The organism is Acidicapsa acidisoli, from assembly GCF_025685625.1.
In the GTDB taxonomy this organism is placed as follows: Bacteria; Acidobacteriota; Terriglobia; order Terriglobales; family Acidobacteriaceae; genus Acidicapsa; species Acidicapsa acidisoli.
On record NZ_JAGSYI010000001.1, the window covers coordinates 1 to 57,671 of the forward strand.

At 55.6% G+C, this 57,671-nt stretch carries 52 protein-coding genes and 1 pseudogene (1 of these 53 running past the window's edge); 11 read left to right on the forward strand and 42 right to left on the reverse strand.

Translation table 11 applies throughout. The features are described from left to right. Both OHL23_RS00005 and OHL23_RS00010 read right to left on the reverse strand, forming a co-directional pair. On the reverse strand, positions 1–598 hold a 598-nt coding region (locus OHL23_RS00005; protein ID WP_263349684.1), incomplete at its 3' end, for an efflux RND transporter permease subunit. A gap of 41 nt (positions 599–639) precedes the next feature. After that, positions 640–1,764 (reverse strand): efflux RND transporter periplasmic adaptor subunit, encoded by a 1,125-nt coding sequence (locus OHL23_RS00010; RefSeq protein WP_263349685.1) that lies wholly within the window; start codon positions 1,762–1,764, stop codon positions 640–642. A gap of 123 nt (positions 1,765–1,887) precedes the next feature. Here OHL23_RS00010 and OHL23_RS00015 point away from each other — a divergent pair, with 123 nt between their 5' ends. Together OHL23_RS00015 and OHL23_RS00020 are read left to right on the forward strand one after the other, a co-directional pair. Then, the gene (locus OHL23_RS00015) at positions 1,888–3,282 is read left to right on the forward strand and encodes a Mu transposase C-terminal domain-containing protein (RefSeq protein WP_263349686.1); all 1,395 of its coding nucleotides are present in this window, start codon (positions 1,888–1,890) and stop codon (positions 3,280–3,282) included. Next, on the forward strand, positions 3,218–4,186 hold the full coding sequence (locus OHL23_RS00020; protein WP_263349687.1) for an AAA family ATPase: 969 nt from the start codon (positions 3,218–3,220) through the stop codon (positions 4,184–4,186). Before OHL23_RS00015 ends, OHL23_RS00020 begins: the two co-directional genes overlap by 65 nt. A gap of 2 nt (positions 4,187–4,188) precedes the next feature. On the opposite strand, the gene OHL23_RS00025 is transcribed toward OHL23_RS00020, so the two are convergent. Continuing rightward, positions 4,189–5,121: a tyrosine-type recombinase/integrase gene (locus tag OHL23_RS00025; protein ID WP_263349688.1), complete on the reverse strand. Its 933-nt coding sequence runs from the start codon at positions 5,119–5,121 to the stop codon at positions 4,189–4,191. 115 nt (positions 5,122–5,236) lie between these two features. On the opposite strand from OHL23_RS00025, the gene OHL23_RS00030 reads away from it, so the two are divergent. Then, entirely contained in the window at positions 5,237–5,575 is a 339-nt protein-coding gene (locus tag OHL23_RS00030; protein ID WP_263349689.1) for a hypothetical protein, read from the forward strand. A 47-nt stretch (positions 5,576–5,622) separates the two neighbouring features. Here OHL23_RS00030 and OHL23_RS00035 read toward each other — a convergent pair. From OHL23_RS00035 to mobF, 5 genes and pseudogenes are all read right to left on the reverse strand, one after another. Continuing rightward, a pseudogene (locus OHL23_RS00035) lies at positions 5,623–6,177 on the reverse strand (Tn3 family transposase); the annotation flags it as partial. Positions 6,178–6,213: 36 nt separating this feature from the next. After that, positions 6,214–7,338 (reverse strand): hypothetical protein, encoded by a 1,125-nt coding sequence (locus tag OHL23_RS00040; RefSeq protein WP_263349690.1) that lies wholly within the window; start codon positions 7,336–7,338, stop codon positions 6,214–6,216. Positions 7,339–8,760: 1,422 nt separating this feature from the next. After that, positions 8,761–9,849 (reverse strand): PDDEXK nuclease domain-containing protein, encoded by a 1,089-nt coding sequence (locus OHL23_RS00045; protein WP_263349691.1) that lies wholly within the window; start codon positions 9,847–9,849, stop codon positions 8,761–8,763. Positions 9,850–9,995: 146 nt separating this feature from the next. Next, positions 9,996–10,928, reverse strand: coding sequence for a tyrosine-type recombinase/integrase (locus OHL23_RS00050; protein ID WP_263349692.1), 933 nt, complete (start codon positions 10,926–10,928; stop codon positions 9,996–9,998). A gap of 176 nt (positions 10,929–11,104) precedes the next feature. Next, positions 11,105–13,834, reverse strand: coding sequence for a MobF family relaxase (gene mobF, locus OHL23_RS00055; RefSeq protein ID WP_263349693.1), 2,730 nt, complete (start codon positions 13,832–13,834; stop codon positions 11,105–11,107). 107 nt (positions 13,835–13,941) lie between these two features. On the opposite strand from mobF, the gene OHL23_RS00060 reads away from it, so the two are divergent. After that, on the forward strand, positions 13,942–14,262 hold the full coding sequence (locus OHL23_RS00060) for a helix-turn-helix domain-containing protein (RefSeq protein WP_263349694.1): 321 nt from the start codon (positions 13,942–13,944) through the stop codon (positions 14,260–14,262). 613 nt (positions 14,263–14,875) lie between these two features. On the opposite strand, the gene OHL23_RS00065 is transcribed toward OHL23_RS00060, so the two are convergent. Continuing rightward, the gene (locus OHL23_RS00065; RefSeq protein ID WP_263349695.1) at positions 14,876–15,127 is read right to left on the reverse strand and encodes a helix-turn-helix domain-containing protein; all 252 of its coding nucleotides are present in this window, start codon (positions 15,125–15,127) and stop codon (positions 14,876–14,878) included. Positions 15,128–15,371: 244 nt separating this feature from the next. Here OHL23_RS00065 and OHL23_RS00070 point away from each other — a divergent pair, with 244 nt between their 5' ends. Next, a complete protein-coding gene (locus OHL23_RS00070) occupies positions 15,372–15,794 on the forward strand; it encodes a hypothetical protein (RefSeq protein ID WP_263349696.1) in 423 nt (140 codons plus the stop codon). Positions 15,795–16,605: 811 nt separating this feature from the next. After that, positions 16,606–19,647, forward strand: a complete 3,042-nt coding sequence (locus OHL23_RS00075; RefSeq protein ID WP_263349697.1) for a bifunctional YncE family protein/alkaline phosphatase family protein — start codon at positions 16,606–16,608, stop codon at positions 19,645–19,647. Positions 19,648–19,965: 318 nt separating this feature from the next. Here OHL23_RS00075 and OHL23_RS00080 read toward each other — a convergent pair whose 3' ends face one another. From OHL23_RS00080 to OHL23_RS28605, 5 genes are all read right to left on the reverse strand, one after another. After that, positions 19,966–20,811, reverse strand: a complete 846-nt coding sequence (locus OHL23_RS00080) for a hypothetical protein (protein WP_263349698.1) — start codon at positions 20,809–20,811, stop codon at positions 19,966–19,968. Further along, on the reverse strand, positions 20,808–21,530 hold the full coding sequence (locus tag OHL23_RS00085) for a nucleotide-binding protein (protein WP_263349699.1): 723 nt from the start codon (positions 21,528–21,530) through the stop codon (positions 20,808–20,810). Before OHL23_RS00085 ends, OHL23_RS00080 begins: the two co-directional genes overlap by 4 nt. Next, on the reverse strand, positions 21,527–21,904 hold the full coding sequence (locus OHL23_RS00090) for a hypothetical protein (RefSeq protein WP_263349700.1): 378 nt from the start codon (positions 21,902–21,904) through the stop codon (positions 21,527–21,529). Before OHL23_RS00090 ends, OHL23_RS00085 begins: the two co-directional genes overlap by 4 nt. 245 nt (positions 21,905–22,149) lie before the next feature. Then, positions 22,150–23,307: a tyrosine-type recombinase/integrase gene (locus tag OHL23_RS00095; RefSeq protein ID WP_263349701.1), complete on the reverse strand. Its 1,158-nt coding sequence runs from the start codon at positions 23,305–23,307 to the stop codon at positions 22,150–22,152. Between the two features lie 66 nt (positions 23,308–23,373). Then, a complete protein-coding gene (locus OHL23_RS28605) occupies positions 23,374–23,598 on the reverse strand; it encodes a helix-turn-helix domain-containing protein (protein WP_396127244.1) in 225 nt (74 codons plus the stop codon). A gap of 69 nt (positions 23,599–23,667) precedes the next feature. Here OHL23_RS28605 and OHL23_RS00100 point away from each other — a divergent pair, with 69 nt between their 5' ends. Further along, positions 23,668–23,820, forward strand: coding sequence for a hypothetical protein (locus OHL23_RS00100; RefSeq protein ID WP_263349702.1), 153 nt, complete (start codon positions 23,668–23,670; stop codon positions 23,818–23,820). 257 nt (positions 23,821–24,077) lie between these two features. On the opposite strand, the gene OHL23_RS00105 is transcribed toward OHL23_RS00100, so the two are convergent. Beyond that, entirely contained in the window at positions 24,078–25,133 is a 1,056-nt protein-coding gene (locus tag OHL23_RS00105; protein ID WP_263349703.1) for a PDDEXK nuclease domain-containing protein, read from the reverse strand. 381 nt (positions 25,134–25,514) lie between these two features. On the opposite strand from OHL23_RS00105, the gene OHL23_RS00110 reads away from it, so the two are divergent. Continuing rightward, a complete protein-coding gene (locus OHL23_RS00110) occupies positions 25,515–28,010 on the forward strand; it encodes a CHAT domain-containing protein (protein ID WP_263349704.1) in 2,496 nt (831 codons plus the stop codon). Next, on the forward strand, positions 28,007–29,296 hold the full coding sequence (locus OHL23_RS00115) for a S41 family peptidase (protein WP_263349705.1): 1,290 nt from the start codon (positions 28,007–28,009) through the stop codon (positions 29,294–29,296). Before OHL23_RS00110 ends, OHL23_RS00115 begins: the two co-directional genes overlap by 4 nt. 362 nt (positions 29,297–29,658) lie before the next feature. Here the strand turns inward: OHL23_RS00115 and OHL23_RS00120 are convergent, their stop codons facing one another. From OHL23_RS00120 to OHL23_RS00135, 4 genes are all read right to left on the reverse strand, one after another. Next, entirely contained in the window at positions 29,659–30,315 is a 657-nt protein-coding gene (locus OHL23_RS00120) for a trimeric intracellular cation channel family protein (RefSeq protein WP_263349706.1), read from the reverse strand. Then, complete coding sequence (locus OHL23_RS00125; RefSeq protein WP_263349707.1) at positions 30,312–31,580, reverse strand: M20 family metallopeptidase; 1,269 nt, start codon at positions 31,578–31,580, stop codon at positions 30,312–30,314. Before OHL23_RS00125 ends, OHL23_RS00120 begins: the two co-directional genes overlap by 4 nt. Before the next feature lie 223 nt (positions 31,581–31,803). After that, positions 31,804–32,505 carry a hypothetical protein gene (locus OHL23_RS00130; protein WP_263349708.1) on the reverse strand — a complete coding sequence of 234 codons (702 nt, stop codon included), beginning with the start codon at positions 32,503–32,505 and terminating at the stop codon, positions 31,804–31,806. Continuing rightward, the gene (locus OHL23_RS00135; RefSeq protein ID WP_263349709.1) at positions 32,496–33,065 is read right to left on the reverse strand and encodes a sigma-70 RNA polymerase sigma factor region 4 domain-containing protein; all 570 of its coding nucleotides are present in this window, start codon (positions 33,063–33,065) and stop codon (positions 32,496–32,498) included. The genes OHL23_RS00130 and OHL23_RS00135 overlap by 10 nt, the downstream gene beginning before the upstream one ends. Before the next feature lie 244 nt (positions 33,066–33,309). Between OHL23_RS00135 and OHL23_RS28610 the strand changes: the two genes are divergently transcribed. Then, positions 33,310–33,765 carry a winged helix-turn-helix transcriptional regulator gene (locus tag OHL23_RS28610; protein WP_396127309.1) on the forward strand — a complete coding sequence of 152 codons (456 nt, stop codon included), beginning with the start codon at positions 33,310–33,312 and terminating at the stop codon, positions 33,763–33,765. 48 nt (positions 33,766–33,813) lie between these two features. Here the strand turns inward: OHL23_RS28610 and OHL23_RS00140 are convergent, their stop codons facing one another. Further along, positions 33,814–34,032, reverse strand: coding sequence for a hypothetical protein (locus OHL23_RS00140; protein WP_263349710.1), 219 nt, complete (start codon positions 34,030–34,032; stop codon positions 33,814–33,816). Positions 34,033–34,140: 108 nt separating this feature from the next. Here OHL23_RS00140 and OHL23_RS28615 point away from each other — a divergent pair, with 108 nt between their 5' ends. Then, positions 34,141–34,635 (forward strand): universal stress protein, encoded by a 495-nt coding sequence (locus OHL23_RS28615; protein WP_396127245.1) that lies wholly within the window; start codon positions 34,141–34,143, stop codon positions 34,633–34,635. A gap of 189 nt (positions 34,636–34,824) precedes the next feature. Here the strand turns inward: OHL23_RS28615 and OHL23_RS00145 are convergent, their stop codons facing one another. The 22 genes from OHL23_RS00145 to OHL23_RS00250 form a co-directional block, all read right to left on the reverse strand. After that, positions 34,825–36,225, reverse strand: a complete 1,401-nt coding sequence (locus OHL23_RS00145) for an efflux transporter outer membrane subunit (protein WP_263349711.1) — start codon at positions 36,223–36,225, stop codon at positions 34,825–34,827. Positions 36,226–36,265: 40 nt separating this feature from the next. After that, positions 36,266–39,475: an efflux RND transporter permease subunit gene (locus OHL23_RS00150; RefSeq protein WP_263349712.1), complete on the reverse strand. Its 3,210-nt coding sequence runs from the start codon at positions 39,473–39,475 to the stop codon at positions 36,266–36,268. A gap of 5 nt (positions 39,476–39,480) precedes the next feature. Beyond that, entirely contained in the window at positions 39,481–40,698 is a 1,218-nt protein-coding gene (locus OHL23_RS00155; RefSeq protein WP_263349713.1) for an efflux RND transporter periplasmic adaptor subunit, read from the reverse strand. Between the two features lie 48 nt (positions 40,699–40,746). Beyond that, entirely contained in the window at positions 40,747–40,929 is a 183-nt protein-coding gene (locus OHL23_RS00160) for a DoxX family membrane protein (RefSeq protein ID WP_263349714.1), read from the reverse strand. Positions 40,930–40,968: 39 nt separating this feature from the next. Next, positions 40,969–41,529 (reverse strand): carboxymuconolactone decarboxylase family protein, encoded by a 561-nt coding sequence (locus OHL23_RS00165; protein WP_263349715.1) that lies wholly within the window; start codon positions 41,527–41,529, stop codon positions 40,969–40,971. 462 nt (positions 41,530–41,991) lie between these two features. Then, on the reverse strand, positions 41,992–43,527 hold the full coding sequence (locus OHL23_RS00170; protein ID WP_263349716.1) for an MFS transporter: 1,536 nt from the start codon (positions 43,525–43,527) through the stop codon (positions 41,992–41,994). 174 nt (positions 43,528–43,701) lie between these two features. After that, complete coding sequence (locus tag OHL23_RS00175) at positions 43,702–44,640, reverse strand: glyoxalase (RefSeq protein ID WP_263349717.1); 939 nt, start codon at positions 44,638–44,640, stop codon at positions 43,702–43,704. A 26-nt stretch (positions 44,641–44,666) separates the two neighbouring features. Continuing rightward, positions 44,667–45,005, reverse strand: a complete 339-nt coding sequence (locus OHL23_RS00180) for a hypothetical protein (RefSeq protein WP_263349718.1) — start codon at positions 45,003–45,005, stop codon at positions 44,667–44,669. 198 nt (positions 45,006–45,203) lie between these two features. Beyond that, complete coding sequence (cydB, locus tag OHL23_RS00185; protein WP_263349719.1) at positions 45,204–46,202, reverse strand: cytochrome d ubiquinol oxidase subunit II; 999 nt, start codon at positions 46,200–46,202, stop codon at positions 45,204–45,206. Between the two features lie 4 nt (positions 46,203–46,206). Further along, the gene (locus tag OHL23_RS00190) at positions 46,207–47,616 is read right to left on the reverse strand and encodes a cytochrome ubiquinol oxidase subunit I (RefSeq protein ID WP_263349720.1); all 1,410 of its coding nucleotides are present in this window, start codon (positions 47,614–47,616) and stop codon (positions 46,207–46,209) included. Further along, positions 47,613–47,804 carry a hypothetical protein gene (locus tag OHL23_RS00195; RefSeq protein WP_263349721.1) on the reverse strand — a complete coding sequence of 64 codons (192 nt, stop codon included), beginning with the start codon at positions 47,802–47,804 and terminating at the stop codon, positions 47,613–47,615. Before OHL23_RS00195 ends, OHL23_RS00190 begins: the two co-directional genes overlap by 4 nt. 132 nt (positions 47,805–47,936) lie before the next feature. Continuing rightward, positions 47,937–48,656 (reverse strand): YoaK family protein, encoded by a 720-nt coding sequence (locus tag OHL23_RS00200; RefSeq protein ID WP_263349722.1) that lies wholly within the window; start codon positions 48,654–48,656, stop codon positions 47,937–47,939. Positions 48,657–48,836: 180 nt separating this feature from the next. Next, complete coding sequence (locus OHL23_RS00205) at positions 48,837–50,276, reverse strand: alginate export family protein (RefSeq protein WP_263349723.1); 1,440 nt, start codon at positions 50,274–50,276, stop codon at positions 48,837–48,839. Between the two features lie 26 nt (positions 50,277–50,302). Then, positions 50,303–51,163 carry an aquaporin gene (locus OHL23_RS00210; protein ID WP_263349724.1) on the reverse strand — a complete coding sequence of 287 codons (861 nt, stop codon included), beginning with the start codon at positions 51,161–51,163 and terminating at the stop codon, positions 50,303–50,305. 44 nt (positions 51,164–51,207) lie between these two features. Continuing rightward, entirely contained in the window at positions 51,208–53,025 is a 1,818-nt protein-coding gene (locus tag OHL23_RS00215) for an amidohydrolase (protein ID WP_263349725.1), read from the reverse strand. A gap of 76 nt (positions 53,026–53,101) precedes the next feature. Continuing rightward, positions 53,102–53,794 carry a hydrolase gene (locus OHL23_RS00220; RefSeq protein WP_263349726.1) on the reverse strand — a complete coding sequence of 231 codons (693 nt, stop codon included), beginning with the start codon at positions 53,792–53,794 and terminating at the stop codon, positions 53,102–53,104. 190 nt (positions 53,795–53,984) lie between these two features. After that, positions 53,985–54,791: an enoyl-CoA hydratase/isomerase family protein gene (locus OHL23_RS00225; RefSeq protein WP_263349727.1), complete on the reverse strand. Its 807-nt coding sequence runs from the start codon at positions 54,789–54,791 to the stop codon at positions 53,985–53,987. A gap of 58 nt (positions 54,792–54,849) precedes the next feature. After that, on the reverse strand, positions 54,850–55,041 hold the full coding sequence (locus OHL23_RS00230) for a hypothetical protein (protein ID WP_263349728.1): 192 nt from the start codon (positions 55,039–55,041) through the stop codon (positions 54,850–54,852). Positions 55,042–55,163: 122 nt separating this feature from the next. Then, entirely contained in the window at positions 55,164–55,415 is a 252-nt protein-coding gene (locus OHL23_RS00235) for an SDR family oxidoreductase (RefSeq protein WP_263349729.1), read from the reverse strand. A gap of 92 nt (positions 55,416–55,507) precedes the next feature. Then, positions 55,508–56,269, reverse strand: a complete 762-nt coding sequence (locus OHL23_RS00240) for an SDR family NAD(P)-dependent oxidoreductase (RefSeq protein WP_263349730.1) — start codon at positions 56,267–56,269, stop codon at positions 55,508–55,510. 459 nt (positions 56,270–56,728) lie between these two features. After that, positions 56,729–56,965 carry a hypothetical protein gene (locus tag OHL23_RS00245; RefSeq protein WP_263349731.1) on the reverse strand — a complete coding sequence of 79 codons (237 nt, stop codon included), beginning with the start codon at positions 56,963–56,965 and terminating at the stop codon, positions 56,729–56,731. A 9-nt stretch (positions 56,966–56,974) separates the two neighbouring features. After that, positions 56,975–57,671, reverse strand: partial view of a thiamine pyrophosphate-dependent enzyme gene (locus OHL23_RS00250; protein WP_263349732.1) — the 3' portion only. The gene runs 449 nt beyond the window's last position; only the last 697 of its 1,146 coding nucleotides appear in the window; the start codon falls outside the window, past its right edge; it ends in the stop codon at positions 56,975–56,977.

The window sequence follows — 57,671 nt, forward strand, 5'->3', positions numbered from 1 at the left end:
TGCCAAGCTTCGCCAACTGGTCGGGCTTCACCCACAGCCTCATGGCGTACTGGCCGGAGCCGAAGATCTGGGTTTGGCCAACGCCGTACAAGCGCGCGACTGGATCGTTGAGGTTGATGTAGGCGTAGTTCGCCAGATAGGTTGCATCGTGCGTGGCGTGTGGCGAATACAGGGCAATCAGCATCAGCGGAGCCGTGGTCGACTTCTTGAGAGTGACTCCGTAGCTGTTCACCGAGGGCGGGAGCTGACCGGTTGCCAGTTGTTCGCGCGATTGCGTAAGCAGCAGGTCCGTGTTGGGATCGGTTTTGAGATCGAAATCGACCAGCAACGACGTTTGCTGGTTGGCCGTCGCATTCAGAGAGTACATGTAGGTCATGTCGTCCACGCCGTTCACTTGCTGCTCGATAGGCGTTGCGACCGCATCCTCGAGTGTCTTGGCATCAGCGCCCGGGTAATTGGCTTGCAACCTGATTTCGGGTGGCGCAATGTTCGGAAACTGAGCCACCGGCAGAGTCGCAATAGTAACTGCGCCGACAATCACCATCAGGATCGCGATGACCATCGCTACAATGGGTCGTTCGATAAAGAATTTGGACATGGTTCTTTTCCTTTGCGCGTTGACGCCTCAGCAGTCAGCGTTCACTCGACGTTGCCCTTGAACGGTTTCGTTTGCACCGACATTCCAGGCCGGAGGTTCTGCTGACCTTCGACAACCACGCGTTCACCGGGATTCAATCCACTCTGGATGACCCACATCGCGTCAGTGCGCTGTCCGACTTGCACCGGACGCATGCTGACGCGGTTGTCCTTATCCACAACAGCAACGAGATAGCTGCCCTGCTGCTCATTGACAGCAGCCTGGGGAATGAGCGTGGCGTTCTGCTGCTTCTGGATCATGGCTCGAATTTTGCCGTACTGCCCGGGACGCAGAACGTTGCCGGGATTTGGAAACAGGGCAGCGAGCTGAATGGCTCCGGTGTTCTGATTTACCTGGCGATCGGCGAAATAGAATTCGCCTTCCTGTGGGTACGTGGTTCCATCGGCGAGTATCAGTCGCAGCTTCCAGTGATCTTTGTCTGAGTTTGAGAACCGCCTCTGAAGCGAGAGGTATTCCTGCTCGCTAACGGTGAAGTAGTCTCGGATGGGATCGAGCGTAGAGACTGTAGTCAATGGGCCACTGCTGGTACTGACCAGGTCGCCGACCTGCGCCTGTGCGATGCCGGCGATGCCGTCGATTGGCGAAACCACTCGGGTAAAACTGAGATTGATCGCAGCGCTTTCAACCGCGGCCTGGTTGGTCTTAATTTGAGCCTTCGCAGAAGCGATTGCTGCTTCTGCGGCCCGCACCTGAGCCTTGTTTGCAAGATTCGTCTGCGACGCATTATCGAAATCCTGCGTGCTTACGGCATCGACTTTGGCCAGCGGTCCGTACTTCTCTACATCCAACTGGCTCTTGAGCTGATTTGCGTCCGAAGTAGCGCGCTGCGCCTCAGCATGAATCAGCTGTGCCTGCGCCTGATCTAACTGGCCCTTTGACTGGTCGAGTGCCGCTTGGAATGTGCGAGGGTCGATCTCAAAGAGAACTTGTCCCTTGTGGACGAACGATCCTTCCTTATAGTTCCGAGCAAGCAGGTACCCCGTAACTTGCGCTTTAACATCGGCATTGACTTGCCCGGCGAGAGTTCCGATCCATTCTCCATAAACGGGAACGTCCTTCTGTTCGACGGTGGCGACCTCTACGAGAGGTGATGACGGCGGTTTCACTGAGTGTAGTTTTTCACAATAAATGTCGTATTTTTATCGCGCTAAATGTCGTATTCTCCGCTTGTGAGCGATAACTCCTCCGTGAATCCGAACCCGCTCGACCCAGCGATGGAGAGGTATCGCTTGATCGAGCCTTATCTGGAAGGTGCTCAGACTCTCGCTTCAGTAGCCCTGGAAGCTGATATCACCCTCAGAACGGCACAGCGATGGGTGGAGAGGTACCGAAGAGACGGCCTTGCCTCTCTCAACCGCAAAGAGAGAATCGACCAGGGCAGTAGGCGCGTCATTTCGAATCGAATGCTAGAGACGATTGAGGGCCTCGCACTGGAGAGGCCACGAGTACCGATCACTGCGATCTATCGTGAATTGAAGGAGTTTGCCACTAAGACCGGAGAGCCACTTCCCAGCTATCCAGCGGTTTATCGAGTTGTCCGAGCGATACCCGCCAGTTTGTTGACGTTGGCTCACCAAGGCAGCAGAGTATATAGCGAGAGCTTCGATTTGGTGCACCGACGAGAGGCTTCGAAACCGAACGCGATCTGGCAGGCCGATCACGCACAACTCAGAATCAAGCTCGTTCGAGAAGATGGAACGACTGCCAGGCCTTGGCTCACCGCGGTGATCGACGACTACAGCCGTACGATTGCCGGCTATTATCTGGGCTTTGAGCCGCCTTGCGTGCTCCGCACCTCGCTAGCGTTGCGACAAGGCATCTGGCGCAAAGGCGATCCGCGCTGGCCCGTATGCGGCATCCCAGCCGTTCTTTATACGGACAACGGCTCGGATTTCACATCTCGGCACATGGAACAGGTTGCAGCGGATTTGAAGATCCAGCTAATCTTCTCAACGCCCGGACACCCGCGCGGCCGCGGTCGGATCGAGCGATTCTTCCGCACGGTAAACGATATGTTTCTGTGTACCCAAGATGGCTACCTTGGCAAAGTCCTCAGAAAACCGAGCCTAACTCTGGAGCAGCTAGACGCTCGATTCCGCTTGTTTCTGCTGGAGGAGTATCACACTCACTCCACCTCAGACCTTGGGTTTGTACCCATCACGCGGTGGGAGGGTGACGGTTTTCTGCCACGGATGCCGGATTCTCTTGAACAGCTGGACCTTCTCTTGGTCCACGAGATCAGGGAACGCAAGGTTCGACCTGACGGCATCCATTTTCATCGCCTGCGCTATCTCTCACCGACGCTGGCAGCTTACGTCGGTGAGTCCATCACGATCCGCTACGATCCACGAGATATGGGTGAAGTTCGGATCTTCTACAAGGACCGTTTCTTGTGCCGCGCTATCTCGGCCGACCTAGCCGGCGAGGCGGTACCCTTGCGCGATATCGTCCAGGCACGCACCAAACGACGCTACGAATTGCTTACTACTCTCAAGAATCGACAGAAAGCTGTCGACACCTTGCTCAGTCTGAAACGTGGTCTCAACCCGGAGGAAGTCCATGCAAGCAGCCCCGTTTCAGAAAAGCCCTTTACCCCAAAGCTCAAGCGCTACCACAACGAGTAGTGACGAGAGCTTCGTCGAAACACTGGAATACAAGCGGTTCGTTGAGTTCTGCGATGCCTGCCGTCAGTACCGATACATCGGCCTTTGCTTTGGGCCGCCGGGGGTCGGCAAGACACTCTCTGCGATCCGCTACAGCCGGAAGGAGATCATCGACAAGGTCGATCCCTGGACCGCAGAATTATCCATCGAGCCTCTACTTGACACAGTTCTTTACACGCCTTCAGTCATTAACTCGCCCTCGAGGATCGATCATGACATCCGACGTCAACGCGAGATGCTCGCCGGCTTTGCTAGACGTCCTCTCCGTCGGGAGGCTCAGGCCGCCCTTTCAGTTCTACGAGCACGGGACGAATCTCATCGGAAAGCTAATCTCGACAAACCATTACAGAAGCGGATTGAAATTTCTTTGCTGAAGCCGACATATCTGGAAGTTTTCGCCGACTTCGCAGCACGCGAGAAGGCAATGGCCGATCCGACAACCCTTTTGCTGATCGACGAGGCAGACCGTCTTCGGATGACGAGCCTAGAGCAGATTCGCGCCATCTTCGATGAGGGCAGCGCGGGCTTGGTGCTCATCGGCATGCCGGGTATCGAGAAACGGATGGCGCGCTTTCCTCAGTTCTACTCAAGAATTGGCTTCGTGCATGAGTTCCGACCGCTGGGCACGCCGGAGATGCAGGTTTTACTCGATCGCCACTGGACACCTAGCGGCGTTCACCTGCCTCAAAGCCCTTTACTGCCCGAAGTCACCGCCGCGATCATTCGGATGACAGGCGGAAATTTCCGGCTGCTAAATCGGTTGCTAGCGCAGATCGAACGCGTTCTCGTCGTCAACGGTCTCCAGGAGATCACCGCCGACGTCGTCCTCGCAGCGCGAGAAAGTCTCGTTATCGGTCAAGCCTGAATTCACAAGCCAATATTGTCATTGACCGCGATTGCGATCTCTTGCTCAGAGCCAAGGTAGCGCTCTGTCGTCTGAATCGAAGAATGACCAAGCAGAAACTTAATCTGCTCAAGATCGCCACCCGATTTACGGCAGAGTTTCGCGCATGTGCGCCGAAGATCGTGAGCCCCGAATCGTTCGATGCCGATTTGCTCCGCTGACTGTTGCACAACCGACCAGACTGCCCAATCGCTCAGGCTACTGCGGGCGACATTGCCGCCCTTCGTCACCGACCGGAAGAGCTTCCCTTCCAGTAGCTCGGCTGAATCGAGCCAAGCATTGATCGCGTTCTTGACCCAGAGGGGCACGGCGACGGTGCGGATTCGGTTGCCTTTTCCGCAAAGATCCGCAATCACCCAACGCCCTTCACGTTCTTGAAGATCCGACATCTTAAGTGTAGCTAGCTCACGCCGGCGAAGAGCACACCCAACCAGTAATGCCAGGATTGCGTAGTCGCGCTTCCCTTTCAGGGTTGAGCGATCCGGGACCTGCAACAGCTCCTTCGCTTGCTCTCGTGTAAGCCAGTTTCCCAGCCGGTTGCCACGCTGTCTCACATTCGGAATGTCTGACAAGTTCGCCGCATCCTCTGCTGAGATCAAGCCGTTGCGGCGGGCCTCTCCGACGAGTCGTCGGACAGCTGAAAGCTTGACATTGACAGTCGAGGGTGCCAGCGCATCCATCGAGGCTTTCCACTCCTGTAGCAACGCACGACTCAACGGCCGACCAGCAGAGAAAGCGAAGAGTTCATTCAGCGCCAGGGAGTAGCTCCGTCGTGTATTCGATGACGTGACAGAGTCCAGGACCATCTGCTTCAGCAGAACCTGCGCCTCAGTCAGTTCACCGTGTCCCGCAGCACTCTGTGCGGACTCTGGCGCAGCTAGAAGAAGATTATCCATCTCACCTCACGCTAGATATACGACATTTAGCGTGAAAAGAATACGACGAAGATTTCAAAAAAGAACAAGCAGCCTCGAGCAGCTGCGCTCCGTTTTCGATAAGAGCGGACTTGGCATGGTGCTGATCGGAATGCCGGGAATCGAAAAGCGCGTCGCTCGTTACCCTCAATTGTTCTCAAGAATTGGATTCGTTCACGAGTTCCGCCCACTCAGTGATGCCAACATCCAGGTTCTGCTGGAGGAACGATGGGCGCCTGTAGGAATTCACCTCCCTCTCTTGCCCCCTGATCCGGAGGTAATCGCAGCCGTCATTCGGCTCACTCGCGGCAACTTTCGCCTGCTTGTTCGCTTGCTGACACAGATGGAACGGGTCCTTGTAATCAACAAGCTTCAAACCCTATCGGTGGATGTTGTCCAAACAGCCCGCGAGAATCTGGTCATCGGGCAGGCCTGACAAGCAGCTCCAGACCTGACTGGTGTGCCAAATAATTAGGACAGAAGTTAGCCAAATAATTTGAAAAACAACAGGGCGCCGAGGCCGTTTCTTGGCAATCGGAGGGGTCGGAACCCACCTTTGGCCACCCTTTTATTTGAGTGCCATGTGTAATCGCCCGTGAGGTTGACGTGCTCCCAGCCGAGAGGAGATACGTGCTGAAGCAAGGACGGGTCCAACTGGTGGGACTTTGCCAGAAGGCTGGCAGCCCTTTCGAGATAGACCGTGGTTCAGAGCGTGATTGCCGCGACAATCAGGTTCAACCCGCTGGCTCTATGGCGCTGGTTCTCGAAGGAGCGATCGCGGATTTCGCCGAGTCTGTTGAAACAGACGGCCCGAGCCATGGCGTTGTGTGCTTCGCCCTTGTTGAGGCCAGCGGTCACACGGCGTCTTAGTGTGGGGTCTCTGAGCCACTCCAACATAAACAGGGTACGCTCGATTCTGCCAACTTCGCGAAGAGCAATGGCCAGACTGTTTTGACGGGGATAGGAGCCGAGCTTGCGAAGGATCAGGGAGGCAGTCACCATTCCCTGCTGGATCGACACGATTACGACTATTAGTTTGGCGAACCGTTCGCAGCGAATCCGTCGTGCAGGTCTCTATCTCTTTTCGTCATTCGTTTGTGGTGGTTTTGCGATCGGCGGTTGCGTCTTACTTGCAATCGATTCCGAAGGAGACGGAGTGACATCTGATTTCGTGGGAGTACCTAAGCTGCCTTTCGGATTCCAAGTGGCCACGATGCACTGCCCCGGAAGCAGCGCAACAGGGATCTCCCATTCGTCACCCCAAACTGTCGGCTCTGGTAAGAAGTTGCCGGTGGTACCGGTTGATACCTGAATCTCAAGCAGGTCCTTTGGGTATCGAATCCTGACTGTCGATTTGACAACCGTCGTAGCAGTAAAAAGCGGGATGATGGAAGAGATGGGACGGTACTCAAGAGCTTCTAGGACCGTCTTGAACCGTGACCCTGGAGGCATAAGAACAGACTTCTGAAAGAGCTTGGTGCCGTCAGCCTGAACCAGCTTTGAATTGTCCGGAGGGAATTCGTCGAAGCCACCGGAGCCTGATTCTGGTCTCACACTGACCCGCGTGATAAGCGCCTCATGCGAAGCTAGTTTAGTGGGGGCGGGATCAAGCGCCCCAATGAGAGTGTAGTACTCGCTTGAAGACCCACAGTTTTGAACAATTCCTTGAATGCGACTCGAGATTTTGAGAAGCTCTGGGAACTTATCGATGGTCGTAATCTCATACTCGATTTCCCAATCAGGCCGGATGAAAATTATTTTGAAGTAGTTCAGGAGAGATTCACGAATCGGTTCCGGCAAGTGTTGGCCAATTAGTTTAGGGGAGGCAGCTCTGACAACTTCTTGTATAAATTTTGTCTTCAACCCCTCGTCGATAATTATTCCAATTAGGCCCGCAATAATTGCGGCATCGCCAATCTTATCGCCCAACTCGAATAGTTTTTGGAAAATCACACGGACAAGGGGGTGTTGTGTCGGATCACATTGAGGCTGTATGAGGACCACTTGCTCAAAGAGCAATCGAATACAGATCAGTGCCAGACCGACCCATATGGCACGGTAGGCCAGTGCTTTATCTGCTCCACGTTTTCTTGATGAGGATGCTGGGGAGGCGTGATCCGTCCCGGAACCGACAGGGACCACCTCTGCGGGCGGAACGCTTCCTTGATCCTTCCCGGACTTTCCAGTATTCGTTGCCATGCGGCGCTTACGAAGTCTTGATTCTCATAATGCTCCTTATTTTCCTCCTGTTTGATGCGTTTGGCAAGATGTAGTCGCGATAATCTCGATAGCTCTACGATCTTGTCCCTCGGTTGTTCCATTATCATCAACCGTTTGGAAGCCGTTTGGACGCTCGCACTTAAAATCTGATATGCGCGGCGGATCGATGTACTGTGCAATGCCGTACGACATCGGTATGATGCGCATTCATGTAAATACCTGAAAATAAATAACAACCTGCGACAAGGATAGCGATCTCCAGTGCGGGCGATCTAATTGATACGTTGTTCATTTTGTTAAACTTACGATGGACAGATGACCATGACTAGGAATCAACAGGGCGGTGTGGCGAGCGCGCCATCCGGATTACTTTGCAGGTAGCCGGATTCAGGCGCGGAATGGTGCTTGAACGTCGGGCAGTCTCGGTTCGGGCCTCAAGTAGCTGATTGTCTTTGGGTTTTGAGCGAAGAACGAAGGACATATCGGTGCTGCGGACCTTCGGAGCCGATGCGCGTTGGGCTGGCACTAATCGCCGACTCGTTCGCAAGACGGCTGCCTGAGCGTTGCATCAAGATTGCACCCGCAAAAGCAGCAAATCTTTCCTGCCAGCCGCATTCGGGTTGTTTGGATCGTTCGCCGCCCATACTCAGCAAAAAGCGAATAAAAGGCGATGCATCCGCAAATTCCACACTATTCATAACAAAGTACCTAAGTCCGATAAGAAAGCTCCTGTAAAGTTGATTTCGGACGGACGACTGGAACAGCGATTAAACCCTGCCCTGAAGTTCTTGGACCCTAAGGGGGTTTTCTTCGAATAACGGCAGAGTCTCAGCAGGCACTTCCCTAACCGTGAAGTCGATCATGACCTGTTCGTGACCCTCCGGATGCTGTTCCCGCCAAAGAGTCAGCAGGAGGGGTGGCATCTCTGAAACTACGCACTTGGTCCGCCCGACCTTCGCATGTCAACGCAGGCACAGCGAGATCATTAGGTGCAAGAGCGACTTGCCGGCTACGCGATGATGGACGACGATCGGGGACACTTCACGAAACGGAACGCAACGTACGCTAAGGCGAAGTCAGTTTACTTAAGTCTTTCGTAATCAGCAAGATCTAAGTAGAGATGCACCGTTCTTGGACAGGGCGCAATTCGTTGTCGCTGTCCGGCTAAACAATTGAGAACATTAAATCGACTCTCTGCAAACGTACATAAATTTCCGTTTCGTGAGGTGTCCCCTAGTGCTCAGTCATAAGCTTTGTTCACATGACGCCGCATGGATTCATCCTTCTTAGGAGTAGGCCAAGCGCGGCGGTGTTGGTATCGCCAGCCCCATAGGGCGAGCCCGCCAAAAACCGTTGTCAGAGTAACCCAAGCGTAGGTTCGCATTATCAGGGCACCATCTCCTAATTTTCACTTCGGCTAGGTAAAGGCTGTTGATCTTGGTCTTCTAGATCGTTCAAGTTCGAGAGCCGGGCGCGATCCCGTTCAAGTTCTTTTCTCAATTCTTCTTCCGAAGGCAGTACGAGTTTGTATCTGCTGGCAAACAACTGTTCGTTCTCGTGAAGAACGGAGTAGCGCACAACAGAAGCATCCTTTTGAGTACAGAGAATGATGCCGACCGTCGGATTGTCGTCAGAGGTTCTCTTGAGATCGTCCATCATGCGGACGTACATATCCATCTGTCCGATGTCTTGGTGGTTCAACTCACCAGACTTGAGATCAAACAGCACGAAGCACTTAAGCAGATAGTTGTAAAAAACCAGGTCGATGTAGAAATCTTTGGATTCGGAGCTGATCCGATACTGTCTCGCGACAAACGCGAATCCCCTACCCAGTTCGAGTAGAAAGGCCTGTAGATTGTCGAGCAGGGCCCTCTCAAGGTCCGCCTCAAGCAATTTGCCAACCCCCGGTAGTCCTAAGAACTCAAGAATTACGGGATCGCGAACGAAATCACGCGGGGTTTGAGTCGGTACTAAGTTGGCCTTGGCTTCGTCCTGGACAGCGGCGCGGTCGGACGTTGACAGGAGCCGTTCGTAGTAAAGCGAGCTGATTTGCCGCTCAAGCGAGCGCGTCGTCCAGCCCTGGCCTGCGGCTTCCGTCATGTACCAGTGCCGCGCGGAGTCGCTTTCTACTCGCAGAAGCGTTCGGTAGTGGGTCCAGCTCAATTCATGACGCAATGCGTCACGAATTGGAAAGGCGTTGTAAAACAGCCGCATATACCGGAGGTTCGAGACGTCAAACCCCTTCCCGAACTCCGAGGTCAGGGACGAAGCCAAGGTCTGCAGGAGCCGGGCTCCATATTCCGCCCGTGCCGAGCCCCCTTGTTCGAACTCGACGATATGCCGGCCTATCTCCCACGAGGTCTGCACCTGAACGGCATCGACCGCTCGTAATGCCCTTTGCCGGGCATTTTGGATCAGATCACGAAGACTGCGAAGGAGCTGGGATGCACCTTCGTCTGCTTCGGCCGCTTTGCGCAAATCCTTCGCCATCTCACCATCCCGTCTTATCGTACCCGCTCGTCAAGTTGAGGTGTGGCCGACCTCTCATGAGGAATCGACGTACCAACTACAGTCCTAGGTTGTCGTTTACTATGTCGCTCAACCCTGTAAGCGATTCGCTTATAGGATTGAATCGCTCAAAGACCTAGATTATCGTTCACCGCGATTTCGATCTCCTGCTCAGATCCGAGGTAGCGTTCGGTGGTCTGGATGGAGGAGTGGCCGAGCAGGAACTTGATCTGTTCGATATTTCCGCCGTTCTTGCGGCAGAGCTTGGCACAGGTGCGGCGCAGGTCGTGTGCCCCGAAGCGCTCGATCCCGATCTCTTTGGCTGACTGCTCGACCACCGACCAGACGGCCCATCCGCTCATGCTCTCCTTGACCTTGCCGTGTTTCGACACGGCGCGAAGCAGCCTGCCGTCTTCGACGCCCGCGGCGGTCATCCAGGTGTTGATTCCCTGCTTGACCCAGGCCGGAATCGCTACGGTGTGCACCCGGCGCCCTTTTCCTTCGAGGTCGGCGAGCACCCAGCGCCCTTCCCGCAACTGAATGGTATCAACATCGAGCGCCGCGAGCTCCTCCCGGCGCAGGGCGCAGCCAACCAGCATGGCCAGGAGGACGTAATCCCGCTTCCCCTTGAGCGTCGACCGATCGGGAACCGCCAGCAGTTCCCTCGCCTGCTCCCGTGTCAGCCAGTTGCCCAGGCGGGTTCCCTTCTGCGGGATGTTCGGAACCTCCGAGAGCCTCGCCGCATCCTCAATCCCGATGAGTCCGTTTTTTCTGGCTTCCGCGACGAGCTTCCGGATTGCCGAGAGGCGGACGTTGACCGTAGACGGCGCCAGGGCCTCCATCGACGCCCGGTACTCCATCAATAAGGCGCGGGTGAGCGGCCGGCCGGCTGAGAGCGTAAAGAGGTCATCGAGGGCCTTGGCGTAGTTTCGGCGGGAATTTGGGCTTGGTACGGAGTCCAGCACCATCCGGCGAAGCCTCTGCTGGGCCTCTACGAGGCCGTTTTCCGGCGCTTGAGTACCTCCAGCGTCCGCAGGCCCGGAAATGACCGAAATCTCCACGCGGCGATTATACCTATGACAACCGACATTGTCGTGGGCAATCCAAACCCCTAAAGAAAGCATCAACTCAAATCAAATCTCGGCCCGAACATGGATCCAGGGTGCGGGGAAATCCTTTCCTCTCGCTGAGAAAATAAGTCTTCAGAACTGACAAATGATTCACGTCCCCCGTTACTTCAAATCCCTAGTCCAATCTCAAATCCCATGCTGATCTCCTGGGCCGGGATTTCAAGCTCACTCTTTGGGGTTAGATCCTGAGTCATGGAATGTTCAACTGAAGCTGATGGCATCGGTTCCCTGGCAAGCTCGATTGCAGAAGTCCGTGCTGAGGAAATACCCAGGGATTCTTGCAGCTGTTCCCTATCGCTGGTCATGATGGCAATTTCAGAGCGCCCGCGCGAAGCGGCGACATAGAAAAGTTCCTGCTGCATTGCGTCCGCAGATACGATAACCCCGTCCACAGTTTTACCTTGGCTCCGATGCGCAGTGATAGCGTAACCATGATCGAAAGAGTGATAGTTCGTCGGAATGGCACGGCCATCCTCTAGCTGAATGCGTCCGCCTTCGACACCATGGACTTTGACCAGTTCTCCATTGGTGGCTCGGAACTCGGCATCCCGGCGATTGCCGGTCAGCAGCAGCAGGTCGCCGGGAGCAACTTTGATTGGCCTTTGTTCGTGAACGGAAAACGCCCGCGTTTGGACTGGAGTGAAGGTCTTCTCTTCCCCCTGAGCGTTCCGGGCAACGAGGAAGCCGGCTTCAGCACGGTCAACGATCAGCGCCTCATGCTTCTCCATGCCACGTCCAGTACGATGCATCAGCAGCACCTGCCCTTCGCGAAAATTCGAGAGATCACGCTTCTGTGCTTCGGTCCATTGCAGAGGCACGTAACGATCGATCGTTATACTGGCGCCGAGCTGGCCGCGCTCGATGAGGTCCTCGCGAATCGCACGTGTCACCCTGCCTATCTCTTCATGCGTTGGAGCCACGACCAGAATTCGTCGAGAGGAATCGAGGGTCATTTCCCGGTAGAGGTCGGCAACCTGATGAGCCCGGTCGAGGAATGGAACTTCACGCACGGCACCCATGCGCTCCAGCTTCGCAAATCCCTCTTCCGGCGATTGGCGCAGCGTTTGAATGGCGTCTTTGTATTGCGCGTGCGTCTGACGCTGTACGCCCGTAAGAGAAAAACTCTTCATCTGCGACTCGCGTTCGAGAATCCTGAGTGCGTCGGAAGCCTCGACACTCTGAATCTGCCGGGTATCGCCGGAGAAGAGGACACGCGCCTGCTGTTGATCCGCAAGACGAAGAAGTCCCTCCATTTGCCTGCCTGAGATCATGCCCGCCTCATCGACAATCAAAACACGCTGACGAAGAGCCGATTGCGCGGTCTCATCTTCGAGCAGGCGGGAAACTGTCATGGCATCACGGAACCCAACTTTCTGCAGTTCCTCGACTGCGCTGCGAGTCGGGGCAACAGCGGTGATCCCGTGCCCCGCCTCCCGCAATCCCCGATCGATCTCCTGTAGGGTGGCCGTCTTGCCCGTTCCCGCCGCGCCCCGAAGATTGATGGCGAAGTCATGCGAGTCCAGGATCTGCTGTACAGCTCGCTTCTGTTCGTCGCGTAATTGATCCTGGGGCTGAAAGTGATGTGGTCCCCCCAATCGCCCGTATGGTCCGATTCCTTGGTTGACCGTCGCAATCATGCGCTGCTCGCGCTCAAGGCTCTCGCGAGTAGCCACGCGGTCTCCGCGATAAATGATGTCGCCTCTAGACTTGTCTATCTCGAGAGTGCCGCGAAGTTGGCTCGGATCGATTTGGCCTCGGCCGTGCCGTAGAGACTCGGTCAGCAACTCGTAATCATGGACAACGGAACGGCGCTCAAAGAGATGATCCTTGGCATATTGCAGGGAGTTGGGCGCCGAAGAGAATTGTTGCGTCACTTCTCTACTCTGCTCCAGAGAATTCGAGCGGAGTTGCTTCAGGCTCTTTAACTCTTCTGGGGAGATGCGCGCCTGCTGCTGTTGTCGCAGCTCCTCGGTCGTTATTTCCGTAAGTTTGTTCGTGCGTGATTCCCGGACAAGTACGGCGATCTCGTTGTCCGTAGGTCTACGGCCGTGCTCTCGTGTGAAGTCGTCAATTGCGGCATCGCGTTGCACACTTCGTTGGCTATAACGCTCCAGCAATCCGTTAGGAACTCCCCGAATCTCGAAGCCAAGATCCCGGCCACGTGGATCGCGACGAGACTCGATCTCATAGCCAAGTCCGCGCACCTCTCGGGCCAACGCATTTCGGTAGACTTCCGTCAAGTAGGCACGGCGCTCGTATAGGCCAGACGCCTGTAAGGCCTTCCACCGGCCCTCTGCGCCATCGTAGGTGAGGTTGGCCGCCACAGCATGGGTGTGCAGTTGAGGATCAAGCTCGCGGCTTGTGTCGTGCCGGTATGTGGCCACGATCCAATTCGAGGTTGTGCGGTTGTCATTGCTATGCGCCAGGCGTACCCGCGTAGCTGCGTATCGCTCCCCCTCTCCGAGAGCGGCTTGGACAGACTTATCATGAGCAGCAATCAGCCGCTCGTCGCCCCCAACGACGGCCTGGATCGAAATCGACTTCGGTGCGGAGAAGGTTAGGTCATAGAGTGACCGCGCCTTGGTCTGCGTATTTCCTTGGTCATCCAGCCGATCGGAGCTGTGGCGCGGACGCAGGTAGTCGCCCGTTAGCGGATGCATTCCCTCACGTATGGCTTCGAACTGTGCGGACTTGACTTCACCATGCAAGCCGACTAAACGCGCGCCTTGCCCATGCCAAGCTCCAGCTACTCTGTGATTTTCGTCATAGTAGTCGCTATGCTGCAGATGCCTTTCCGCATATCCCGCGCCGCCTGTCATCGCCCGAATCGTCAACATGGGACGACACTAACGCTGTTCGAAATCGCAGATCAACCTCGGTACGACAAAGTCCTTCTTATTGAGTTTTAAGGGTTTAAGTGAGGCCGATAACTGGGAGCGATCGGGTGATAAATAAGAAGTATTGGACGACTTTGGCGTACTCGGGCAGCCTGAGGAATGAGGTGATGACCATGTCCGTCAGTTCCTTTTCTCACATTTCCGAGGAAGAACGCAATCCTTCTTCTGTGCGCTACGATCAACGTCCAGCCCCAGCCGAACCGCTGCTCGACAGCCTCCAAGCTTCAGCCATTCTTCTGATCCACCCGAAGACACTGCAGCGTATGGCGAGGAGAGGACAGATGCCGGCAGTTCGCGTTGGAAAACTCTGGCGATTTCGGCGTACAGATATCGATCACTGGATTGCCAAGCAAGTGCCGGCTGCCTAGAGAGCCTCGAATCCGTTTCGACCTATCCGGCCATCTAGCGGATCAGTTACGTTGCCTTGATCTCTTCGCTGTCTGCCGCTACAGCGATGCTATAGGCTTTGCCGCGGCGAGGATGGAAGACACTCAGGGTGGAAGCAGGCAATCCCCTCGCCTGGGATGCCCAACGCCGGAGCAGGCGGTTCTATTTGATCTGATACAAAGAGCAAATCTGCTAGTGCCTACGATGCCCCATAGCACTGCGAAACCCGCTCGGGTCGAAGAAGCTACTCTTTTTCGTTCTTGTCCAAAACATGAAACTGGCCTGAGAAATTAGCCAGCAAACCCGGAACTCAGTCGTTCGCTAATACGTGCATCTTTTAAGAAGCGACGTTAGCGGTGACCACTTCTCGTACCTAAGTCTCAAGCTTTATGCCCCCGTACCAGGCACCGCGAAGAGAATCATGAAAACGTCCTCGATACAGGCCAGGGTGCACAATCGCGCCATTTACGGTCTGCGCTTCGGGAACTCCATAGAACAACACCCTAGTGCCCATCGTTTGATTTGCTGCTCGCTCAGCAACTTACGCTCATTGGTGGCAGCATCGAGTCGATGAACCGAAACTAACTACGACTCTTATTTCTTCGACTTCGCGTGTTTGCCTGTCTTTTTAGCGGATTTCCTTTTTGGAGGACGGCCCAACTTGGGCATCGAAACGAAAGCTTCCACTTCTGAGCGTAAAACTAGCTTCCTGCCGCCGACGGAAACCGCGGTCAACCGTCCCCGCCTGATCAAATCGCCGATCGCTTGTTTCGACACACCGCGAATACGAGCGGCCTCAGCTTGAGAAATGTAATCTTCAAGCGAATGCTCATTTGTGCTTGTCATAGTCAAGTACTTCTGTTATTGTTCTTCTTGAGTGTGGCTTCGAGTACTACTCGAAGTGGTTTAGTCATCGGCAACGCAATTCTGCCGCGAAATTTCTGCGCGTCCAAAATGCACACGACATCACCTTCTCACGAAAGGCGACTATATGGCTGTCTTTAAACATAGCCGTGCTAGCGGCTGTGAAACAAATCCTTTCTTTTTAGAGCTTTTCCGCGACCGATCCGAATCCGATGAACGAGAACGGATGTGGCAAACTGCCATGCTGCATGCCGGCGAAGGTACGCAGCCCTTGCGGTTTCCGGTCTATGAGACGCTTTACCTGATCAATCTTTATTGCCAAAAGCTCATCGATTTGCTTGAAGACGCGAGCAAACGCTTCGGAATCGATCGAGAATCGCATGACTACCGTCAGTCTTTGATTCAGATGGTCCGTTCCGAGACTTCTCAAGGCATCACGGAATACATGAACGAAGTCGAAATGACGGATGAATGGCTCTTTGAACGGCTGTGGAGGAAGGAACAGCTGAAGCTTCGGGATCCAGAGGATGCGTATCTCGAAGTGCGAAGGCAAGAAGCCGACCGTGTCGATCAGGGCCTTCCGCCCCGGGTGCAATTTCTCAGCGAGTCTCCAGTCGATGCTTCATCAAACGCTGATCGGGTCTCGTAGAACCCTGCAACGAATCCTCGCAGAAGAGGTGCCAGTGAATAGATTGAGGCCAAAGGCTGCCATCGGGTAGCTTGAAATGGGGGAGCATCGCTGATTTAAAGCACTGAAATCTGATTCTGAGCATCAGGCCCGACCGAAGTTGGAGCCACTCTACTGCAGCCAGGCGTATCGATGACCAATTATTCAGACGAATCTGCGTCTTCTACTCTGCGGTATCCCACCGAAGATTCCGAGACTGCAGTCGACAAGTCCCCATACGATGGGAAGACCTCGAAGTTACCGGCTATAAGCATTGCGCAAACGTAGCGTTGAACTCCGGTGATAGAAATTCTTTCGTCTGCGATTTGCGCTCTAGGCCGAAGTACCTTCTCGCTACGCATGTTCCAGAGAGAGTGTGTGCTGGACAGAGCTAGAGAGAGAGAGAGAGAGAGAGACACCATCCCTAAGCCTCGCGGCTTAGGAAAACAACGCTGCAGTTACCGATCTGAACATAAATCGAACAATTTCGAACGGAATCCGGAAGTGTTCGGCTGATATTCGAGATGCGTTTGAATACAAGGGCCCGAGAGATGATCTCATGCGGAAATTACATGCAATTAATGATCCTCAATCTGCTCTGACGATTTCGAACAATCTGGGAACATCGCTCGCCAGGGAGAGTGGGCGTGGCGGCATTTTGGCCCTCTAACCAGAAAACCTTGTGAACCCCGGCACGACGGCAATTGTCAACATCCCAATGGTTTAAACGATTTGACATCGTGTTCACCGAACCATGACAACTGCCCGTCGGAAGGAGATGTAGAACGGACGCATGATGAGTCCAATCCGTTCCATCGCATCCCTCGCGGTACTCTCCCTGATGCCGCTTGTCGCCAATGCAGGTCAAATTCATGACGAGCAAGACAGGAACGAACGCACGACTACTCTGCCCGTTGGTAACTACAACGATCGCTCTCTTCTACCGACGGGTCAGTTCATCACCCCCACGGCTGCAATCGGCGCAACCATTCAAGTTCTGGCTACGGGGCTCCGCGCGGACGGAAACGCCGATGCCTCAGAAGCTGTAAACACCGCACTCAGTCCGGATGGCAAGACTCTGCTGGTTCTAACCAGCGGCTGGAACAGGAATAACGACCAGCCTGACGACACGCCCATTACCTTTCCAACCCTCAACCCTGTCACGGGGATGGCAGCAGGCACAACCGGAAATGATGAGTGGGTCTTCGTCTTCCATCTTAACAATCACGGAATCGCCACCAAGCAGCAACAAATCAGCCTGCCTAATACGTTCAGTGGTCTAACCTGGGCCCCTGATGGCTCGCGTTTCTATGTTTCCGCAGGAGACGACGATCGGATCTATGTCTACAAGCTAACCGGCGGCCAGTATGTGCCCGATGCGCCGTTCATCCTTCTAGGCCACAACTCGAATCAGACTGCGCCAATTCCCAATTACGATGGCAGCCTGCTCAAGGGAACCCGGGCTGCTGCAGCGGCGCCGGCCCTGGTGAGAGGCGCAGTGGTCGCTGGCATTGCCGTTAGCCGTGACGGGAAAACGCTTGCTGCCGCTAACTTCGAGAACGATTCCTTGTCGATCGTGGACACACCCAGCCGGACTCCTATTCGGGAAGTCCACTTCTTCAACCCAGGAGATACTATCGCTCAGGGAGAATATCCCTACGATGTAGCGATATTGAGCGACCATGACGGCGCCGCTCGGACAGCCTATGTGACCAGCCTGCGCGACGACCAAGTGATGGCCGTCGACGTCAAGACTGGCAAGTTCTCTTCGATTGCTGTGGGCAGTCAGCCAAACCGCATGGTGCTTTCCGGCGATCAGAGCAGACTCTATGTTGTGAACGGGAACAGTGACACGATTTCGGTGGTCGACACTGCAACCAATCGAGTCGAGAGAACGTTGGAGCTCTCACGGCCGGGAGACCGATACAAGGGACTGAATGCCAATTCCGCCACAATCAGTCCTGATGGCAACACGTTGTACGTCACGCTCGCAACAGAGAACTCGGTCGCGGTTGTGAACCTGTGGAGTGGTGAACTGGAGGGACGTATTCCAACGGGCTGGTACCCGACATCGGTTTCGGTGGGTGCGAGCGGTTCCACGCTCTACGTGTCCACGTTCAAGAGCAACTCCGGCCCCAATCCGGGCAACGCCGCTGCCAATCCTCAATTTCTTACGCAGCGCTCCTATCCTCTGGAAAAAGCGCAACTCAACACCATTCCCGTACCGAACCGCGGCCAACTCGGGGAACTCACAGAGCAGGTAAACCGCAACAACGGCTTGGCCAATCGCCGCAATGACCCCACCATGGCCTACCTGCAGCACAAGATCAACCACATCATCTACATCATTAAAGAGAACAAGACCTACGACCAGATGCTCGGTGATCTGGAACACGGGAACGGCGACCCTACGCTTAACCAGTGGCCGCAACCTGTATCGCCCAACCACCACAGCCTCGCTCTTACTTTTGGCCTTCTCGATAACTTCTATGCCACAGGCGAAGTGAGCGGAGTCGGCTGGGATTGGTCCACCTATGGTCACTCAACCGACTATAACGAGAAGACCGTTGCGGTAAATTACGGCAATGGCGGGGGCGGAGTCACGACCGACTCCGAGGGCACTAATCGCTTCATCGGTGTCGGCCTGCCGGAGTTCGCCAAGGACCCCTCGCCTTTGAATGAACGCCTGCTCACGCTTCTCGATCCTACCGGCAGCTCGAACATCCTTCCCGGGACCAAGAACGTGGACAGCCCGGAAGGCGCCAACGATGATGTCGATGCGGAGAAGGTCGGTGGCTATCTGTGGGATTCGGCATTGCGCGCTCACAAGACCGTGCGCAATTACGGCTTCTTCCTCGATCAGTCCTACTACATCAGCAGCGGCGGTGATCCGACCAAACTCGATCCCCACGTCCCGACCTACATCCCCATTTCGCCGACTCCTTTTGAGGCGAAAATTCCGCAGGCTATCGAAGAACAGCCAGCATTGCTAGGATTGACGGACATTTACTACCGAGGATTCGACCAGAACAATGCCGATACCTATCTGGTCAACGAGTGGCAAAGAGATATGGGTGTGAACGGCTTGCCCAACCTCACGTTGCTTCGTTTGCCTCACGACCACAACGGCAGCTTCGGCACGGCGATTGCAGGGCTGGGAAGCGCAGAGCTGCAGATTTCGGATAACGACTACGCCATCGGCCGAGTGGCAGACATCATCAGCCACTCTCAGTACTGGCAGGACACAGCCATCTTCATTCTTGAAGACGACGCCCAGAATGGTTCGGATCACGTCGACTCTCATCGCTCCTTCGCGTACGTTATCTCGCCCTACAGCAAGCGCGGCGTCACCATCTCAACGAACTACAACACGATTAATGTCCTGCGCACCATCGAAGACCTGATGGACATCCACCATCTCAATTTCCGGGATGCGGACGCCGCGCCCATGGCGGACTTGTTCACAAAAAAGCCGGATTTCACTCCCTACTCGGCAATCATCCCAGGGGATCTCTGCGCAGCGCCGGTCGATCCGAATTTGGTTCCGGCATGCGCCACACCGGGAGCCCAGATCAGCGCAGCTGTACTGCCGCTGCATGACGCTGCATGGTGGGCTGCCAATACCAAGGGCTTTGATTTCTCCGATGCGGACCGAGTCGATTCCGACGCATTCAACCGTGTCTTGTGGCAGGGAACGATGGGTGACAAGGTACCTTACCCGACTGTACGCAGCCGTCAAGATCTGCGAAAGAACCGCGCGGAGCTTATCAAACGCTGGCAGGAGAGCAAGGCTCAGTCAATGCAGGAACCGGTGGCGACACCTGGCGGTCAGTGAATGGAAGAGCTTCGCTGACTCTGGAAACCTTACATGATCGAAGAACGTGGATGGCGCAAGAGGAGGTTCCGACCTCTCCTTGCGCCATGCGTCTTTTCCCGGCGAAATTCTCACTACTTCACTTCGATTGACCTGGGGAGCAAACCAGCCCAATGATCCCCAACGATTCTAAAGCGGCGCTGTCTAACGTCTTTCGTATCAATCTGGTCTGCTGATTATAAGCCACTTAGGTCCATTGGTAGGGGGCCCTGAAAAGGCTGGCGTCGTGCTTTCTTGCATGAGTAGATTTCCCATGATAGCTAAGAGGCGTTGCAATTTTTATGGTCCAACCGATCTCAAAGATCCTGATTTAGTCGGCGGATTCAGTTTTCCATGATTGCTGACCGATGGATTTTTCGATTTAGGGACGGCATCAACCTGCGCAGCTACTGGTGGAGAAACAGATGCGTCACTGGACTGTGTATCTCGCCAGCTTTGGATACCTGCTCCGCATACCAAGCCAACGACCAAAGTCGCAGCGCAAATCATGGGAATCCAGGTGCGAAGAATGTCGTGTCTCACTTCAAGCAACAGGTCATCGATCTTCTTCGCCCATCTCTCAAGCGAATGGCCAAAGAGTCGGTTGGCGGACTCAACCTGCGCTAGCACCCCGTAGCGGTGGTCGCAGAGTTTATCGATGGCTGCCGACAGAATCTCCTGCGCTCCAACCATCATTTCCGTGCTCGCCTGAAGGGCTTCGGCTGTCTTCGGAAGACCCGTTTGCAAAAATTGCTGGCGGAGGCTTTCGCCGAGAAACCTGGCTAGCTCGGAGGGGTTGAGGGAACGTTCGACTTCTTTAGGCAGCAAAGCTATCCGTGCCTCCAAGCCATTTCGATGTGTGAGCATCTTTTCCTGAGTCTCCTGTGCGCAATGCTCGTAGTGCGCGAGCACCTTCTCCATACGCTCTCGCTCTTCCGCCATTGCCAACGGCGTTCCGCGCGTCAAGAGTGCAAGCACGCCCATCGCTTCCAGAATGCGCAACATCTCATCGTCCGGGCTGAGTTCACGAGTGTGAGCCAGCACGCGATAATAAGCAGCCTGCAGATCAACTGGGACAAGTCGGGCGAGTGAATCGAATAAGGTTGGCTCACTCGCCTCGGGTACGAAAGCCGGAGTCATGCTCATGGGAGAAAGACCTCCCGCGCGCGGTCGAATTCGGAAAAGAGTCGCCGCCGGTAACTTTGCGCACGCATGACAAGTGACGCACGCTTGAGTTCATCGACATGCACCTTCCGATCGGCTACATGACCCAGTTGCACACCATGCTGGCGAAGAGGATTCTCGAGTTCCGCTAGCCTAAACTCCATCCCGAGAATGGCCGGACAAAAGGCTTCGCGGAACCGCTGTGCTTGTTCGGTTGACTTCCAGTAGGTGAAGTCCGCCAGAGCACTCGTCGCATTCTCGACAACGACATAGGAGACCCGATCCTGCAAGCGACTGGCCCAGGCTAAGATGCTTTCCACGCTGGCCGGATCCGGGGTTACCACCCCCACCGCGGTGAACGCGACGCCAGCAGCGGCAATGTCCTCATACATCGAATCAAACCAATCAGCGGCCACTTGGCCCGCTCCCGCACCCATGTCGGCAAGGATGATCGGCGCGCCACCTTCGAGGTGATCGACGAAGGCATCGAGGCCCGCCGGCGTATGTATGTTGACTTTGGTGACGGAGCCATTAAAGAAATGCTTCAGGGATCCGCGAGCCTTGTTCTCCGTATCGAGATCAAGCAGTGTGACCGGAATCTCGTTCGCTTCAAACCACTCCGCCAAAGCAAGCATGAAGCCGGTCTTTCCAACTCCACCTTTGCCACCCATCGTGAAAACAACCCGCTTGCTGGCGGTCATCGTTCCCCTCCCTGCCCAGTGAGCTTGAGCGGCTCATTTTCCTGGAAGACAAAGCGCGTTTTCGGATTGGGCTCCGAACCCTTGGCCCGCAGTGCTGCAATCGAGTCGAACGCAACCGCGGGAGCGGAGGTAGCTATGGCGGGTGGCAGCTCAAACTGTTCGCGTTTGCGATGCTTGGCCCGAACCTTCACAAAGGAGTGCAAGGTGCTGGGTGCGACATACAGTCCCAACCGTTCATGGAAGAGCCGAGCAACTTCGCGATAGGTGCGCCCCTTGCGGCGCAGCTCTCGGATCAGTTCACGGTGGGGCTCAAGCTTCGAGCGGGGTGGCTTTTGCGCCAATGAGGCGAGGATCGTTTCGTGCGTCGGTTCCATGGTTCGTGGCTCCCGAGCACCACGCAGCATTGTTCCAATAGACGTCCGATAAGCGGCTCCGAGGGTGCCTGAAAGTGGCCTGGTGCGCTATCCGTGCCGCCTGTTTTCAATCACTTACCAGGCAGCCAGCCACTTTCACGGCGATAACACGGGTTCAAATCCCGTCGGGGACGCCAACAAATTAAACGACTTACAAGCAATTCCCCATTTTTATCACCGTCCGATAACGTCCAATAAGACGCCGGTCACTTTGGACTCTCACTTTCCTGTCCAAAAACCAGCCTTGCCACTTTGCTCTGCGCGCTGCGATTGATGTCCGTCACCGCTTGAGCATAGAGATTCAATGTCACGCTGCTGTTGGCGTGCCGCATCAATTCTTGCACCGTCTTCACATCCTCCCCGTGCGACTTGAGAATCGTCGCGTAGGAGTGGCGGAACGTGTGCCAACCGACCTTACCGGTAATCTCGGCCGCTTTGAGTGCCGGTCGAACGTACACGCGGAAAAGCGAGAAGGACCAGTACGGAAGCTGTCCCTTGCTCGCCGGACTGGCGAATAGCCAGTCGTCGTCCATCGGGTAAGGAGACTGCCTGCGCCACATCAGCAGAGCTCCGGCCAGCTCAGGATCGAGCGGGACGGGCTTTTGTGATGCTTCTGTCTTGCAAGGGCCAACGCGTTGAAGCGCGATCGAACGAGTGACGTTCAGTTCGAGTTTCTCGAAATTCACGTCCGACCATTTCAAAGCGAGCAACTCGCTGATGCGCAGCCCGGTGAGAATGTCTAGGAGCACGGCTGTCTTGCCCGGCTCCTTGAGGTATTCAAGCAGCGACTTGAGCTGCTCAATGTTCAACACGACAGGGATTCTCTGACGCTTGGCGCTTTGGCGCACTTGCGTAATGGGATTCCTATCGTGCCACTCCCAACGGACAGCGTGATTGAAAATTGCGTGCATCAGATTTCGAATTTTTGCCTTACTGCCATTTGCCAGAGGAAGAGATCGAAGCCACTCCTCAACGGCAACAGCCTTTACGTCCTTTAGACGATACGAAGCCCATCGTGGAAGTACCCACAGATTCAGGTAGCCCTCGTTCGTCCGAATCGTAGCGAACGTCTTTCCCGCGCCCTCGCACATCTCCTTTTCGCGGTAGTGCTGCGTCAGCGTGCTGAAGCTAATCGCGTCAATTTGTGTTCGTGGGGTTTCTGCGTTGATGTTTACCCTAAGAGCTGCAACCGCTTTCTGTGCAGCGGCCTCAGTCGGGTACTCTTGAAGAGACCCGATTAAGGAGCTGCGACGCCTGCGTGTACCGTCAAGTTGTGTTTCGTACCAACGGTACTCCCAAGCTCGATCGCCAGCCGCGCGCTCGTAGAGCCTCAATGAACCTTGCTGAAAACGAATCCGCTTCATGATGAATCTCCTGAAAGCGGAAACGGATGGCCCACTTCTAGCGTAGTCCATCCTGCCTCACGCCGACTAGCTAGCCATCTGTGAATTGAGCCATTCTTCAATGGTGGATTTTCGGAACCGCCAGAGCCTTCCGCATTTCACCGCCGGGATCAAACCCTTACGAGCCCAGCGGTGAAGACTCTTCTCTGATACCCTGCACTGGACTGCAACCTCATGGCTGTCATACAGGGGTTCAATATCAATCGCGCGTTCCGTTGTCGATCTTGTCGGTATCAAACTTCTCTTAGGCATACGGAACCTCACACTGGTGCTGTCGTGAGCCTGATTGATCCGAGTTGAACAGTCCAATACATCTTCCCTATGGTTCCATTCCCGGTAGTTACCGACGCGATCGCCGCGAAAGTCAAGCAGGAATTCGCAGCGAAGGACAAGGCGAAGGCTGCGAAGAAGGCCACGCCGAAGCCGCCAGCCAAGCAACAGGCAAAGACGGCGAAGAAGTCCACAGCGGCCTAATCCTCAATCAAAGGGAAACACTTGCGCGGGGCCTGCAAACACAGGCTCCGCATTTTTTGCGCCCGCCTGCCCGTCTTCCCACCCTTGTTCGATGCTCCTGCACGGGGCAGGAGCGCCCGTCTTGACCCACCCGACGGGCAAGGCCATCCTGACCCAAGGATGGCTTATCTTTTCCATGCACTTTCATAAAGCTCGAAGATTGAGAGCCATAGCTTGAGCGGTCTTCTCCCCTAATAGTCCAACAGCTTGTTGGACTATTAGGGGAGAAGCTTCTTCGGCCTTTTTGTCTTGCTCCTTTTGAGTTCTGCTTCCAGTTCTTTAATGGTAGGGAGATTCCCGCGCAGGTTTGTGGGTAGGCTTGTGGTCAGGCGATAAGCCGATACACCGATGGGTCTAGTCGCCTCACGAAGCGCGTATTCGGCGATGACCGCATTCTTTGATTTACACAGAATGATACCGATGCTGGGTTGGTCGTCCTTATGACGTAGAAGATCGTCGATTGCCGCCAAATAGAAATTCATTTTGCCAGCGTACTCAGGCTTGAACGGTCCCATCTTCAGGTCGATCACGACAAAGCAGCGCAGTCTAATGTGGTAGAAGAGGAGGTCTAGTTTGAAATCTTCTCCGCCCAACTCAAGTGGATATTGGCTGCCCACAAAGGCGAAACCGACGCCGAGTTCAAGGAGGAATTTGCGCAGGTGGTCCAGTAGGCCCGCTTCCAGTTCTTTCTCTCTCGCATCCTCAGTGAGAGTAAGAAAGTCGAAGTTGTATGGGTCCTTCAACGTTTGCTGTGCGAGTTCGGACTGCGGCGCTGGTAGGGTGGCTTGGAAGTTGGTCTGTGCTTTGCCTTGCCTGCGGTAAAGACCGCTCTCTATCTGATGGACAAGTACATTTCGGCTCCAGCCGTGCTCAATTGCACGACGAATGTACCACTGGCGCTCCACGGGCGTTTTCACGAGATCCAGAATGCGGAGGTTGTGTCCCCAGGGGATTTGTCCAACAACCTGTTGGACAAATAGCTCCTCCGGCCACGCTTCTGCCAATGCTCTCATGTAGAGCAGATTTGTTCTCGAAAAACCACTCATTCCCGGAAATTCGCGATGCAAATCAGCCGCAAGGTGTTCAACCACCTTTGCGCCCCACCCCGCCTCGCGTTGACGATAGAGGATTTCGCGGCCAATTTGCCAGTAAAGCAGAACGAGTTCACGGTTTACAGCGAAGACTGCTTTCACTTGAGCAGTTCGAATCCGCTGCTTCAAATTCTGGAGGAACTCGTCGTAGCCATCCGGCCGTGTGAGAAGGGAATGGGTCATCAATCCAATGGCTTCATCCTAGCATTCGGCACGATCCGCGATCCATTTCCTCCACAGTGCAGGAGCGTTCTCAGAGGCGAGGATCGACTTCAAATCTGCGACGCACCGGGTGTCGCTAACGAAGGAAGTGAAATTCAAAACGAGCTTGAAAAGAAGAGAACAAGCAAACCGTTGCCTGGCGTCAGGACCGAGGGATTGATCTGATTCTCGGATTCTGGCAATATTATCAATTAAGTAGCGGGTTGCTATGCGGATCGTCTCCCCTCCCTTCGCATCGCTTCCGGTTTGCTGTTGGCCGTCCTGTTGGGTGTCGTTGGGTGCCAAGTCCTCCGCTGGAGGAATCCTGCCTCTCCAGAGGCGCTCCTTGAGCGAGCCGACGAGATGTCGTGGCTAAATAGCTGGATAGGGGCGGAACCTCTCTACAAACAAGCTGAGGTTCAATTCATACAAAAACATCAGCTCTCGAAGGCACTCTACGCGCGTGTCAGCGAAATGCCGGCACACAGCGAATCGTCAACGAGTGTCCCAGCCCAAATTGCGCAGCTGATACATGACCTGGCGCTCCCAGAGGCTCAGGAACCTGAGACTCGACTTCGTATTCTGACAATCCTCGGGATGCTCGAAGTGAATTACGACTCGGGAATGGCGCAGAAGACCTGGACTGAGGTGGAGACTTTGGCACTCCGCCAACACCACTACTTGCTCGCATCCAGAGCATCCGGCGAACAGGGAATAGCAGCATTCTTACTTGGCGATATTGCAACCGCAAAAAAGAAAGTCGTTAGAGCCTGGATGATCGCAAAGGCCGCCGATCCTGGCGCCCATATCCGATACGCCAGCATGTACGGCACTGGCCTAGTCGAGCTGCACAAATACAAGGAGGCGCTTGGGCCGCTTGATGAGGCAATCAAGGTCGCCGCGAAGACCCGCGGCGCAGCGTATCCGACGATTGCTACCGCGGCCAAAATCGAAGCTCTTAGCGGTCTCGGAGAGAACAAAGAAGCGCTGGCATTGGCTGAAGAGGACTTGCGTCGAGTGAGCGATTATCATCTTGCCGGTCACCTCTACGAGCTTTACCAGGCCAGGGCCGGCGTCTACGAGAGGATGGGCCATTGGGAACAAGCAGTCTCCGACTATGAGCAGGCCGTTCACTATGCAAAACAGCTTTCATACTGGCGCGGCTTGACGCAGGTGGACGGTCTGTTGGCGCTGGCATACCTGCATGAAGCGGCTTTGCAGCCTGCGTTGACGGCGATAAACGATGCCATCGCAGCCAACGAACAAATTCCTGATGAGCTGTATTTCGTCCCCAGGGATCTCGCAATCAAAGCGCAGATAATGGCTCGCCTCGGCGACAACAAATCAGCAAACACTTTCTATGAAAAGAGCGAAGATATGCTGGACGCTCTGCTCAGCAGAGTGCCGACGCCGACCGTGGAACGCCTGCTCCTTGCCGATCTGAGCAAAGTTTACTCCGGGTACTTTGAATTCTTATCCGACGAAGGAAAGACATCGGACGCGTTCCGTGTGATCGAGCGAGCCCGCGGACGCGTTGAGGCACAATCCTTATCGCATCATGAGATCGTCACGCCACACGACTCTAATCCTGCCGAGCAGCAATTATCGAGATTGAACCTGGACTTGCTCAATACCGACGATTCGGCGGCCAGAGAGCGCATTCTTGATTCCATCTATGAGACAGAGCTACAGCTCGATTCAGATTCGGTAGCACGAAACAAACCTCCAGAGCCGATAAACCTTGGCCAGCTCCAGCGTGAACTCCTTCCATCGGAGCTTTTCGTTGAATACGTCTTGGACAACCCTCATTCCTACGCGCTCGCGCTCACGAATACGACTGTCCACCGATACACATTGCCGTCGAAGGACGCATTGGAGCAAGGAGCATCAGCCTACCGCACTGAGATTCTGCAACAGAAGACGGATTTGTCTCTGGCGCAGCAACTGTTCAACGAGCTCCTGGGAAGTATCCCTGAATTCAATGAAAAGAAGGCTTTGATCGTTGTGCCGGATGGAAATCTTCACCTCCTTCCTTTCTCTGCGCTGGCAGAGAAGGGCCGATACATTTTGAGCTCGCATCTGGTATCCGTGGTCCCGTCTGGAACTGTGCTTCACATTCTGGAGAATCGCATGCAGAATCAAAAAGAAAATCTACCCTATGTTGGAGTGGCTGCCTGGACTACCAATTCGCCTCCACACACATTGCTTTCGTCCGTTCGCCGCGCTATCTCCGGGCCTGAGAGGCGAGAGCTTGTTGCGCTACCGGAGAGCCGTCATGAAGTCGAGACGATTGCCGCAGATTTACCCAAACCAAGCGCCATTCTCCTGGGGGACAAGGCGACTAAGACCAACTTCGAGCAACTTCCGCTGGGCCAGACCAGCGTCATCCACCTGGCTCTTCATGGATATGTCGATCCAGAAATCCCAGATCGCTCCGCCCTCGTATTCGCTCCTCAACAGCAAGTAACAGATGATGGCCTGCTCCAGATTCGAGACATCAGGAATCTTCATCTCAATGCGAGTCTCGTCACGCTCTCTGCCTGCAACACGGGTGTGGGACCAGTTGGCGAAGAAGGTGTGGCAAACATCGTCAATGCGTTCATCGAGGCAGGATCTCAGAGCGTGGTATCAACCCTTTGGGAACTCGAAGACCACGCTACCGCTCACTTCATGACGGTCTTCTATGACCACCTCGGTCGCCACGAAGAAAAGGCAGAGGCTCTTCGGCAAGCGCAACTCGAAATGCTGAATTCAGGAGATCCGCCGTTCTACTGGGCAGGCTTTGTGCTCGACGGCGACTCCCGCGGCAACCTCTTCCAATCGCCAGAAAGCAATCTCCCTTTCAGGAGTTCGAGATGACCACGGATCATTCCAATCAGGCGACACCCCCACAGCTTTCCGCTCGCGATCGCCACGCTATTCTCGAAAAGGTGTTGGCTATTCTGGAGAAGCGATTTTATCGGCCGGAAAAGCTGGATGACGATTGGCGGGCCGCTGTGAACCGCCACCGGCCATTGATTGAAGCCGCCGACACGGCGGACGCCTTTGAACAATGCATGAGCGACCTGCTGGCCGAGTTGCATGTCTCGCATCTGGGCTTCTTTCACGGCAGCGCCCGCAGAGCTTCCAGCCGCGCTGCGTTAAGCGCAACGTACCTCGCCGACGAAACACCCTTCGGAAAGCGATGGATATTTCAAGATGTTCACTCGGGCGGCGCGGCATCCAACGCGGGAATCGAGCCTGGAGACATTCTTCTCAGCGTGGATGGCCGGGAGATCGCACCGCCCGAGCATCCGGTCTTCGCTATGGGAAAGCAAACTGGACTGGAGATTATCGGTAAAGACGATCAAATTCGCCTTGTTGCGGTCGATGTGGCGCGGCCCAAGGGGAAGAAGCTCCATTTTGTTGAGCCGACGCTGGTGGAGGTGCGCCATCTGGAAAACGGACTGGGCTATTTGAAGGTTGCGATGTTCCCTGGAATGGTCGGAGTCGAGGTGGCGAACGAAATCACGCGTGCCATCGAGAAGTTGGGGAAAATGGACAGTCTCATCATCGACCTCCGTGGGAACACTGGAGGAGGGATCGGCGCACTTCGTATCATGAGCCTGCTCACGCCCGACAGAGTTCCAGTAGGGTTTGCACTCGACAGAAATCGTGTTACGCCAAATCTGGATTCAGAGAAGCAACAATTTCGACGATTCCATGCAATCCCCGCTTCCAAGAAGGCGCTCTGGCCGCTTGCCTTGAAGTTTGCGCCAGCAATGCTAACCAATAAACCAGTCGTACTTGAAACAGAGGGGCTGGGCCGAAGAGATTTCCACGGAAACGTAATTCTCCTTGTGGATCGCCACACAGCGAGCGCCGCAGAAATGATCGTCGCGTTTGCGCGAGAGAACAACCTCGCCAGGATCGTCGGCGAGAACACCGCTGGCAGACTTCTTTCTGCCACCTCGGTAAAGGTTGGCCAAGGATTCCGCCTGGCGTTACCCACCGGGGCTTATTACACGTGGAGAGGTTCAGTTCTTGAAGGGACGCCTATCGAACCGGACGAACTGGTCGAATTTGATTGGCGAGGATCACGGGGAAACAAGGACAGGCAACTTGAGTATGCCATCGAATCTGTGAGCGCCGGACAAAGTCGTTGACCCGGCTAAATTCGTCGGTCGAGAATTCAAACGAGCGATCTGAGGCGGCCAGCTCCTCTCCAGTGAGCTGGCGTCCCTGGGACGATGCGGCTTCCCAACCGCAAAGAGAGAACTGGCGCACGGCCAGTCTAGGCCTACCGACCAATTCTCGTAGATAAAGATTCGGTAACGGTATTCGTCACCTTTGAGCGGACCAAGGGGGACAGCGATTTTCGTGCAGCGAGAATCCCCGCTATATCGGCGTTTTCCGTTACATACTGCAGGAAGCGAAGGGGTTATACGGATAGGAGGTGCGTGGCGCGATTTGAGACTCCCTCGTTTTCCAGCAGCTTGATCATCGAGTTTGCCACTCTATGTGTCACTTATACATCACCAGCTGCGGCTCTAGCTGTCGGTAGATGCCACCCTCGGAAGATGGCCATAAGTCGGAGGAACAAGCACAGGAATGCGCCCACGATCATGCCTGCGAAAGGCGGCACGTGGAGGGCGTGACCACCTACCACTGCCAGCCCCGCCGATAATGCAGCCACGGCGTACAGGTCGGCTCGAAGCACAGTTGGCGTTTCGTTTACAAGAATGTCGCGAACAATGCCGCCGCCGATACCGCTCAGCATTCCCATCACTGCCGCCATCGCCGGGTTCAGACCCGCGGCCAGGGCCTTCTGAGTCCCCGTCACCGCAAAGAGAGCCAGCCCAGCAGCGTCCAGAAGAAGAATGGGTTTGCGGTTCACGTCGATCCTTGGATACCACCAGAACATGGCCAGACCAGCGGCGAGACAAACAGCGAGATAAGGCCAGTCCTCTATCGCCGCCGGTGGAACCGCCCCGATCAGAAGATCGCGAGTGATGCCCCCCGCATTCCCCGTTGCAAAAGCGAGCACCGTCAAGCCGAACAAATCCAGCTTATTCTTCACACCGGCAGCCGCGCCACTGAGTGCGAACACGAACGTCCCGAGCAGGTCAAGCACCACCAGCGCAGGTCCCGCGAGTTGTCTTCCATGAATCAGCAGTTCATTCACGATGCCAGCCACGCGCCTGCAGCCGTTATGAGTGCTTCTACCCCGGTTTCAAGAGTCGGATGGATCACCGGGGCGAAGTGCGGATTGTGATTCGTGGGCAGTTCGCCGAGCTTGCCTTCGCTCTTCGCTTTGGCATAGGTCTCAGAATCAGTACCGCCGACAAACCAGAAAACAGAGAGCGCACCCCACTCAGCACCGAAAGAGCCGAAGTCCTCGCTGGCGCTGGTGGGCTCTGTGCTCTGCACGCGTTCTGAAGAGAAGTGCTGCCGGAATGCATCTCCCACACGCTTCACCGCCTCGGGATCATTCTTCACCAGGGAATAGCGATCAAGCACTGTAATCTCCGGCTTCTTCGGAGCGCCCGATGCCTCCGCCTCAGCATTCACGATCCTCTCAATGGCGGCCAGTACACGCGAGCGTACTCCCTCGTCAAAAGTGCGGACGTTCAATTTGATTACCGCTTCGTCGGGGATGACATTCTCCTTGGTGCCAGCCTGAAGCGACCCCACCGTGACCACAGCTGCTTCAGTCGGAGCAAGTTCGCGAGACACAATCGTCTGCAAACGAAGCACCGTGGACGCCGACATGACCACCGGATCGATACTGGCCTGCGGCATGGAGCCATGCGCCCCGCGGCCGAACATGCGGATTCGCAGACTGTCTCCCGCAGAGGTCACAACACCGGGCCGCGAACTCAGCACGCCGGCTGAGCCGACCATGACATGTTGCCCAAGCACCACGTCAGGCTTGGGAAAGCGCTTAAACAGCTTGTCGTCGATCATGGCCTGAGCGCCTGCTGCCGTTTCTTCTGCAGGCTGAAAGACAGGCATCAACGTGCCGCTCCAGGCATCACGATGGCGTGAAAGCAGAGTGGCTGCTCCGATCAGCCATGTGACGTGCATGTCATGACCACAGGCATGCATCACCGGAACCGTCTTTCCCTCTGCATCTGTCGCTGTCACGCTGCTCGCGTAGGGCAGCCCAGTGGCTTCCTTCACCGGCAATGCGTCCATATCCGCACGCAGCATGACCGTTGGTCCCTCTCCATTGCGCAGAAGACCAACCACGCCGGTCTTCCCGACTCCCGTGGCGACCTCGTATCCAGCGTTGCGCAAATGTTCTGCTGCGATTCCGGCTGTACGAGTCTCCCGCATGGACAACTCAGGATGGGAGTGGACGTCCTTGTATAGGGACTCCAACTCGGGCAGCAGTTCTCGAAGGTTCGCAAAGAGTTTCGAGGCTTGCTTCTCGCTAACTTCTGGCATGACTGGCACCTCTCATGCTGCAATTCTATGAGACGGGTCGCCGGGGCGCTAACCGCAATGCACTAGATCTGAAATTTAGAGGCCTCTCGTGATCCTATCCGTTTCACCACCCAATCTCACAAGTCCCGCGAAGTCGGCAAGTGTTCGCTGATTTACTTAAATATGATCCGCCTTTGGCGGTGACAGGCCGACGCGCGTATCCATGATGAGGCACGGCGAACTGCTATTTGATCTGGAGAGGGTAGTAGTACGACGCCTGGTCCTGCCCATGAGTTGTTGAGAGAAAATAGGCTCCCGGCTTTGAATTCCGCAAATCGAGATCGATGGATATTTCTTCGCGGTCTCCGTTGCCAGTTGCTGTAGCGATGCTCTGAGCCAGTAGATCACTGCCGGTCTGATCACGAGTGACAGCAACCGCGTATTGGCCTGGTTCGCTGTAGCGAGGAAGAATGATCGTCACCTTCACCAATGAGGCAGGTAAGGCCACGGACTGCAACGGACTCGGCTGGCCGTTCCGAAGTGTTCCGGCGTTCCAAAGATCTACAGTCTGTGGAATTACAGCCATATTGGCAGCTTGATGCGGGGTTTCCAATCCGCGGCGAGACAATACGACGAACGTAGCAACAATCAGACAACAACAAACAGCAGCGGCGGCGAGCACCAGCCTTCGCCGGCGAGCCAGATATTGAGGGCGGAGGGTAAGCAGCCGCTTCATGCAGATGGGACAGTTCGCCGCGTGATCCACTCTCGGGTCTGATAGGTCGATGTGCTTTGAATGTCGCGCAAGGCTGTGGAGGAAAGATTCATCAGGGCAGGGACCAACAGGCGTCGTCTTCCCTTCGAGTACACGTTTCTGATGCTGCTGCGTTACCCACGCGTCAAGGCGATCTTCAGTTCGTGAGAACCAGCGCGATCTTAACGACATTTGGACACTTCTCCAGGTTGAGAGAGATCATGGAGCAGTGACTCCACCTCCCGGAAATATGCCCGCCGAACGGCGGTGTGATCCATTTCGAGGTGGTCGGCGATCTTCCGCCATGAGAGTCCAAGCGCGCGCCATCTCACAATCGATTGGGCGAATGGAGAAAGGCATTCAAAGAGCTCGATTGCGTAGACCCTTTGCTCTGCCTCTGGTTCACCAATATACAACTTCTCCATGTCAATCAAAGAGCCATATTGAATCTCGCGGCTCCATTTTGCAGACTGCTGCTGCGCGCGTCGGCGAATGACACTCTTGAGGCGCAGTACCAATTTCTCTTTTGAGTACTCTGCGTGACGAGAGATATAGCTGGAGGCATTCTCAACGGCGTGGTCCATGATGTCGTTAGCAGCAGCGTGATCGTTGAGATATGTCCAAGCGCAGAGCTTCGCGTACGGCCAGGCTGTATGGGCAGCGGCGTCCAGTCTCTGATCCAAAGCCGGGTTCCCGGTCGAAGAGGCCCAACTCCATGTCAGCTCTTGCCAGATGCGACCGCGTGGTTTCATATGCAAACTTCAGCATTGGGGGGAAAACCACTACATGACCAAAAGTATAGGCCTCAATCGGATGGATTCGGAGGCCCATAAAATATTCTTTCGTACTGCCCCAAAAGCCCTCTGAGGGTGCCTTTAGTAGATGTAGGGATAAATTCGCGAGAGTGTCCCGCAGCAATCAAGATGATCCTTCGACGTTGAGCGGCGGTGAAGCGTGATCGAGATTCTGTCAGAAGGTGATGTCGGCGAGCCGGCGATGAATCGAAGTTTGCATTTATCGAGAGACTTGCCGAAACCTGAGGTAGATGGCACCGGGTACAGACCGGAGCGTATCGAGCTGCCAGAGAGCGGTTTGTGTCACCAAGCCGATAATGAATGGCCAGCCGAACTCACAATCAGTCTCCTCCAGGGGAAGTGGAAGTTGAAAATCCTGTCCCGGCTTCAGCTCGGACCAATGCGGCTGAGTCAGCTGCGCAAATTCTTCCCTGGCGCCTCGAAAAAGATGCTCACCCAACACTTGCGCGAGATGGTGGATGACGGCATCGTAGTTCGGTCCGATCTAAGTGCCCGCCGACGACATGTGGAGTATTCGCTGGAAGCTTCATTAGGCGTTGCGGTACTGCATTTGATTGGCACCCTCGCAGATTGGGGATCGCGACACGCACTCAGACTGTCTCGGCGACACCTAACGCGCGATTGGCCGGAAGAGTAGGCGAGTTCCGAAAATCGGAATACACGGGATTCTGTGGACTCCGCCGGCCTAATCGGACTTCGGCGAGTTGGGTTTGTGAATGCGCCTGTGTTCTGGCGCGGAGTGTGCCGTCGGCTGACGGAAAGTGACGCGGTTCGCAACGTCCCCAAATGGGGCAATGGGGTTCTTCCCTTCGATCAGGGCCGATCCGACATAGCTAAACAGCATGAGCGCAGCGAGGATTCCGAAACCAATAACCACGGGCTTCCACGGAACAAGTATTAGCATGAGTCGACCTCCGGGGGATTGAGAGCGACTTGCGACTCACTAATATTCTATCGCCAAATCTCAATTGAAGTAGCTAAGAGGTCGCCCTCAGTTGTGTAGCCTTAGCCAATGCTCACAGCTACCATCCTGGAAAGATCTACCTCCTCCGTATGGGTCACAGAACAAGTGGAAGATCTCGACAAATCGTCCATAGTGAGGGTTCTACGCGCGGTCCATTTCGAGCGAGATTTGACGCTGGATTTCCAGAACCTAAGAATTCTCGAAAAGGTACGAGCACTCGCTGATGCCTTCCAAGCTAAGGTAACGTTTCTCAACGTCGTAGACAGCCGAGAAGAACTAACAGTGAGACAAACACTTGACCCGCGAATGTCCTCTGGCATTCAGAAATGGTTAATACAAATGCGTCAACAGTTCGGAGATGAAGTGGAATTGCTAAGGCAGGAGGGTGATGTCGTTTCGACCATCGCAGACATTGCCAATCAGCTGAGTGCAGATCTGGTTGTCGTTGGACGCTCGCGACCGGGAAGCGTAGGTATCCCTGTTCAGCTCCGCATCTTGAATATTGATCATGCGGCACGTTGTCCTATCCTGAGCGTCTCGTAGATTCGACTTTCCAGTGTTAAGACCATACTTACGAGAACACCACGGGTTCGTCGCTGATAGCTCTGGCTCGTCTTCCATAGTAATGTCGACTTCGAGGCGGATGGTTGGCCTTTCAGAAGTTGCCACTAGGATTTGTAGTCGGCATTGCCGCTATGAACCGGCTTTTCCAGCGGGCGCAATGTTCACGGACTATTGCTGCCAGCCTCCGCCGAGTGCTCTATAAAGTTGCACGAGGTTCTGGAATTCGGTGCCGCGCGCCTGGGCGAGTGTGAGTTCAGCGGAAAAGAGTGACCGCTGGCCGTCCAAGACTTCGAGGTAAGTGGTGGTACCGCCTCGGTAGCGCATGATGGAGAGGCGGACCGACTCCGCCAGGTCTCCGACGGTCTGCTCCTGGCGAACTCGCACGTCATGAGATTTCTGATATCCGATCAGGGCATCGGACACATCTCCGAAGGCGTGCTGAATGGCCTCCTTGTAGGCAATCAAAGCCTGCTGGTGTTGCGATTCGGCAAGATGCAGGTTTCCCCGCAGCGCACCCCCGGTGAAGATGGGCTGGCTCACCTGGGCGCCGTAAGACCAGATTCCAATGTGCGAGCCCATCAGGCTGGAGAATGCGCTGCTCCGTCCGAAGGCGCCGCCGCCGGAGCCTGTCAGCGAGATTTGTGGAAAGAACTCAGCTTTGGCGACGCCAACTTCGGCATTCGCAGCAACCAGCGTTTGCTCGGCTTCGCGAATATCGGGCCGTCGCTCGAGCAGCGAGGAAGGCACACCTGGGGGCACCTCAGGAGGAAGCACCTGCCATTCGAGTGGCTGTCCACGCGGCACGCCTTGCGGGTAATTGCCGAGGAGTGTGCTGATGGCATCTTCCTCCTGGCCAATCTGCCTCTCGATGTCCGGGATCGTCGCATTTGCGGTGTCAAGCACTTGCTGAGCCTGAAGCACATCTAGCTTTGTGGCGACGCCGTGGTCAAGTCTGAACGAAGTCAGCTTGACGGAATCTTTCTGTGTCTTAACCGTGTCTCGCGTGATCTGGAGTTCGAGATCAAGCTGCAGGAGCGTGAAGTAGTCACTCGCCACGTCGCTTACCAGCGTGAGTATCACCGTATGCCGCGCATCCTCTGTTGCGAGGAGTTGGGCGCGTGACGCCGCGGTCGCGCTGCGCAGCCTTCCGAATAGGTCCAGTTGGAATGCTGCGTCGGTCGTGAGAGTCAGAAAATTGTAGTTAGTTTGGAAGGTACCTTCTTTTCCACCAGTGAAATTGCCGTTGCCCTGGATCTGCGGGAATAGACTGGAACGCGTGACGGCAAGTTGCGCGCGCGCGGCGATGATACGCTCCGTCGCAAGTTGCAAGTCATAGTTTTGCTTCAAAGCCGTGCGAATGAGTTCTTGCAGTTGCTGATCCTGGAAGACTTGCCACCAGCGGAGATCGGCGTAGGAGGCTGCCTGTGCTTGGGCCTGGGGGTTTTCGCTCAGATCGCGGTAGACGGTTGGCGTTTGAACAACGGGCCGATGGTACTTGGGGCCGACCATGCACCCGTTGATCAGACTCGGTGCAAGGATCACTGTAACCAATACCCACGGCCTTTTCATAAAATCGCTCCGTCGCTTGTCCATGAGTCGGTGGCGCATCTCAGTCTCCCGCCGATGGCTCTGGTGAGGCCGGCACTGGAGCAGGGACGTGGTCCTCGCCAGCACCCGACCATTTCTCGACGAGATAAAAGATCGCTGGGATAAGAAAAATTCCGATCGCGCTCGCGGCGAGCATGCCGCCGATCACAGCAGTCCCCATAATTTGGCGAGCCACCGAGCCGGCCCCGGTCGCAATCCATAGCGGCACGCACCCGAGAATGAACGCGAACGAGGTCATTAAGATCGGCCGCAGGCGAAGACGGGCGCCTTCCAGCGCTGCATCCGCCAGGGGCTTACCCTGTTGTTCATATTGTTCCTTGGCGAACTCGACGATCAGAATTGCGTTCTTGGCCGCCAGGCCGATGAGCATCACCAACCCAATTTGCGAGTACACATCGGTTTCGATCTGGACCATGTAGGCCGGATAGAAGGCACTGAGCACGACCCGGCGCAGCCACAACACCGCAAAGGCACCGAATACCGCGACCGGCGTACTCAACAACACGCTGAAAGGTAATGACCAGCTTTCGTACAGGGCTGCGAGGATCAGAAACACAAACAAAAGCGAGAAGCCGAAGATGACCGAGGCCGGAACACCTTCCCGTGCCTGCTGCTCTTGATAAGACATGCCCATATAATCAAAGCCCATTTCGCCGGCAGGCATCGTCTGCTTGAATACGTCCTCCATCGCCGCTGTCGCCTGATCGGAGCTATAGCCCGGCGCAGCGCTGCCGTTGATTTGGGCTGAGCGATACTCGTTGTAGCGCATCGTGAACTCCGGGCCGGAACGAGACTCAAACCTCGTCAGTGCAGTGAGCGGCACCATTTCCCCTGTATTGTTGCGTACGTAGAACTGGCCTATGTTGGTCAGATCCGCGCGGTAAGGCGCTTCCGCTTCCACATACACCTGCCAGGTACGACCGAAATTGTTGTAGTAGTTGATGAACAGCCCGCCCATGAAAGCCTGAATGGCCTGGTAAACATCGCTGATCGCCACACCCTGCTTCAGAACCTTTTCCCGATCCACCTGCACGAATTGTTGCGGCGCGCTCGGTATGAACGTCGTGTTGAGCGAGCCAATTTCGGGGCGCTTGCGAGCCGCTGTCATGAACTTCTGCAGATTGTCTGCAAGAAACTGGACGTCCCGTCCGGCACGATCTTCCAGCACGAACTGAAATCCGCCAGCAGTGCCGACTCCGGGGATGGCTGGTGGCGAGAAGCTGAAAACGGTCCCCTGCGGAAGCTTGCTCAACTGCTGGTTCACGCGGGCCTTGATTTCCTGAAATTGTTCCGCTCTGGTTTCGCGGGCACTCCATGGCTTCAGAGTGATGAAAAAGAAACCGTTGTAACTTGTCTGGACAAAGCTTAGCAAGCTGAAGCCAATAACACTGGTCGTGTATTGGACGCCTGGGGTCTCGGCGAGGATCTTCTCGACCTGTCTCGCCGCCTCGCCGGTACGCTCCAGCGAAGCTGCATTCGGAAGCTGCATGTTGATGAAGAAATAGCCCTGGTCTTCATCTGGCAGGAAGCTGGATGGTAGCCGGCTGCCAAAGAGAAATGCGGCAAGCCCAAAGCCCGCAAGCAACACCATCACCAGGACGCCTTTTCGGATAAGCACGCCGGACAGCCGGACGTAGCTGTGCGTGGCGCGTTCGAAGATGCGATTGAACCCGTCAAAGAACCTTTGCAGCAGCCTATGGCTCTCCTGCTTTCGCCGGAGCATCAGTGAGGCCAGCGCGGGGCTTAGCGTGAGCGCGTTAAACGCAGAGAGGATTACAGAGATCGCGATGGTCACGGCGAATTGCTGGTAGAGTCGCCCCGTGATGCCGGGGATAAAGGCGGTGGGTACGAATACTGCAGACAGCACCAGGGCGATTCCGACGACCGGGCCCGTGAGTTCGTCCATTGCTTTTCGCGCTGCATCCTTGGGAGCAAGACCCTCCTCGATGTGGCGTTGTACGCCTTCGACGATGACAATGGCATCGTCCACCACCAGTCCGACGGCCAGCACTAACCCGAACATGGAAAGAGTATTGAGGGAGAAGCCGAAGGCCGGGTAGAGCAAAAATGTTCCCACCAGCGAGACGGGTACGGCCACCATGGGGATCAGCGTAGCGCGCCAGTCTTGCAGGAATACGAAGACGACAAGGATGACCAGCACGATGGCGATCAAAAGAGTTTCGACAATCTCCTTCATGCCTTCTGTAACCGCTTTTGTCTGATCAAGCGATATGGCGTAATCCATGTCCTGCGGGAAGTGCTCCTTCATCTGGGCCATCAGCCTTCGGACGCCGGCGGCGGTTTGGACCGCATTGGAGCCGGGCAACTGGTAAACGGCGAGTACCGCGGCGGGCTTACCATTCAAGCGGCCAACTTCGTTATAAGCCTGCGCGCCCAGTTCGACCCGGGCGATGTCTTTCACTCGGACGATTCCGCCATCCGGAGTTTCACGGACGACGACGTTTCCAAATTGTTCCGGGGACGTCAACCGCCCTTGAGCGAGTACGGCGTACGTGAATTGTTGACCGGCGGGCGCCGGCTCGCCGCCCACCTGACCAGCCGGATTCACTGTGTTCTGTGTCTGGATGGCGTTGGCGATGTCCGTGACGGTGATTCCCAGTTTCGCCAATTGGTCGGGCTTTACCCAAAGCCTCATGGCATACTGCCCCGCGCCGAAGACCTGCGTCTGTCCGACACCATACAACCGTGCGACCGGATCATTGAGGTTGATGTTGGCATAGTTGGCCAGGAACGTCGCATCGTACGTGCCGTGCGGCGAAGATACGGCGATCAGCATAAGCGGCGAGGTCGTGGACTTTTTGATGGATATACCGTAGGCGTTAACTTCGGGTGGAAGCTGACCGACGGCTAGTTGCTCGCGTGACTGGGTGAGAAGCTGGTCTGTGTTCGGGTCCGTTTTGAGATCAAAATCAACAAAGATGGTCGTCTGCTGATTGGCCGTGGCGTTCAACGAATACATGTAAGTCATGTTGTCCACGCCGTTGATCTGCTCCTCGATCGGCGTGTCCACGGATTGCTCGAGAGCCAGCGCGTCTGCACCGGTGTACGTGGCCTGCAATCGGACCTCCGGCGGGGCGATGTTAGGAAACTGCGCCACCGGCAGGCTCGCAACGGTGACCGCGCCGACTATCACCATAAGAATCGCGATCACGATCGCCACGATCGGACGGTTGATGAAGAATTTTGACATCTGGGCTACCTCTCCTTCGCCTCGGCGGCCTGATCGACGAACGGCTTGGGATTCACCTGCATACCGGCGCGCACATGTTGTATGCCCTCGGCTACGACACGGTCGCCGGGTTTCAGTCCTTTTTGAATGATCCACAGGGAGCCAAAGCGTTCACCGACCTCCACCGGCTGAATGCTCACTTTGTTCTCGCTGTCGAGGAGGGCTACCTGATAGCTGCCTTGAAGTTCTGTAACCGCACGTTGGGGAATTAGGAGGGCATCCTTTTGGATTCGCGTCGCCGCACGCACTTTGCCGTATCCGCCTGGACGCAGAATATTCCCCGGATTGGGAAACAGCCCTGCGATCCGGATCGCGCCAGTGCTCTGATTCACTTCGCGGTCCGCGAAGTAGATTTCCCCCGCCCTTGGATAGGTTGTACCGTCAGCCAAGATTAGCGTGAGCGGCATCTGCCTCCTCTGCGCCATCCGGCTGGCTACGCTCGGGTATTGCCTGTTGAACTCAAGGTATTCCGGCTCGCTCACAGTAAAAAAAACCTTGATCGGTTCAACCGTCGAGACCGTAGTGACCGGTGGGCTGCTCGCGTCAACCAGGGCGCCGACCTGAAGCTGGGCTTGTCCGGCAATTCCACTTATGGGGGCGAGAAGCCGAGTAAACCCGAGATTGACCTTCGCCGTTTCGACCGCAGCCGCTGCTGTTTTGATTTGAGCCTTGGCAGTCTGCACGGTCGCTATCGCCGCAAGGTTGTTCTGAGTGGCATTGTCGAGATCCTGCTGGCTCGCTGCCTGCTCCTTCGCCAGCGGAGTGTACCGCTCCACATCGAGCCGGGTGCGGACTTGAACAGCTTCGGCGTTAGCAAGCTGCGCGGTGGCCTGTGCTAGCTGTCCTTCGGCTTGGTCGAGAGCCGCCTGAAAGGGTCGCGGATCGATCTCGAACAGGAGTTGACCCTTCTGGACCAACGCGCCTTCTTGGTAGGCTTGCCGGCGCAAGTAACCTGTGACTTGCGCCTTGACGGCGGCATTCTCGAATCCGTCCAACGTACCGATCCATTCGCTATAGGGGGTCACATCCTTCTGTTCGACCGGCGCCACCATCACATCCGGAGGCGCTCCCGTCGCGACACTGGATACGTGTTTCGAGGGGATCGCCACAACGATCAGGGCGATGACGACAATCAAACAAAGCGTTCCTCCTGTGACGAGCCAACGTTTTGAAAGAGTACTCATCTTCACCTACCATGATGGGTCCGCGGTGTGCGTTCCGACCCTAGAGAACTAGAAGCGCACACGGGACGCGATTCGGGCTGCTTTCCCATCCTGAACAACTCCGGCAGACTCGGAAGGTCCTCCCGTGGCGCTAAGCCCTGGTCCCCCGAACCATCCAAACAGTTTTTGTGTGCCGTGCGCTGCCAGAGTGAGCCCCACAGCCAGTCTCAGAAGCAGAAGCCCAATACTCATACCTCACCTCGTAAGAGAATTGTTTGTAGGACTATCCTTTTATGCACCTTGCTGTGGGAACGGTGTCGGCTTTTCATCCAAAGGAACGCGACCAGTCCTGATCACACGCGCAACCAACATATAGTTGCCGATTACAAATAGAATCTCGGTGAGCGCGCGATCGGAAAAGTACTGTTTCGCCCGATCGTAAGTAGCATCCGTGGCTTCCACCCTGAACACTACTTCGTCGGTAAAAGCAAAGGCTGCTTGTTGTGCTGGGGAGAAGGATTTCGCAACAGTGTCGCCACGTTCCAGGACGGAGATCTGCTCTTCCGTCATCCCGACGCTACGAGCCACGACCACATTATTCCGCCAGATATATAAGCACTCTTGCAACGTCGCGACCCTCAGGGCAATCATGCGCTCCAGTGCGGGATCGATTTCCAAAGGCCGGAAAAGTAACAAAAGAAAATCGATGTAGGCCGGATAGAGCGATTCTGCATTTGCCATAGCGCGTAACCCGTTGACCGCCGGAAGCTTCGCAAGTGCCTGCTTCACTGAAGGTGAAGCGGTTTCGGGATCGACCAAACCCAATCTTGCCGCACTGGTTTTTGACGACATCGTTTGTTTCCTTTCGATCCACGTTATGCGCGTGGCGTTCGTGTGTGTTTCCTAACCGCGTTTGACCTCTCGCGTCCCCTCTACAACGCGGGTCATCTCGTATGCGGAGAATCAACAAGTCATTCTCCGCACGACTGGGAATGAGCACGCGAAGTGCCAAGAAAGCAATGCCGTGGCATCTCTGAATCGAAAAGGGTTGTGAAGCGGCGGATTTCGCCGGCGTTCGTCGCGCGTCGAATTTATGACGTCAAGGCAAAAGCGGATTGACCTGCAGCGGGCGCAATCCCGTCACGCATTCTCCTGAGAGGTTCTGATGTGCACGCCCTTATACTCACAAGCGGACGGCTCTTTATTCCTCGGTTACCGCGCTCGTCCTACGCAGCGTGAAAACTCATGGTGTCGGTAAACTGTTGGTGGCCGGCAGAGAAGTAGCGACTAAGCGTCCCGCGCGAAGGACAGTTTTCAATTACGGTCCAAAGAGGATGTTGCCAAAGCACTGGCCGGACTGCCCGCCAAATCGAGATTCGGAATCGACCAGGCGACAACGGCGGCACACACGGAAAGCCCTCCTAATGCGAAAAATACCCATCGGTATGCCGCCATCAATGCCGGCGCTATCTGAGAAGGCTCGACACGGCTCGAAGCAATCGAGGAAAGTTCATGGCTAAGGATGGCCCGTGCGTTCGGATCGACAACTTGCAAAGCTCCAAGCAATACCGCGGAAGAGATCGCGGCCCCTGTTGCGCCCCCAATCGTGCGACTGAACGACACAGTCGCCGTAGCAACGCCCAGACGATCTTTCCCTGCCGCCCATTGCACCATGGTCTGCGCGGCGGGCATCGTCGATCCAAGGCCGGCCCCGATCAGAAGTGTTAGCAGCGCGGTGAACACGGTTCCCAATTTGATTCCAGCTGCGAGTACAAAAAAAACGGCCGCTACGATCGACAAACCAACAGCCATCGGCGTCCGAGGATGTCCGGTTGTTGAAATTCGCACACCTGTTGCGGTGGAAACAACCACCTGGGCCAGAGTGAGCGGGATCAGAAGGAGTCCGGAGGTAGTCGCGCTCGTTCGGAACACTGTTTGAAAGAAAACCGGCAATTGAACGATCAAGCCGAAAAGAACCGCCGCGAAAAGAAGAACCGTCAACGATGCGCGCCAGATGACGGGCTCTCCGATCAGTTGCGGAGAAATGAGCGGTTGCTGCGTCTTCTGCTCGATTGGGCGGAGAAGAACAAGTCCTGCTACTCCCAGGCTCGCGATCGTAAGCAGGACCGGGGACGTCCAGGCGATTTCATGACCGCCGATGCTCAAACTGAAAAGAACTGCTACGGTCGAAGCTGCGAAGACGGTTGTTCCGGCGTAATCCAATCGACAGATCCCTGTTCCCGGGGATGTTTTAATGCGCAAGGCTGCGCAAGCGGCGCCTAGCCCGAGCGGGATATTGAGCCAAAAGATGCTGCGCCAGCCGAGGTGTTGCGAGAGAACGCCGCCAATTACCGGGCCGAGTGTGCTGGCAAGGGCAAAATTGGCTCCCAGCCATCCCTGAATTCTTCCCCTCTCTTTTGGAGAAACGACTTCGCCGAGGAGTGCTTGCGCCAGGGTCATCAGACCGCCACCGCCAAGACCTTGCAGCGCGCGAGCACAAATCAGAATGAAAAGGGTGGGGGCAAGCGCGCACGCAACCGAGCCGGCGACAAATAGGCAGAGCGCCCACAATAGCATGCGCCTTCGCCCGTATGCGTCTCCCATGCGTCCATAGAGCGGAGCAGCCACAGTTGCTGCAATGAGGTACGCGGTAACTACCCAAGCGAGGTAGGAGAGTCCGCCGAGCGAACCCGTAATCGCTGGTAAGGCTGCGGCGATAATAGTTTGATCGAGCGCTCCCAGAAACATTGACGGAGCGACATGAAAGAACGCAGATCGAAACTGTTCTCTCTTTTCTGCAGACAGTGAAGAGAGAGAATTCTCACTCTTTGCGCTGGCCGGCCCGATCATGTCGCTCCCTTCAGTTCGACTTCATGACTTGTTTCCTCGCGGAAAGGTTGCAGAACGGCACAACTGGCTACGAGCAAAGCCGAAAGTCCGAGTAAGTTTAGAACCGAGTGGCACAGAACCAGAGCGCCCGCGACGGCTCCAAGAAACATCTCCCATTAAGGTGCTTCCTCAACATCAGTTCGGCTTACCGGTGATCGAGTGGATCTCTGCAATGTACCCGCCGGGGAATTGGACAACGGCTGAGGTTCGCTGGTCGGCAGTATAGGGAGGAACCAGTACCTGGACTCCCGCAGCCTTGGCCTTGGCGAGGGTAGCCGCGAGATCCGAAACCTCGTAGCCCGTCGTCTCGTGCCCGTATGGATACGGAAGATGGCCATCGGTTACGAGAACCGTCAGCTTGCCGAAGTTGGATTGAATACGGATTCGCCGATAAGTGTCACTCGGCCGTCCGATCTCGACACCGGGAGCGTGCGCGTCATCAGCGATCACATTCCCATGACTAAAGGCGAGAAAGCTGTCTACGAAGGCAGCCACGCGATCGGCGGACACATAGACACGGTTTTCCGGAATGGTTTGAAGAGCTTTATAGGACGGGGTGGTTGTGTGCCAATAGAGCTGCGTGTTCACGCCGCCCGGCCATTGGATAATGGCATCTCGTCCGATTGGGTCATTGAACGAAGTCACAAGAACGTCGGCGCCTGTCGTGCGAGCGGCCTGAATCGCCTCATCAAGATCGATTACGAGGTAGCCCGTTCGCTCTGCGCCAAACGGATACGGAACCGGCGTCTTGAACCCGAAAACCGACAGTGTTCCCACAGGGGTCAGCACCAACTGGGACATGGTGCTGCTCGGAGTTGGCGTCACGGTAAAGACGCCCTGTTTGGATGTGGTTCCGCCGAAGGTTGCTACAAGGCTAGCGACGAAGCGATCGAAGTCCTCGGGCGCGACGTAGACGTGGGTCGTATCGTATTGCGGCCCCACGGTCACGTTGGGCGTAACGGTAGCAGCATAGGCGACTTCCAGGGCGGTGCTCCGCGTCGGGAACAGACGAGCAATTCCCGTACTCAGAATGATCGCGACGGCAATTACGCCAAAGGATTTGGTGATACGCATTGAGTCTCCTTTCACGGGGGACAGCATTACACGATTAGTGTTGATCGTTCGGTAAAGTCGCGATGCGTCCTTACTGCGGCAACCTTCATTTGCAAGAGTTGCGATGTAGTTGTGCTGGGTGTCGGCGTTACCCTGGCAATGACCTGCTTCGTGCTCTTACCTCCGAAGGTTCCGAGAAAGCTCGCAACGAACGCATCGACGTCGGAGGGGGAGACATCGACATGGGTAGTGTCGTACTGAGCTCCCACGGCAGCGGTGGATGCGGGATCTGGGCCTTCAGTCGTCTGCGTCCAACTGAGGAGTAAGAACGTCGCCAAGCTGAAAACGAGTAAGATAAAAGCGAAAAGACGACGGTTGCAATTCATTGTGTAACTTCCTCCTTAGACTTCTGACTCTTATCGACTTCTGCTAAGCTATCGACCCTGAGAAACGTGTCAAAACGCGAATGCCTGCTTACCGTTCAAAGCAGCCGCAAAGCAGCTCGCAACAAATACGTAACGAATACGAAGACGATCAATGAGCTTACGTAGATTCCCGCGAACCACAGCAACCGCTTTTTCCGCTCACTCATATCCGTCCCATCCCTTCTCCGGGGTCTTGCCGCGAAATACCCAATAGGCGAAGAACGAATACCCGAGCACCACAGGTGTGACAACGATGGCTCCAGTGAGCAGAAAAATCTGGCTCAGGCGTGAGCTAGACGCGTCCCAAATGGAAATGCGGAACGGTACAATCGTTGGAAATACGAGGATTGCAAGACCTCCGATCCCAGCGGCGATCATCACCAAGCCTGCAATCAGGGGGCGAACATCTGGGCGCTTCCCGATACTTCCAAACAGAATGAAAGCCGCCAATAGTACGATACAGCTCAGAGTTCCGAGCAGAACCGGGTGGTTCTGCCATGCAGCCAAGATACCTGGCTGGACGAAAAGCGACATCCCTCCGACCGCAAAGAAGGAGACCATAAACAGCGGCAATGCAATGCGCAACGTTCGTCCCAAAAATCCGTGCAATTGCGCCGTGGCCTTGAATTGGAGCCAACAGCCGCCGAGTACGACGTATCCCGCGAGCACGCAGAGGGCGCAAAGCGCAGGGAATGGCCGAATACAATCAAGGACGCTCCCGCTAAACGTGACCCCCTGGACCGATACACCCTGAAGCAGCGCGCCCAGAATCAGACCTTGCATACATGCTGCCACGATCGACCCGACGGCGAAGATTACGTCCCACCTGCGACGGTAGGACTTCATCTGCGAACGAAACTCAAATGTGACACCGCGCAGACCCAATGACAGCAGCATCACGATAATCGGAATATAGAGTGCTGGCATGAGAATGCCATATGCGATCGGGAACGCGGCTAGCAGCGTCACCCCAGTCATGATCAACCAGGTCTCGTTTCCGTCCCACGTCGGCGTGATGGAATCGACCATATGGTCTCTCGATTTCTCGTGCGGTTGTAACAAGAGCAAAGCGCCCACTCCGAGGTCGAAGCCATCGAGCAACACATAAAACGTTACGGAGAGCGCAGCGAATACGGCACAAAGGAGAGGCATGTCCATCGGGCTACCTCCCCGCCGCGGCATTGGCGTTCGCGCGGTCCAGCACTTGCGGACGGAGCGCGTTCTTGAGAGATCCGGATGCCTCAGCATGGATCGAAGCCGATTCCGGCCCCCTCCGGATAATGCGTGCTACGAAAATGAGAAATGCAGTCATAAAGAACGCGTAAATACAAACAAAGGCGATCAGCGTCGCGAGCAGCGTCTGCGCTGGCACCGGCGAAACGGCATCGATGGTTCTCAACATGCCAAATATCACCCAGGGCTGGCGGCCAGTCTCGGCCAGATACCATCCGCCAAGCGTGGCAAGGATACCGGAGGGCGTCATCGTCACCAAGCAGCGAAGAAACCACTTCGTTGTAAAGAGTCGGCGTTTCCATCTGAGCCACAATGAGGCCGTTGCCACGGCGAACATCAGGATGGCAATGCCGTACATAATGCGAAACCCGTAAAAGACCATGCCCATGATCGGTTGCGCATCTCGTGGGGTGTTCTTCAGACCCTCCACTCGGCCATGAAGACTGTGCGTGAGCCAGATGCTGCCTAAATATGGAATTCCGAGAGCGAAACGATTCCGCTGTTCCTTCTGGTCGGGAGCGATCACCCAGTAGTAGGGAGCCGGCGATGCTGACTCCTTCTCCCAAAACCCCTCGGCTGCCTGCATCTTCGAGGGCTGGTGCTTAAGCATCGTGCCGTAGAGAATATCGCCGATAAAGACCTGACCCACAATGAGCACAGTCGCAAATGCTGTGCCCAGCGCCACGCTCTTTTTTGCGAAAGCAAGATGCTTGCCCTGCAGCAGGTACCATGCACCAACACCCGCCACAAGAAACGAGGAGGTCAGGTATGCCGCGCTAAGCATGTGCGGCAAGCGGACAAGCCAGGAGGGGTTGTTTACTACATGCCACCAATTGATGACGACCAGCCGGCCATCATGGACTGCTACACCGTCCGGCGTCTGCATCCAACTGTTGGCTGAGAGGATCCATGATGCTGACAGCATTGTGCCAAGCGCCACCATGCATGTAGCAAAAAAATGGAGCTTGGGCCCCACTCGATTCATTCCAAAGAGCATGATCCCGAGGAAACCCGCTTCAAGGAAAAAAGAAGTGAGTACTTCGAGGGCGATCATGGGCCCGATCGCCGGCCCGGCAAGCTGTGCAAACTTCGCAAAGCCCAGACCAAACTCAAAGGAGAGAACGATGCCGGTTACTACTCCGACTCCGAAGCCCATTGCAAAAATGCTCTGCCAGAAGCGATAGATTTCGAGGTAAAGTCCATCCCTAGTCTTGAGCCAGAGACCTTCTATCACAGCAAGGAACATGGCAAGCCCAATGGACATGGTAGGAAAGATAATGTGAAAGCTCACCGTGAACGCGAATTGCACGCGGGCGAGCGTAGCTGGATTCAGGCTCATCTTGCGTCTCCTTCTGCGGGAACCCGGCGCATGAGGACGACAGCGCCTATGACGGCCACCAGCAGTCCCGCGACTGCAATCCCAAGTCCGAACACTCCGATGATGGCGAAGAAGAACGTCACCCCCACGAGAGAGGGAACCAGAAAGCCCAAGATCTTCTCGAAAGTCAACGAAAGATTCTTCAACATCCCTATTCCTCCCGTTCAAATCACAACGACAATCAAATCTCAGTTACTCTTGAGCCCGGATAAGCGTCATCGATCCTGCCTACGACGGATGAGGAGCGCACATTGCTCATTTGAGCAGCACCGCGAATGCTTTCATTTATGTGACGCTGCCGTTAACTCCTGGATGGTGTCGCTGCGAAAACACTGGATGATCATTGCCGTCAAAGTGATAAATGCGGCCAAGCCAAACACAAGAGCAAGAGAATGTTGGAGAAGAAACGCGCCAACTGCTGCACCAAAGAACATCGAGAAGACGGCAGAAATGCGTCGTCCCCATCGCGGATTATTTCCTCCCGCCAAAGAGGATTCCGAGGCTAAAGCAGCTACAGTCAGCGTCAACACAGTAGTCGTGATATCCGGCACTCCTAGCCTCCGCACAGTGCCGTTTCGAATGCCCATGGCCAAAGCGGTGAGTGCAATGATCCCGTACAAACTACTGATCGGAAGGACCACAGACTCATGCTGCATCACCAACAACATGCAAGCCACAAACAGTAGAGCGGTCTCCATCGCAGCTGCCAATCCGAGCCAATGGCTCCTGCGCCATTTTGCAGTCCAATGCTCGAGTCGTCCCGATACAATGCCGCCCGCGAACGCGAAGATTAGAGCAGCTATCGACCGAAGCACCGAAAGTCCAGGTACATTCGCCACAGCCAGACCGAGCAGTACAATATTCCCGGTCATGTTTGCTGTGAAGATATGGCCCATTGAGAGATAACTGGCAGCATCAATCAGGCCTGTGACAAATGTCAGCAATGCGAACGAGAAATGTAACCACCTTTCCGCGCGAAGCGTGTCCTTCGTCATCTCCATTGGGCTCTCCCTCCGATCGTCGGGCTCTCAAGGTTCGATCTTGCGGCTTCGGGTGCAAAGAAGCACGATCATTTAAGGCAGTTCAACGTCTACCCTTTGGGTGGATGTCAAAAGTTCGCAAGAATGAACGGATAATCACCGCACAGGTCAATTGGAAAACTGCAGCCCGCGAGATGCTTCCTAAAATTTGTACCCGGCCCAAAACGCCCAGTAATTGAGATTGCGGCCGGGCTGAGTCTCCTTCAGGAACTTGCCGGCGTAGAAAATTCCGTAGTCAGCCTGAAACCATACATGCGGGTTGGCTTGCCAGCGAACCTCCGTGCCCGGCCTGTGGCCGACGAATCGTGCCTGACCATCATTCCCCGCTCTGATCAAGAACCCAGGCACCGCGTAGACGCCGTCCGTAAGGCTCTCTCGCCACTGAACTATCCAATCAACGGACAGAGACACATCATGCGGAAGCGACGTTTCGACGTGAGGATGAACGTCGATGAAGTTGATGGGGCCGGGCCCCGTTGTAGCCAGGACGCCAAAGTAGTTGCCTTTTGGAAATAGTGGATTGAACGTTCCCAAGGTGTTTGTAGTCGGGTGATCGCCACTGGAAATGTCAGCTTTGGCACTAAAGCGGGGCTTCAGGAGAATGGTTGGAATTCGGTACCCGGTCTCGGTTGCAATCGTCCATGCCTTGATATTCGCCGAACCAAATGTGCCAAACTGCCAGAGTGCGTCATCGTCAAAGTCCCATCCCGGCTTTTCGGTGGCGATGGGGCGTGAAACTCTAACCCCAAGGGAGTGACGTAACTCCTGGGCCGTTCCTCGCTGGAAAGCCGCATCCTTCCTTTCGAGGCCTAAGTAGTACAAGTCTAAAGACGATTGACGCGGTATGGGTCTGGTGGCATAGATGCCCCAGAAACCCACTGCGTGGTCCGGCGAATTGTCGAAAAAACCGGGGTTATCTTCGTCCGGCCGCATAGCAAATCCATCAATCTGCCATGAGTCGATTTTGCTCTTCAGCATGAAGCCGTCAAAACTCAGTCTGACATTTGGGCCCTCGCGCACATCGATCAACCGTCCGGACCCATACTCTAACTCTTGCCTGCCGACTCTGAGGTGGATCGACTTCTGGCCAGAGGATCCACCAACTTCAAGGAATGCGGCCTGAAAATCAAGCTTCTTTTCGTCGATGGGACGCGGGCCACCTCGACGGAATGAATTCAATCCACTCTTCAGTTCCACAAAGGTACGGAGGTGTCTTCCATAGTGCAGGTCAAAATACGGCATGTACCTTTCATTGAGATACCCATTCCAATAAGGCGACTGACCCCAGTTGTCGTTTCCTATCTGCTCCCAGACTTCGCGGGCTTCGCCACCTATGGTCATGTACCAATCATCGGCACTCCTCCGGAGAGGGATGTATTTGATCGGATCCCAAAAGTCTTCTCGGAGCTTAGGATCCTTCAGGAAGCTCCAATCCTCGTCCTCGCGAAGCAGCTTATAGTTGCGGTTGACCTCTGGAACTTGGTCGGGATTCGCGGCCTGAGCCAATAACTGTGGCCCGAGTAAAGCGAGAGTGAGTCCTGCCAACAGGCAGCTTATGATTCTCATGCGCATGATTCGCATTTACTGCTCCGTTGTGGCAAAGCCGATCAGGTTTCCGGTTGAGTGTCAGTTATACGATTCGCACCAATAAGGTGGGAAACGTCCTCGATCGCCTTCGCAGTTGAAACTCCGATAGTGCCACACAGCCGATGCGTAAGTACCCTGCGTTGGCGCTGGATCTTCCGTCGCAGCCATGCCGCAATGGCTGCGCCGAACATTGGGGCAAGCAAGTAAGCCCACAAAAACCGCGTCTGCCCAGAAATAACGACAGGCCCGAACTGGCGAGCTGGGTTGAGGCTCCCCCCGGTGGCAGTTCCTAGTAATGCAATTCCGAGACCTACCAGGCTTCCGACGATCCAAGGCACAAAGGACGTGAGTCGCGGAACCGCAAGAGAGAGCCCGACAACCAACGCAATCACAGTCATCCCAAGAGCTTCGACTACGAATACCTCCCAGGTCGACCACCCGGGTCTTGGCTGGAGCGCGGCATATACCACGGGTGGCTCCGCCACGATGTGGCCCCAAACCAAGCGTGCGGCGACGACCCCAACTACAGAACCGAGCAACTGGGCGATGGAGTAGGGGATGACCCCAACTCCAGGGAAGACTCCGAAGCGCCACATGGCCAGCGAGATTGCCGGGTTTGTGTGCCCACCCGAGGCTCTTCCCGGCGGGCTGAGAATCAGCCCCGCAAGAAGCATCGCAACTGCCGCGCCGACGATCCAGAGTTCAGCATGGATCCCAGGGATCGCACGTGAAATGGGTGAAGGGCCAATCACCCACCTCACGATAGTCACCACGCCGAAAAGCAGGATAGAGGTCAGGATCAATTCAATCGCACTATCCCGGGCCAGTCGAACGATTCCAAGGCGCTCCGCATTCTTCGGCAGTGCTGGAGATTCCTGCACTTTGCTCCTCCTATGGACCTAGGGTTAAAGGATCGAGCCCGGAGTCAAAAGGCGAAGCAATCGCAGCCCAATCCCCATAGAGACTCTCCGAGGCGTTCAGTGCCTCGGGATGCGGCCGAGGCATGGTGTCTGGAACATCCGTAGTGCATCGCTGCTCCAACGTGTGACACGGGGTTGTAATAACCTCCGTAATGGGCCGTCGGAGCCCAATCGAGCGCAGCGGGTAACGGGGGCGGCGCCAACTGGCCGAAGTCCTCCGACGCATAAACGACCTCTCCACCTACCACCGTGAGAACAGATTGCAGGTTCTTGATCTCCTGCTCCGGCACAGAAAAGAAGTCTGAGGTGAGAACAGCGAAGTCGGCGAGTTGACCTGGAGCCAGCGATCCCTTTACATCTTCTTCGGCTGAGAACCAACTGCTCCCCTGTGTATAAAGGCGCAGCGCCTCCTCGCGCGACATCCTGTTCTCCCCGCCATAGAGCGGCATCCCGCCTACCGTGCGACCGGAGACGAGCCAATAAAGTGATACGTAGGGATTGAAGCTTGCCACTCGTGTTGCGTCAGTACCCGCCCCGACATGCGCGCCAATCTCCAACATGCGTCGAATCGGTGGCGTCCTCTTCGCTGCTTCAGCGCCGTAGTGTTTGACGAAGTATTCCCCCTGGAAGGCCATACGATGCTGGACCGCGATGCCGCCTCCGAGTGCGACGGTTCGATCAATGTTTTGGTCAGAAATCGTCTCCGCATGATCGAAGCACCAGTGCAGCCCTTTGAAGGGGATGTCGCGGTCGACCTTCTCAAAGACATTCAGGAATCGCTCGATGGATTCGTTATAGGTGGCGTGCAGGCGGAATGGCCAGTGCTTTTCAGCGAGCAACCGAACCACAATCTCGAGTTGTGTTTCGAGGGTGTGGTCGAGGTCCGGTCGTGGCTGGAGGAAATCCTCGAAGTCCGCGCCTGCGAAGACGAGATTCTCGCCGGCGCCATTGAGACGCAAAGTATGATCGCCTTGGTAAAGAGATGCTGAAGACGTCCATTTGTTGAAGTCTTCGATCTCATGCTTTGGATGCTGCGTATACAGGTTGTACGCGACACGCAATGTCATCTGCCCACGCTTGTGTAATTCTTCGATAACCTTATAGTCGTCGGGATAGTTCTGGAATCCACCGCCAGCGTCGATTACGCTGGTGATACCGAGCCGGTTTAACTCGCGCATGAAGTGACGAGTTGATATGAGTTGGTCTTCATAACCAAGGACAGGACCTTTGGCAAGCGTCGAATAGAGGATACTTGCGTTAGGTGAGGCTATCAGCATACCTGTGGGCGTGCCGCGCTTGTCACGCTGGATTTCGCCTCCCGGTGGGTCGGGTGTGTCCTTGGTATAACCAACTGCTCGAAGAGCAGCCGCGTTCAACATTGCCCGGTCGTAGAGGTGCAGGACAAACACAGGAGTGTCAGGAGCGACTTTGTTTATCTCTTCAAGAGTCGGCATGCGCCGCTCTGCAAACTGAAACTCTGTCCAGCCGCCGACCACACGAACCCATTGCGGGGCCGGGGTGCGCAGAACTTGCTCTTTCAACATGCGCATTGCATCGGCAAGAAAGGGAACGCCATCCCAGCGAAGCTCCAGGTTATAGTGCAGCCCCCCCCGGATCACGTGCATATGGGAGTCGTTAAGCCCGGGAATCACTGTATGGCCGCCCAGGTCCACGAGTTTTGTGCCGGCCTCACGAGTCTGGAGCAAATTGGAGGAGGTGCCGGTCGCAAGCACCTTCCCATCCTCAACAGCCATCGCTTCGGCGAAGTATGGGGTCGAGTTGGTCGCGATCTTTCCGTTGTGATAGATCGTCTTCTGAGACATAGCGTCCTCCGAGGTTATCGAGCTGGTTTTGGAGAAAGTAAGGCGGGGAAGGCGGTCGCGCTTCCCCGGCTACTACTTACTTGTGGGCTAGCTCAAGCGGTGGCGTCCAATCGGGAAGTTCCGTTGGCGACGCACCATGCACCATCGTGTAGGCATATTCAACGCCCATACCGTATGCACCTGCGTGCGTCTTCACAATGTCCATTACTGCGTCATAGGTTTCCTTCAGGGCCCAGTCCCGCTGCCACTCGAGCATGACCTGGATCCAGGTCACCGGTTTGGCCCCCGCCTGTTCCACGCGGCGCATTGCGGCATCATGCGTCCTGACATCGAGGTCGCCACAGAGGTCTTCAACCACATACACTTCGTAGCCGTCCGTAATAGCCTGGATCGTGGGAAAAGCTACGCAAACCTCCGTCCAGAGTCCTGCGAGCACGATCTTCTTACGACCTGAGGCCTTGATGGCCGCAACGAACTTTGCATCGTCCCAAGAGTTCATGCTGCTGCGTTCGATGGGCGTGATGTCGGGGAACTGCGCTTTGAGTTGCGGCCAGATATAGCCGCTGAAAGATTTCGTCTCGACCGTGCTGAGGACCGTGGGTAGGCCGAACACTTTGGTCGCCTTTGCGAAACCCACGACGTTGTTGATGAGGGTTTGACGATCGATGCTGGTAATTCCGAAAAGCATCTGTGGTTGGTGATCGATAAGCGCCACGACGCAATTGTCTGGCGTGAGCAACCCCTTTTCACTTCGTTTTGCGAGTGACATAGCTTCATCTCCTTTGTTCGCGTTATCAGCGCATTAGTTTAGATTTCCTTGCAGCGCGTCTGTGCACGCAGACACTCCGCGCCCGTTGTCCTGTAGTTCTCAGAAGATCCAGCACTGCGATCGGTGAATACCAAATTCTCCGACTGGCTGCGACTCAAATCGCGGCGCCGACCGGATGAACCCTTCGCCTTCATGCAACGTTTGCTGTCGAAGCCTGACGTTCGGATTTGGTTTGCTTCGACTTCACAAGGTCCGCTGCAGACGCTCCTTCGAGCGACAGCCCGTAGCCGACTTCCCGCACAATGCGCTCTTTTAGGGGCTGAATGAAGTGGATCCGCGTATTACGCCGTGTTATCTCGGGGACCTTTAGGTAGAGCGCGGCCAATTCGTGTGCTCGGGCGAGAGCCTTACCGTTCGGCGTGACCTCAGCCACGACCCCCCATTCGTGTGCCGTACGTGCCGGCACCGGATGGGGGTTTATGAGAAACACCTCGGCTCGTCCCGCACCCGCGCGATAACTCCAAGTGGTAAAGATTCCGTCACCGGGTGTAACACCAGCGGCAAAATGGGCCACATCCTGGAAGGTCGCCCCCTCGGCAGCCACAATCACATTGGCGAGCAGCAGATAATCGGTGTGAACATGCGCGCGCCCCTCGACCGCCGCAATGACCGGCACACGTATGTTGGCTATGTTTTCCAAAACCTGAACACCTTCGTCATGAATCGGGCTCCAGATGCCAGGATCGCCAGGGTTGCCCCAAGATGACCAATCGACATCTGTGATGAAGTCTCCGCCTGCGCCCGTCAGGATTACGATCTTGTTGGCTCGATCCTGCGAAATTCGATAGAAGGCCTCGACAAACTCAGTGTGAGTTTGTGCGGTCATAAGGCACGGCCCTCCGTTGGTGTGAAGTGAAACCGTCAACACGCCGTTGGCGTCTCGACTCAGCTTTACGTACTGATAAGCAGTGAAGTAGTCGGGTTGAGCTGTTTGCATCGGAGTCTCCTCTGTGTTTGGGCGCTGAGCGTGAACCGTCTGCAACTGTTCGAAAGTCTCAGACGACTTGCACGTAAACGCCCGCGCTCTTTACCAGAGCATGCCGAATGCCAGGAATCAGAGTCGCAACATCGCCTGAATTCAAAAGGGTTGTGAAATAGCGGGTCTCGCCGGTATTCGTTGCGTGGCAAAACTCTGACGTCAAGGCGGAAAGCAGATTGACGTGACGCACGAGCCGCACTTCGCTCACGCGTTCAACTTGCCTTCAGAAAAAGCGGAATGTATGCTCGGCCGTCGTCTTGTAAGCGAAGAATGAGGACGTCCGTCGGGCCCGGGTTGTCGTTCGCGGCCGCGCTTCTGGAATGTATACGGCTAAAGCTTCGACCCACTATTCACCGGAATACTTGCCCCGGTGATCCACCGAGCACCATCGGAGGCGAGGAACGCGATCGCGTCGGCTACATCATCGGGTTTGCCGATTCTCTTGAGCGACCGCATGCTGGGTGCAAGAGTGCGGCCCGCTTCCGCTTTGCTAAGACTCGATATATCGGTTTCAATTATCCTTGGCGCAAAGGCGTTCACACGGATGCCAGGTGGGCCTAACGGCGAGGCCCAGTGTTTCACGAGGGATCGCTCAGTTGCAGCACTTCGAAACTGCTCCCGGGGGCGAACAGCGAAGGGTAGCTGCAGTTGTTATCACGCAGCCACTCGAACGGTTATGCGCTCCAGCCGCCGTCCACGGTTAAGTTCTCGCCGTTGATGAACGCCGATTCTGGATGAGCGAGAAATGCGACGGCAGAAGCAATTTCTTCGACTCGGCCGAACCGACCAACGCTAGTGAGCTTCTTCATGTCCTCCGCTTGACCGTTTGCAGGGCTCAGTTCAGTGTCGATGAATCCAGGCTGTACGGCGTTAACCGTAACTCCGGTAGCTCCCAGTTCACGCGAGAGTCCGCGTGTGAAGCCGTGGACCGCAAACTTAGTTGCGACATACATCGTCACGCCGGGAATAGGTGCAGACTCTCCGTGAATGGAGCCGATGTTGATAATCCGCCCCCACTTCTGCGGAAGCATCCGACGCGCAGCGTCTTTCGATAACGCGATGAGGGGCCGAACGTTAAGATTGAAATGCTTGTCGTAGGAATCTTCGGCACCCTCCATGAACGGCCCGAAGACCACCGTTCCTGCGTTGTTTACGAGAATGTCGAGACGTCCACCGAAGGAGGCACCGAAAACCTGGTCGATGGACGCGATCAACTTATTGATTCCCTGGACGGTGCTGAGATCAGCGCCTACGGCCTCTGCATTCCCGCCTGCATTGCGGATTTCCTTGACGACCTTTTCTGCACGCGCCGGACTTGCCGCGTAGTTGACAATGACGTAAGCACCATCGGCGGCCAAACGGATAGCGATAGCAGCTCCGATTCCGCGCGACGAACCTGTGACGAGTGCAAGTTTGTTCTCCAATGGCCTGGACATGTTCAATCTCCTATCTGGATAATGTTTTTGCTTGCGCTCAACCACCGCGACGCGTTTACCTTCTCCTGTGAGGGTCCACGAAGTTAAAGTTGATCCGGTGCCAGCCTCGATAATCACGAGATCACAGTCATGCAACCTTTGCTGTCGAAGCTGGACTTTCCGATTTGGTTTGCTTCGACTTCACAGCGTCGGCTGCAGACGCTCCTTCAAGCGGTAACCCGTAGCCGATTCCCGCGCAATGCGTAGTCATGGCTTGATTCTGGCGTCATGGCAGAAAGGAGATTGACGCGGCGGCCGAGCGCAATTCCATCTTCCGGTGTGCGTTTCACACGTAAAAGCCCACCGTCTTTAGCTGAGCATGCCGAGTGCCAGGAAGCGGCGCCGCAGCATCGCCTGAATTCAAAAGAGTTATGAAATTGGGAATCTCGCCGGTATTCGTTGCGTGGCGAGTCTTTGACGTCAAGGCGGAAAGCAGATTGACTCGGCGCCCGGACGCGATTCCACCGCGCATTCAACTGAGAGGTTGAGACGATTCCAAATTAATGTTACTTGAATCGTGTCGATGTGGCCGTTGATTCCGAGCGCCGCCAGCGGCTTGCGCGCAAGTAATGAAATCTCTTCGCGATCTCGATGCTCGCCGGAGCTTCTGACGGCAGTTGCGTCTATACCAGCACTCCTTTTTCGTGCCACGCTCATTTGGCTCGCTTACCGGATGAGATTCACCTTCGCGAGATCGATAATCTCGTCCCCATGCCCGTTGAGAACTGCCCTGAGAGCAAAAATGCCGAAGCCTTTTACCTGCTCGAAAGTGATGGTCGGAGGCATCGACAGTTCCTGCCTGCTTACAAGAATCTCGATCAGCGCCGGTCCGTCGTGTTGGAGAGCTTGCTCGATCATTGGCGGCACTTGATCTGGCGTTTCTGCCGTCAGGCCAAGGAGACCCGCAGCTTCGGCCAGCTTTGCGAAGTTCGGGTTCCGCAGATCGGTTCCAAAATCGACAATCCCAGCTGCCTTCATCTCCAGTTCGACAAAGGCCAATGACTCGTTCTTGAAAACAATGATCTTGACAGGCGCGCGCAATTGGCACAGTGAGAGCAGGTCGCCCATGAGCATGGCAAGACCGCCGTCGCCCGATAGGGAGATTACCTGGCACCCCGAATGGCTCACCTGGGCGCCTATAGCCTGGGGCAATGCATTTGCCATTGAGCCGTGGTTGAAAGAGCCGAGCAGGCGCCGTTTGCCGTTCATGGTTAAATAGCGTGCCGCCCAGATAGTCGGCGTGCCGACATCACAGGTGAAGATCGCATCTTCGGCAGCCAACGCGTCGAGTACTCGAACAACATAGTGCGGATGGATAGGTTTCTTACCAGATACCGCTGTCGCAAGTTCATCGAGATCCCTC

Excerpts from the sequence above, each read along its gene's own strand:
- OHL23_RS00020 (WP_263349687.1), top strand. The coding sequence starts at position 3,218 with ATGCAAGCAGCCCCGTTTCAGAAAAGCCCTTTACCCCAAAGCTCAAGC.
- OHL23_RS00025 (WP_263349688.1), bottom strand. The coding sequence starts at position 5,121 with ATGGATAATCTTCTTCTAGCTGCGCCAGAGTCCGCACAGAGTGCTGCG.
- OHL23_RS00030 (WP_263349689.1), top strand. The coding sequence starts at position 5,237 with ATGGTGCTGATCGGAATGCCGGGAATCGAAAAGCGCGTCGCTCGTTAC.
- OHL23_RS00040 (WP_263349690.1), bottom strand. The coding sequence starts at position 7,338 with ATGGCAACGAATACTGGAAAGTCCGGGAAGGATCAAGGAAGCGTTCCG.
- OHL23_RS00045 (WP_263349691.1), bottom strand. The coding sequence starts at position 9,849 with ATGGCGAAGGATTTGCGCAAAGCGGCCGAAGCAGACGAAGGTGCATCC.
- mobF (WP_263349693.1), bottom strand. The coding sequence starts at position 13,834 with ATGTTGACGATTCGGGCGATGACAGGCGGCGCGGGATATGCGGAAAGG.
- OHL23_RS00065 (WP_263349695.1), bottom strand. The coding sequence starts at position 15,127 with ATGACAAGCACAAATGAGCATTCGCTTGAAGATTACATTTCTCAAGCT.
- OHL23_RS00070 (WP_263349696.1), top strand. The coding sequence starts at position 15,372 with ATGTGGCAAACTGCCATGCTGCATGCCGGCGAAGGTACGCAGCCCTTG.
- OHL23_RS00075 (WP_263349697.1), top strand. The coding sequence starts at position 16,606 with ATGATGAGTCCAATCCGTTCCATCGCATCCCTCGCGGTACTCTCCCTG.
- OHL23_RS00080 (WP_263349698.1), bottom strand. The coding sequence starts at position 20,811 with ATGAGCATGACTCCGGCTTTCGTACCCGAGGCGAGTGAGCCAACCTTA.
- OHL23_RS00085 (WP_263349699.1), bottom strand. The coding sequence starts at position 21,530 with ATGACCGCCAGCAAGCGGGTTGTTTTCACGATGGGTGGCAAAGGTGGA.
- OHL23_RS00090 (WP_263349700.1), bottom strand. The coding sequence starts at position 21,904 with ATGGAACCGACGCACGAAACGATCCTCGCCTCATTGGCGCAAAAGCCA.
- OHL23_RS00095 (WP_263349701.1), bottom strand. The coding sequence starts at position 23,307 with ATGAAGCGGATTCGTTTTCAGCAAGGTTCATTGAGGCTCTACGAGCGC.
- OHL23_RS28605 (WP_396127244.1), bottom strand. The coding sequence starts at position 23,598 with ATGCCTAAGAGAAGTTTGATACCGACAAGATCGACAACGGAACGCGCG.
- OHL23_RS00100 (WP_263349702.1), top strand. The coding sequence starts at position 23,668 with ATGGTTCCATTCCCGGTAGTTACCGACGCGATCGCCGCGAAAGTCAAG.
- OHL23_RS00105 (WP_263349703.1), bottom strand. The coding sequence starts at position 25,133 with ATGACCCATTCCCTTCTCACACGGCCGGATGGCTACGACGAGTTCCTC.
- OHL23_RS00110 (WP_263349704.1), top strand. The coding sequence starts at position 25,515 with ATGTCGTGGCTAAATAGCTGGATAGGGGCGGAACCTCTCTACAAACAA.
- OHL23_RS00115 (WP_263349705.1), top strand. The coding sequence starts at position 28,007 with ATGACCACGGATCATTCCAATCAGGCGACACCCCCACAGCTTTCCGCT.
- OHL23_RS00125 (WP_263349707.1), bottom strand. The coding sequence starts at position 31,580 with ATGCCAGAAGTTAGCGAGAAGCAAGCCTCGAAACTCTTTGCGAACCTT.
- OHL23_RS00130 (WP_263349708.1), bottom strand. The coding sequence starts at position 32,505 with ATGTCGTTAAGATCGCGCTGGTTCTCACGAACTGAAGATCGCCTTGAC.
- OHL23_RS00135 (WP_263349709.1), bottom strand. The coding sequence starts at position 33,065 with ATGAAACCACGCGGTCGCATCTGGCAAGAGCTGACATGGAGTTGGGCC.
- OHL23_RS28610 (WP_396127309.1), top strand. The coding sequence starts at position 33,310 with ATGAATCGAAGTTTGCATTTATCGAGAGACTTGCCGAAACCTGAGGTA.
- OHL23_RS00140 (WP_263349710.1), bottom strand. The coding sequence starts at position 34,032 with ATGCTAATACTTGTTCCGTGGAAGCCCGTGGTTATTGGTTTCGGAATC.
- OHL23_RS28615 (WP_396127245.1), top strand. The coding sequence starts at position 34,141 with ATGCTCACAGCTACCATCCTGGAAAGATCTACCTCCTCCGTATGGGTC.
- OHL23_RS00145 (WP_263349711.1), bottom strand. The coding sequence starts at position 36,225 with ATGAAAAGGCCGTGGGTATTGGTTACAGTGATCCTTGCACCGAGTCTG.
- OHL23_RS00150 (WP_263349712.1), bottom strand. The coding sequence starts at position 39,475 with ATGTCAAAATTCTTCATCAACCGTCCGATCGTGGCGATCGTGATCGCG.
- OHL23_RS00155 (WP_263349713.1), bottom strand. The coding sequence starts at position 40,698 with ATGAGTACTCTTTCAAAACGTTGGCTCGTCACAGGAGGAACGCTTTGT.
- OHL23_RS00160 (WP_263349714.1), bottom strand. The coding sequence starts at position 40,929 with ATGAGTATTGGGCTTCTGCTTCTGAGACTGGCTGTGGGGCTCACTCTG.
- OHL23_RS00165 (WP_263349715.1), bottom strand. The coding sequence starts at position 41,529 with ATGTCGTCAAAAACCAGTGCGGCAAGATTGGGTTTGGTCGATCCCGAA.
- OHL23_RS00170 (WP_263349716.1), bottom strand. The coding sequence starts at position 43,527 with ATGATCGGGCCGGCCAGCGCAAAGAGTGAGAATTCTCTCTCTTCACTG.
- OHL23_RS00175 (WP_263349717.1), bottom strand. The coding sequence starts at position 44,640 with ATGCGTATCACCAAATCCTTTGGCGTAATTGCCGTCGCGATCATTCTG.
- OHL23_RS00180 (WP_263349718.1), bottom strand. The coding sequence starts at position 45,005 with ATGAATTGCAACCGTCGTCTTTTCGCTTTTATCTTACTCGTTTTCAGC.
- cydB (WP_263349719.1), bottom strand. The coding sequence starts at position 46,202 with ATGGACATGCCTCTCCTTTGTGCCGTATTCGCTGCGCTCTCCGTAACG.
- OHL23_RS00190 (WP_263349720.1), bottom strand. The coding sequence starts at position 47,616 with ATGAGCCTGAATCCAGCTACGCTCGCCCGCGTGCAATTCGCGTTCACG.
- OHL23_RS00195 (WP_263349721.1), bottom strand. The coding sequence starts at position 47,804 with ATGTTGAAGAATCTTTCGTTGACTTTCGAGAAGATCTTGGGCTTTCTG.
- OHL23_RS00200 (WP_263349722.1), bottom strand. The coding sequence starts at position 48,656 with ATGGAGATGACGAAGGACACGCTTCGCGCGGAAAGGTGGTTACATTTC.
- OHL23_RS00205 (WP_263349723.1), bottom strand. The coding sequence starts at position 50,276 with ATGCGAATCATGCGCATGAGAATCATAAGCTGCCTGTTGGCAGGACTC.
- OHL23_RS00215 (WP_263349725.1), bottom strand. The coding sequence starts at position 53,025 with ATGTCTCAGAAGACGATCTATCACAACGGAAAGATCGCGACCAACTCG.
- OHL23_RS00220 (WP_263349726.1), bottom strand. The coding sequence starts at position 53,794 with ATGTCACTCGCAAAACGAAGTGAAAAGGGGTTGCTCACGCCAGACAAT.
- OHL23_RS00225 (WP_263349727.1), bottom strand. The coding sequence starts at position 54,791 with ATGCAAACAGCTCAACCCGACTACTTCACTGCTTATCAGTACGTAAAG.
- OHL23_RS00240 (WP_263349730.1), bottom strand. The coding sequence starts at position 56,269 with ATGTCCAGGCCATTGGAGAACAAACTTGCACTCGTCACAGGTTCGTCG.
- OHL23_RS00245 (WP_263349731.1), bottom strand. The coding sequence starts at position 56,965 with ATGAGCGTGGCACGAAAAAGGAGTGCTGGTATAGACGCAACTGCCGTC.